43 protein-coding genes, 2 tRNA genes and 2 pseudogenes (2 of these 47 running past the window's edge) are annotated in these 57,671 nt (G+C 73.4%); 21 read left to right on the forward strand and 26 right to left on the reverse strand.

Annotated features, from left to right (window positions below; all coding sequences use genetic code 11):
• A protein-coding gene (locus GBN72_RS20100) for a valine--tRNA ligase (protein WP_151773218.1) crosses the window boundary here: on the reverse strand, positions 1–1,406 show its 5' portion. Its footprint begins 1,216 nt before the window's first position; only the first 1,406 of its 2,622 coding nucleotides appear in the window; its start codon is at positions 1,404–1,406; the stop codon falls past the left edge of the window.
• A gap of 132 nt (positions 1,407–1,538) precedes the next feature.
• On the opposite strand from GBN72_RS20100, the gene GBN72_RS20105 reads away from it, so the two are divergent.
• Positions 1,539–2,633: a hypothetical protein gene (locus GBN72_RS20105; RefSeq protein WP_151773219.1), complete on the forward strand. Its 1,095-nt coding sequence runs from the start codon at positions 1,539–1,541 to the stop codon at positions 2,631–2,633.
• Between the two features lie 60 nt (positions 2,634–2,693).
• On the opposite strand, the gene clpX is transcribed toward GBN72_RS20105, so the two are convergent.
• The 5 genes from clpX to GBN72_RS20130 all read right to left on the reverse strand — a co-directional run bounded on the left by clpX (position 2,694) and on the right by GBN72_RS20130 (position 7,668).
• Positions 2,694–3,983, reverse strand: coding sequence for an ATP-dependent Clp protease ATP-binding subunit ClpX (clpX, locus tag GBN72_RS20110; RefSeq protein ID WP_151773220.1), 1,290 nt, complete (start codon positions 3,981–3,983; stop codon positions 2,694–2,696).
• Positions 3,984–4,165: 182 nt separating this feature from the next.
• Positions 4,166–4,846, reverse strand: a complete 681-nt coding sequence (locus GBN72_RS20115) for an ATP-dependent Clp protease proteolytic subunit (RefSeq protein WP_151773221.1) — start codon at positions 4,844–4,846, stop codon at positions 4,166–4,168.
• Between the two features lie 55 nt (positions 4,847–4,901).
• On the reverse strand, positions 4,902–5,516 hold the full coding sequence (locus tag GBN72_RS20120; protein ID WP_164540747.1) for an ATP-dependent Clp protease proteolytic subunit: 615 nt from the start codon (positions 5,514–5,516) through the stop codon (positions 4,902–4,904).
• A 494-nt stretch (positions 5,517–6,010) separates the two neighbouring features.
• Positions 6,011–7,393 (reverse strand): trigger factor, encoded by a 1,383-nt coding sequence (gene tig, locus GBN72_RS20125; RefSeq protein ID WP_151773223.1) that lies wholly within the window; start codon positions 7,391–7,393, stop codon positions 6,011–6,013.
• A gap of 201 nt (positions 7,394–7,594) precedes the next feature.
• Positions 7,595–7,668: transfer RNA gene (locus GBN72_RS20130), tRNA-Pro, on the reverse strand.
• Between the two features lie 213 nt (positions 7,669–7,881).
• Here GBN72_RS20130 and GBN72_RS20135 point away from each other — a divergent pair.
• Positions 7,882–7,952: transfer RNA gene (locus GBN72_RS20135), tRNA-Gly, on the forward strand.
• A gap of 146 nt (positions 7,953–8,098) precedes the next feature.
• On the opposite strand, the gene GBN72_RS20140 is transcribed toward GBN72_RS20135, so the two are convergent.
• The gene (locus GBN72_RS20140) at positions 8,099–8,293 is read right to left on the reverse strand and encodes a hypothetical protein (RefSeq protein ID WP_151773224.1); all 195 of its coding nucleotides are present in this window, start codon (positions 8,291–8,293) and stop codon (positions 8,099–8,101) included.
• A 559-nt stretch (positions 8,294–8,852) separates the two neighbouring features.
• On the opposite strand from GBN72_RS20140, the gene GBN72_RS20145 reads away from it, so the two are divergent.
• Positions 8,853–9,986: an acyltransferase family protein gene (locus tag GBN72_RS20145; RefSeq protein WP_151773225.1), complete on the forward strand. Its 1,134-nt coding sequence runs from the start codon at positions 8,853–8,855 to the stop codon at positions 9,984–9,986.
• A gap of 487 nt (positions 9,987–10,473) precedes the next feature.
• On the opposite strand, the gene GBN72_RS20155 is transcribed toward GBN72_RS20145, so the two are convergent.
• From GBN72_RS20155 to GBN72_RS20165, 3 genes are all read right to left on the reverse strand, one after another.
• On the reverse strand, positions 10,474–11,631 hold the full coding sequence (locus tag GBN72_RS20155; RefSeq protein WP_151773226.1) for a PP2C family protein-serine/threonine phosphatase: 1,158 nt from the start codon (positions 11,629–11,631) through the stop codon (positions 10,474–10,476).
• 128 nt (positions 11,632–11,759) lie between these two features.
• Entirely contained in the window at positions 11,760–12,629 is an 870-nt protein-coding gene (locus GBN72_RS20160; protein ID WP_151773227.1) for an Fpg/Nei family DNA glycosylase, read from the reverse strand.
• 111 nt (positions 12,630–12,740) lie between these two features.
• Positions 12,741–13,226: a ribose-5-phosphate isomerase gene (locus GBN72_RS20165; protein ID WP_151773228.1), complete on the reverse strand. Its 486-nt coding sequence runs from the start codon at positions 13,224–13,226 to the stop codon at positions 12,741–12,743.
• A gap of 248 nt (positions 13,227–13,474) precedes the next feature.
• Here GBN72_RS20165 and GBN72_RS20170 point away from each other — a divergent pair, with 248 nt between their 5' ends.
• Entirely contained in the window at positions 13,475–14,914 is a 1,440-nt protein-coding gene (locus tag GBN72_RS20170) for an amino acid permease (RefSeq protein WP_151773229.1), read from the forward strand.
• A gap of 72 nt (positions 14,915–14,986) precedes the next feature.
• Here GBN72_RS20170 and GBN72_RS20175 read toward each other — a convergent pair whose 3' ends face one another.
• Together GBN72_RS20175 and GBN72_RS20180 are read right to left on the reverse strand one after the other, a co-directional pair.
• Positions 14,987–16,051: a hypothetical protein gene (locus GBN72_RS20175; RefSeq protein WP_151773230.1), complete on the reverse strand. Its 1,065-nt coding sequence runs from the start codon at positions 16,049–16,051 to the stop codon at positions 14,987–14,989.
• A 195-nt stretch (positions 16,052–16,246) separates the two neighbouring features.
• On the reverse strand, positions 16,247–17,683 hold the full coding sequence (locus GBN72_RS20180; protein ID WP_151773231.1) for an amino acid permease: 1,437 nt from the start codon (positions 17,681–17,683) through the stop codon (positions 16,247–16,249).
• A 338-nt stretch (positions 17,684–18,021) separates the two neighbouring features.
• Here GBN72_RS20180 and GBN72_RS20185 point away from each other — a divergent pair, with 338 nt between their 5' ends.
• Positions 18,022–18,603: a biotin transporter BioY gene (locus GBN72_RS20185; protein WP_151773232.1), complete on the forward strand. Its 582-nt coding sequence runs from the start codon at positions 18,022–18,024 to the stop codon at positions 18,601–18,603.
• A gap of 179 nt (positions 18,604–18,782) precedes the next feature.
• Here the strand turns inward: GBN72_RS20185 and GBN72_RS20190 are convergent, their stop codons facing one another.
• Positions 18,783–19,454: a mycothiol-dependent nitroreductase Rv2466c family protein gene (locus tag GBN72_RS20190; protein ID WP_151773233.1), complete on the reverse strand. Its 672-nt coding sequence runs from the start codon at positions 19,452–19,454 to the stop codon at positions 18,783–18,785.
• Positions 19,455–19,615: 161 nt separating this feature from the next.
• Between GBN72_RS20190 and pepN (GBN72_RS20195) the strand changes: the two genes are divergently transcribed.
• On the forward strand, positions 19,616–22,189 hold the full coding sequence (gene pepN / locus GBN72_RS20195; protein ID WP_151773234.1) for an aminopeptidase N: 2,574 nt from the start codon (positions 19,616–19,618) through the stop codon (positions 22,187–22,189).
• A gap of 949 nt (positions 22,190–23,138) precedes the next feature.
• Here the strand turns inward: pepN (GBN72_RS20195) and pepN (GBN72_RS20200) are convergent.
• Positions 23,139–25,715, reverse strand: a complete 2,577-nt coding sequence (pepN, locus tag GBN72_RS20200) for an aminopeptidase N (RefSeq protein WP_151773235.1) — start codon at positions 25,713–25,715, stop codon at positions 23,139–23,141.
• Positions 25,716–25,899: 184 nt separating this feature from the next.
• On the reverse strand, positions 25,900–26,919 hold the full coding sequence (locus tag GBN72_RS20205) for an aspartate-semialdehyde dehydrogenase (RefSeq protein ID WP_151773236.1): 1,020 nt from the start codon (positions 26,917–26,919) through the stop codon (positions 25,900–25,902).
• Positions 26,920–27,255: 336 nt separating this feature from the next.
• On the opposite strand from GBN72_RS20205, the gene GBN72_RS20210 reads away from it, so the two are divergent.
• Both GBN72_RS20210 and GBN72_RS20215 read left to right on the forward strand, forming a co-directional pair.
• Positions 27,256–27,789, forward strand: coding sequence for an RNA polymerase sigma factor (locus tag GBN72_RS20210; RefSeq protein WP_151773237.1), 534 nt, complete (start codon positions 27,256–27,258; stop codon positions 27,787–27,789).
• A gap of 2 nt (positions 27,790–27,791) precedes the next feature.
• Positions 27,792–28,565 carry a hypothetical protein gene (locus GBN72_RS20215; protein ID WP_151773238.1) on the forward strand — a complete coding sequence of 258 codons (774 nt, stop codon included), beginning with the start codon at positions 27,792–27,794 and terminating at the stop codon, positions 28,563–28,565.
• A 64-nt stretch (positions 28,566–28,629) separates the two neighbouring features.
• Here the strand turns inward: GBN72_RS20215 and GBN72_RS20220 are convergent, their stop codons facing one another.
• A complete protein-coding gene (locus GBN72_RS20220) occupies positions 28,630–31,944 on the reverse strand; it encodes a S8 family serine peptidase (protein ID WP_151773239.1) in 3,315 nt (1,104 codons plus the stop codon).
• 290 nt (positions 31,945–32,234) lie between these two features.
• Here GBN72_RS20220 and GBN72_RS20225 point away from each other — a divergent pair, with 290 nt between their 5' ends.
• The gene (locus GBN72_RS20225; protein ID WP_151773240.1) at positions 32,235–32,699 is read left to right on the forward strand and encodes an NUDIX hydrolase; all 465 of its coding nucleotides are present in this window, start codon (positions 32,235–32,237) and stop codon (positions 32,697–32,699) included.
• 63 nt (positions 32,700–32,762) lie between these two features.
• Here the strand turns inward: GBN72_RS20225 and GBN72_RS20230 are convergent.
• A pseudogene (locus GBN72_RS20230) lies at positions 32,763–33,725 on the reverse strand (EamA family transporter); the annotation flags it as partial.
• Positions 33,722–34,999, reverse strand: coding sequence for an MFS transporter (locus tag GBN72_RS20235; RefSeq protein WP_151773241.1), 1,278 nt, complete (start codon positions 34,997–34,999; stop codon positions 33,722–33,724). The gene GBN72_RS20235 and the pseudogene GBN72_RS20230, both read right to left, overlap by 4 nt.
• Before the next feature lie 129 nt (positions 35,000–35,128).
• Here GBN72_RS20235 and GBN72_RS20240 point away from each other — a divergent pair, with 129 nt between their 5' ends.
• Positions 35,129–35,641 (forward strand): MarR family winged helix-turn-helix transcriptional regulator, encoded by a 513-nt coding sequence (locus GBN72_RS20240; protein ID WP_151773242.1) that lies wholly within the window; start codon positions 35,129–35,131, stop codon positions 35,639–35,641.
• 215 nt (positions 35,642–35,856) lie between these two features.
• Here the strand turns inward: GBN72_RS20240 and GBN72_RS20245 are convergent.
• Positions 35,857–37,377: pseudogene (locus GBN72_RS20245) on the reverse strand (FAD-dependent monooxygenase); the annotation flags it as partial.
• Positions 37,378–37,464: 87 nt separating this feature from the next.
• Here GBN72_RS20245 and GBN72_RS20250 point away from each other — a divergent pair.
• Positions 37,465–38,058: a TetR/AcrR family transcriptional regulator gene (locus GBN72_RS20250; RefSeq protein ID WP_151773244.1), complete on the forward strand. Its 594-nt coding sequence runs from the start codon at positions 37,465–37,467 to the stop codon at positions 38,056–38,058.
• Positions 38,059–38,201: 143 nt separating this feature from the next.
• Here GBN72_RS20250 and GBN72_RS20255 read toward each other — a convergent pair whose 3' ends face one another.
• The 3 genes from GBN72_RS20255 to GBN72_RS20265 form a co-directional block, all read right to left on the reverse strand.
• Positions 38,202–38,468 carry a hypothetical protein gene (locus tag GBN72_RS20255; protein ID WP_151773245.1) on the reverse strand — a complete coding sequence of 89 codons (267 nt, stop codon included), beginning with the start codon at positions 38,466–38,468 and terminating at the stop codon, positions 38,202–38,204.
• Between the two features lie 62 nt (positions 38,469–38,530).
• Entirely contained in the window at positions 38,531–40,657 is a 2,127-nt protein-coding gene (gene malQ, locus GBN72_RS20260; RefSeq protein WP_151773246.1) for a 4-alpha-glucanotransferase, read from the reverse strand.
• Positions 40,658–40,863: 206 nt separating this feature from the next.
• Entirely contained in the window at positions 40,864–41,400 is a 537-nt protein-coding gene (locus GBN72_RS20265) for an HNH endonuclease (protein WP_108955294.1), read from the reverse strand.
• A gap of 350 nt (positions 41,401–41,750) precedes the next feature.
• On the opposite strand from GBN72_RS20265, the gene GBN72_RS20270 reads away from it, so the two are divergent.
• Entirely contained in the window at positions 41,751–42,869 is a 1,119-nt protein-coding gene (locus GBN72_RS20270) for a mechanosensitive ion channel family protein (protein WP_164540749.1), read from the forward strand.
• An 83-nt stretch (positions 42,870–42,952) separates the two neighbouring features.
• On the opposite strand, the gene GBN72_RS20275 is transcribed toward GBN72_RS20270, so the two are convergent.
• The 3 genes from GBN72_RS20275 to GBN72_RS20285 are packed head-to-tail and all read right to left on the reverse strand — an operon-like array spanning position 42,953 to position 45,512.
• Complete coding sequence (locus GBN72_RS20275) at positions 42,953–44,296, reverse strand: ABC transporter permease (protein ID WP_151773248.1); 1,344 nt, start codon at positions 44,294–44,296, stop codon at positions 42,953–42,955.
• Complete coding sequence (locus tag GBN72_RS20280; protein ID WP_151773249.1) at positions 44,293–44,982, reverse strand: ABC transporter ATP-binding protein; 690 nt, start codon at positions 44,980–44,982, stop codon at positions 44,293–44,295. The genes GBN72_RS20275 and GBN72_RS20280 overlap by 4 nt, the downstream gene beginning before the upstream one ends.
• Positions 44,979–45,512 carry a PadR family transcriptional regulator gene (locus tag GBN72_RS20285; RefSeq protein WP_151773250.1) on the reverse strand — a complete coding sequence of 178 codons (534 nt, stop codon included), beginning with the start codon at positions 45,510–45,512 and terminating at the stop codon, positions 44,979–44,981. The genes GBN72_RS20280 and GBN72_RS20285 overlap by 4 nt, the downstream gene beginning before the upstream one ends.
• A 138-nt stretch (positions 45,513–45,650) precedes the next feature.
• On the opposite strand from GBN72_RS20285, the gene GBN72_RS20290 reads away from it, so the two are divergent.
• The 3 genes from GBN72_RS20290 to GBN72_RS20300 are packed head-to-tail and all read left to right on the forward strand — an operon-like array spanning position 45,651 to position 47,921.
• Positions 45,651–46,439: a LamB/YcsF family protein gene (locus GBN72_RS20290; protein ID WP_174887162.1), complete on the forward strand. Its 789-nt coding sequence runs from the start codon at positions 45,651–45,653 to the stop codon at positions 46,437–46,439.
• 1 nt (position 46,440) lies between these two features.
• Positions 46,441–47,055, forward strand: a complete 615-nt coding sequence (locus GBN72_RS20295; protein WP_151773252.1) for a 5-oxoprolinase subunit B family protein — start codon at positions 46,441–46,443, stop codon at positions 47,053–47,055.
• Positions 47,052–47,921, forward strand: a complete 870-nt coding sequence (locus GBN72_RS20300) for a 5-oxoprolinase subunit C family protein (protein WP_151773253.1) — start codon at positions 47,052–47,054, stop codon at positions 47,919–47,921. The genes GBN72_RS20295 and GBN72_RS20300 overlap by 4 nt, the downstream gene beginning before the upstream one ends.
• Before the next feature lie 3 nt (positions 47,922–47,924).
• Here GBN72_RS20300 and GBN72_RS20305 read toward each other — a convergent pair whose 3' ends face one another.
• Entirely contained in the window at positions 47,925–48,518 is a 594-nt protein-coding gene (locus GBN72_RS20305) for an SMI1/KNR4 family protein (RefSeq protein ID WP_151773254.1), read from the reverse strand.
• A gap of 450 nt (positions 48,519–48,968) precedes the next feature.
• Here GBN72_RS20305 and GBN72_RS20310 point away from each other — a divergent pair, with 450 nt between their 5' ends.
• The 6 genes from GBN72_RS20310 to GBN72_RS20335 form a co-directional block, all read left to right on the forward strand.
• Entirely contained in the window at positions 48,969–50,408 is a 1,440-nt protein-coding gene (locus GBN72_RS20310) for a GlnX family signal transduction membrane protein (protein WP_151773255.1), read from the forward strand.
• Positions 50,409–50,422: 14 nt separating this feature from the next.
• The gene (locus tag GBN72_RS20315) at positions 50,423–51,460 is read left to right on the forward strand and encodes a glutamate ABC transporter substrate-binding protein (RefSeq protein WP_151773256.1); all 1,038 of its coding nucleotides are present in this window, start codon (positions 50,423–50,425) and stop codon (positions 51,458–51,460) included.
• Between the two features lie 93 nt (positions 51,461–51,553).
• Positions 51,554–52,885: a hypothetical protein gene (locus GBN72_RS20320; protein ID WP_151773257.1), complete on the forward strand. Its 1,332-nt coding sequence runs from the start codon at positions 51,554–51,556 to the stop codon at positions 52,883–52,885.
• 37 nt (positions 52,886–52,922) lie between these two features.
• On the forward strand, positions 52,923–55,700 hold the full coding sequence (locus tag GBN72_RS20325; RefSeq protein ID WP_151773258.1) for a serine/threonine-protein kinase: 2,778 nt from the start codon (positions 52,923–52,925) through the stop codon (positions 55,698–55,700).
• Positions 55,701–55,711: 11 nt separating this feature from the next.
• On the forward strand, positions 55,712–56,956 hold the full coding sequence (locus tag GBN72_RS20330) for a PP2C family protein-serine/threonine phosphatase (RefSeq protein ID WP_151773259.1): 1,245 nt from the start codon (positions 55,712–55,714) through the stop codon (positions 56,954–56,956).
• Positions 56,957–57,002: 46 nt separating this feature from the next.
• Positions 57,003–57,671 carry the 5' end (the start) of a vWA domain-containing protein gene (locus tag GBN72_RS20335; RefSeq protein WP_151773260.1) on the forward strand. It continues 693 nt past the right edge of the window, so 669 of the gene's 1,362 nt are visible here — the first part of the coding sequence; the start codon lies at positions 57,003–57,005; its stop codon lies beyond the right edge, outside the window.

The raw sequence follows: 57,671 nt of genomic DNA on the forward strand, positions 1-57,671 counted from the left end.
CCCAGCGTGGAGAAGGGCCACAGGCCCGAGGAGAACCAGGTGTCGAGGACGTCGCTGTCCTGGCGCCAGCCCTCGCCGGACGGCGGCTCCTCGCCGGGGCCGACGCAGACCATCTCGCCGTCGGGGCCGTGCCAGACCGGGATGCGGTGCCCCCACCAGAGCTGACGCGAGATGCACCAGTCGTGGAGGTTGTCGACCCAGTCGAAGTACCGCTTCTCCATCTCCTGGGGGTGGATCTTGACCTTGCCGTCGCGGACCGCGTCGCCGGCCGCCTTGGCGAGCGGGGCGACCTTGACCCACCACTGCATGGACAGCCGGGGCTCGACGGTGGTCTTGCACCGCGAGCAGTGGCCGACCTTGTGGACGTAGGGGCGCTTCTCGGCGACGATGCGGCCCTCGGCGCGCAGCGCGCCGACGATCGCCGAGCGCGCCTCCAGCCGGTCCAGGCCCTGGAAGGGGCCGTGGACGGTGATGACGGCGTGCTCGTCCATCACCGTGATGGACGGCAGGCCGTGGCGCTCGCCGATCTCGAAGTCGTTCGGGTCGTGGGCCGGGGTGACCTTGACCGCTCCGGTGCCGAACTCCGGGTCGACGTGCGTGTCGGCGACGACCGGGATGGTGCGGTCGGTCAGCGGCAGCGTGATCTGCTTGCCGACCAGGTGCCGGTAGCGCTCGTCGTCCGGGTGGACGGCGACCGCGGTGTCGCCCAGCATCGTCTCGGCGCGGGTGGTGGCGACGACGATGGTGTCCTCGCCCTCGCCGTACTTCATGGAGACGAGCTCGCCGTCGTCCTCCTGGTACTCGACCTCGATGTCGGAGATCGCGGTGAGGCAGCGCGGGCACCAGTTGGTGATGCGCTCCTTGCGGTAGATCAGCTCGTCGTCGTAGAGCTTCTTGAAGATGGTCTGGACGGCCTGGGAGAGGCCCTCGTCCATGGTGAAGCGCTCGCGCGACCAGGCGACGCCGTCGCCGAGGCGGCGCATCTGGCCGGAGATCTGGCCGCCGGACTCGGCCTTCCACTGCCAGACTCGCTCGACGAACGCCTCGCGGCCCAGGTCGTGGCGGGACTTGCCCTCCTTGGCGAGCTCGCGCTCGACGACGTTCTGGGTCGCGATGCCGGCGTGGTCCATGCCCGGCTGCCACAGCGTCTCGTAGCCCTGCATCCGCTTGCGGCGGGTCAGGGTGTCGATGATCGTGTGCTCGAAGGCGTGCCCCAGGTGGAGCGAGCCGGTGACGTTCGGCGGGGGGATGACGACGGTGAAGGGTTCCTTGTCGCTCCCGGCGTCCGCCTCGAAGTAACCGCGGTCTACCCAGCGCTCGTACAGCGGCCCCTCCACGTCGGCCGGCGTGTATTGGGTCGGCAGTTCGGTTTCGGGCGCTGTGGGCTGCTGAGAGTTCTCGGTCACGCCGGTCATTTTAGGGGTGTCCCTGGGGCGTTCCGAAACGCGATTACAAGGTAACGGTCTGCGCCCGGGGGCGCACGCCGGGCCCGGCGTAGGGAAGGATGGCGCGGGACAGCACCAGGGAGGGAACCAGCCATGAGTTACAACCAGCCGGGCCCGTACGGCGGGCAGCCCCAGCAGCCCGGGCCCTACGGACAGCCGGGAGCTCAGCCTGGGCCCTACGGTCAGCCGGCCGGTCAGCCCGGCGGTCAGCCCGGCCCCTACGGACAGCCCGGCGGTCAGCAGCCCGGCCCGTACGGCCAGCCCGGCGGTCAGCAGCCCGGCCAGCCCGGCCCGTACGGTGCTCCGGCACCCCAGCAGCAGCCGCCGCAGCAGCAGCAGCCGCAGCCCGGCTACGGCTACCCGCAGCAGCAGCCGCCGCAGCACGCCCAGCAGCAGTCCTACGGCTACCCCCAGCAGCCCGGCGTCCCGCCGCAGGGCAACCCGTACGGCCAGCAGCCGGGCCAGCCCGGCCAGCCCCCGTACGGCGCGCCCCCGCAGGGTCAGCCCGGCGGCGGTGGCGGCAGGAGGACGGGGCTACTCATCGGCGGCGCGGCCGTGGTGGTCGCGCTCGCGGTCGGCGCCTACTTCCTCTTCTTCAGCGGCGGGCTGGAGGACGACGGCCCGCACAAGCTGGTGATGCCCGCGAAGCTGCTGACCGACTACAACCGGGCCGGCGAGGCGGGCGAGAGCGGGGACGACGCCGAGGACCTCGCGGAGAGCGGCGTCAAGAACGGCAAGGCCGTGTTCGGGATGTACTCCACGGCCGACCTGTCCGGCTACGACCCGAGCGACCCCAGCACCGCGCCGGACCCGAAGGTGCTGGCCACCTCCAAGGGCATGACCGTCGTCGGCGGCTACGGCGAGATCGCCGACCCGGCGGCGACGCTCGACAAGTTCTTCGCCTCCTACAAGGCGGAGTTCGAGAAGAACTCCAAGGAGAGCAAGAACGGGGCGGAGCTGCTCGGAGAGCCCGAGGAGGTGGACGTCGACGGCACGGTGACCAAGTGCCAGGCCGTCAAGGGCAAGGAGCAGGTGACCCAGAAGATGAAGACCGACTGGTTCTGCGTCTGGGCCGACTACAGCACCATGGCGCTGGTCTCCCCCGGCGACGCCACCGCGGACGTGAGCAAGGAACTCGCGGCGCAGATGACCGAGAAGGTCCGCAACGAGATCCGCAAGCCCGAGTAGGACCCCGCCCACGCGGAAGGGGCGCGCCCTGCCGGGCGCGCCCCTTCGCCGTGTCCGCGGTCAGGCGGACTTCTGCTCGCCCGCGCCCCGGCCGCCGCGCGCGTCGCGCGGGATGAGGGTGGGGTTGACGTTGGAGTGGACCACGTCGGCGGTGATCACCACGCGGGCGACGTCCTTGCGGGACGGCACCTCGTACATCACCGACATCAGGACCTCCTCCATGATGGCGCGCAGGCCGCGCGCGCCGGTCTGGCGGAGGATGGCCTGGTCCGCGATGGCCTCCAGCGCCTCGCGCTCGAAGTCCAGCTCCACGCCGTCCAGCTCGAAGAGCCGCTGGTACTGCTTGACCAGCGCGTTCTTCGGCTCGACCAGGATTTGGAGCAGCGCCTCGCGGTCCAGGTTGTGCACCGAGGTGATCACCGGCAGGCGGCCGATGAACTCGGGGATCATGCCGAACTTGACCAGGTCCTCGGGCATGACGTCCTCGAACTGGTCCTTGGCGGACAGCTCCCGCTTGGAGCGGATGGTCGCGCCGAAGCCGATGCCCTTGGCGCCCGCCCGCGACTCGATGATCTTCTCCAGCCCGGAGAAGGCGCCGCCCACGATGAACAAGACGTTCGTCGTGTCGATCTGGATGAACTCCTGGTGCGGGTGCTTGCGCCCGCCCTGCGGCGGCACGGAGGCCGTGGTGCCCTCGAGGATCTTCAGCAGGGCCTGCTGGACGCCCTCGCCGCTGACGTCGCGGGTGATCGACGGGTTCTCGCTCTTGCGGGCGACCTTGTCGATCTCGTCGATGTAGATGATCCCCGTCTCGGCCTTCTTGACGTCGTAGTCCGCCGCCTGGATCAGCTTGAGCAGGATGTTCTCGACGTCCTCGCCGACGTAGCCGGCCTCGGTCAGCGCGGTCGCGTCGGCGATGGCGAACGGCACGTTCAGCATCCGCGCGAGCGTCTGGGCGAGGAGCGTCTTGCCGGAGCCGGTGGGGCCCAGCAGGAGGATGTTGGACTTGGCCAGCTCGATGGAGTCCTCGCGGCCCTGGCCGCCGCCGTTCTCACCGGCCTGGACCCGCTTGTAGTGGTTGTACACCGCCACCGAGAGCGCCTTCTTGGCGGCCTCCTGGCCCACCACGTAGCTCTCGAGGAACTGGTAGATCTCCCGCGGCTTGGGGAGCTCCTCCCACCGGGTCTCGCTCGACTCGGCGAGCTCCTCCTCGATGATCTCGTTGCAGAGATCGATGCACTCGTCGCAGATGTACACACCGGGGCCTGCGATGAGCTTCTTGACCTGCTTCTGGCTCTTGCCGCAGAACGAGCACTTGAGCAGATCGCCGCCGTCACCGATGCGTGCCACGGTGTGCTTCCCCTTCGCCTGGGAGCCCTCGGACGCGTGTGCGTCCCCGGTCTCCACGGTGCTGCCTTATGTCGACGGTACCTTGCCTGGCCCCCCGTTCGGGCCCCCCTTGGCAGGGTCCGCTCCGGAACGGATCCGGGCGAACCCCGCCAAGAGGCGGCAGACGTCCTGCCGCGGTCGCGTCAGCGAACGCTGGCGTTGTTCATCTTGCGGGTCGAGATGATCTGGTCGACCAGCCCGTACTGCAGCGCGTCCTCGGCGGTGAGGATCTTGTCACGCTCGATGTCCTCGCGGATCCTCTCCACCGGCTGGGTGGAGTGCTTGGCCAGCATCTCCTCCAGCTGGGAGCGCATCCGCAGGATCTCGTTGGCGGCGATCTCCAGGTCGGAGACCTGGCCGCGGCCGGTCTCGCTGTACGGCTGGTGGATCAGGACGCGGGCGTTCGGCAGCGCCATGCGCTTGCCGGGCGTGCCGGCCGCGAGCAGGACGGCGGCGGCGGAGGCGGCCTGGCCCATGCACACGGTCTGGATGTCCGGCTTCACGAACTGCATCGTGTCGTAGATCGCGGTCAGCGCCGTGAAGGAACCGCCCGGGCTGTTGATGTAGATCGAGATGTCACGGTCCGGGTCCATCGACTCCAGGCACAGCAGCTGCGCCATGACGTCGTTGGCCGACGCGTCGTCGATCTGGACGCCCAGGAAGATCACGCGCTCCTCGAAGAGCTTCGCGTACGGGTCGTACTCACGCACACCCTGGGAGGTGCGCTCCACGAAGCGCGGGATCACGTAACGGGACTCGGCGACCGGAGCCGTCAGCTCGGCGCGGGTGCGGTCGTACAGGCCGCTGCCGGGGTAGTCGTTCATTCTCTGTCTCCTGGAAGGCGGGGGCGGGGGGAGGGCCGGTGCGCGGGCTCGGGCGTCAGGCCCCGGTGCCGCCGCCGCCCGGGATGTTGGAGGCCGCGGAGATGACCTCGTCGATGAGGCCGTACTCCTTGGCCTCATCTGCGTCGAACCAGCGGTCGCGGTCGGAGTCGCGGGTGACCTGCTCGACCGTCTGACCGGTGTGGAAGGCGGTCAGCTCCGCCATCTTCTTCTTGGTGTGCAGCAGGCGCTCGGCGTGGATCTTGATGTCCGACGCGGAACCGGCCAGGCCGGCCGACGGCTGGTGGATCAGGATCTCGGCGTTCGGCAGCGCGAAGCGCTTGCCGGGCGTGCCGGCGCTCAGGAGGAACTGGCCCATCGAGGCGGCGAGGCCCATCGCGATCGTCACCACGTCGTTCTTGATGTACTGCATGGTGTCGTAGATCGCCATGCCGGCCGTGATCGAGCCGCCGGGGCTGTTGATGTAGAGGTAGATGTCCTTGTCCGGGTCGGCGGCAAGGAGCAGCAGCTGTGCGGTGATCTTGTTGGCGATGTCGTCGTCGACCGCCTGGCCGAGGAAGATGATCCGCTCGTTGAGCAGCCGGTTGTAGACCTGGTCGCCGAGGCCACCGATGGAAGGCTCGCCGGCGGCGGAGGGCATCAGATTCGTCACGTATCCACCTGCTCGTCTTACGACGGCGCCGGGCCGTCTCACGTGTTCTGCCGGGGCGGGGGTGGTGCGTGCCCCTGCAGCGCGCCGCGGTGATCGGCGGCGACGGGGACTCCCCTGCCCTCGTATTCATGGACCCTAACGCGCAGGCAGTCACGTGCCATCCCGGTTCCTGGAGTGTTCGCTGTGAGCGCATGGGAGGGGCCGGGAGCGGGTCCCGCGGCGCTGGGGCCACGTCTCACCCTGCGGGTTGCCCGCCGAGGCCCCGGGCATGCCACCGCGCGGCCACCACCTCGCGCCCGACCGCGGCGCGGGCGCACGGCACGCGCGGCGGGCGCACGGCCGCGCCGCGGGGCGAGGGCGGGTCGGGTCGGGTCGGGTCGGGTCGGGTCGGGTCAGGGCAGGGGCGGGGCGAGGGGCGGGGAACGCGCCGGGCCCCGGCTTCGCGCGCGAGGGCGGGAAGCCGGGGCCCGGTGGAGGCTCGGGGAGCGGGGAGGTCAGGCCTCCTTGGACTCCTCGGCGGACTCCTCGGCGGGCGCCTCGGCGGCGTCGGCGGACTCGTCCTCGTCGTCGCTCAGGTCGACGACCTCACCGTTGGTGTCCTTGACCGTGGCCGACTCGACGACCAGCGCCAGCGCCTTGCCGCGGGCGACCTCGCCGACGAGCATCGGGACCTGGTTGCCCTGGACGACCGCCTGGGCGAACTGGTCGGGGGACATGCCGGAGGACGCCGCACGCCGCATGAGGTGCTCGGTGAGCTCCTCCTGATTGACGTTCAGCTTCTCCTTGTTGACCAGCGCGTCGAGCACGAACTGGGTCTTGATGCCCTTGACCGCCGCCTCGCGGGTCTCGGTCTCGAACTCCTCGGCCGTCTTGCCCTGGATCTCGAGGTACTTGTCGAGGTCGAGGCCCATCTGGCCGAGCTGGTGGTGCTCGAGGTTGTGCTTGCGGGTCTGGATCTCGTCCTCGAGCAGCTTCTCGGGGATCGGGACCTCGATCAGCTCGAGCAGCTTGTCCAGCACGCGCTCCTGCGCCTGCGTGGCCTGGTCGTACTGCTTCATGTTCTCCAGGCGCTTGCGGCTGTCCGCCTTGAGCTCCTCGAGGGTGTCGAACTCGGAGGCGAGCTGGGCGAACTCGTCGTCGAGCTCGGGCAGCTCGCGGGAGGCGACCTGGCCGACCTTGACGGTGATCTCAGCCTGCTTGCCGGCGGCGGAGCCGCCCTTGAGCTCGGAGGCGAAGGTGGCTTCGCCACCGGCCTCCACGCCCTTGACGGCCTCGTCGATGCCGTCGAGCAGCTCACCCGAGCCGATGGTGTAGCTGACGTCCTTGGCGATGCCGTCCTCGAGGACCTCGCCGTCGACCTTGGCCTCGAGGTCCAGGGTCACCACGTCGCCGTCCTCGGCGGCGCGCTCCACCGGAGAGGTGGTGGCGAAGCGCTCACGCAGCTGCTCGACCGACTTGTCGATGTCCTCGTCGGTCACCTCGACGGCGTCGACCTCGACCTCGATGCCGGAGAAGTCCTCGGGCAGCTCGATCTCGGGACGGATGTCGACCTCGGCGGTGAAGTTGAGCAGCTCACCGTCCTTGAGGTCCTTGATGTCGACCTCGGGCTGGCCCAGGACGTCGAGCTCGGCCTCGTTGACCGCCTGCGTGTAGAACTTCGGGAGGGCGTCGTTGATCGCCTCCTCGAGGACCGCACCGCGGCCGAACCGCTGGTCGATGACGCGGGCCGGGATCTTGCCCTTGCGGAAGCCCTTCACCGTGACCTGCTGGTTGATCTTCTTGTACGCCGCGTCGAGGCTGTCCTTGAGCTCCTCGAAGGGCACCTCGACAGTGAGCCGAACCCGGGTCGGGTTCAGGGTCTCCACGGCGCTCTTCACGGTTCGGTCTCCTTGTGGCTGACTGCTTGGGTTCGCCGGGACCAGAGCGGTCCGGCGGATCGCGCACCGGTGCGGCTTCGGCGTCAGGCTCTGGAGCTTCACGGCTGACTGCACACGGGCGCGCTTGCATAGTAGCCGCAGCCGCCACACCGCCCAAAAGGCGATCACCGGACCCCAAGGGGCGCCCGGTGATCATCTGTGTCGGGGTGGCGGGATTTGAACCCACGGCCTTCCGCTCCCAAAGCGGACGCGCTGCCAAGCTGCGCCACACCCCGTCTGGTGCGATCCGTAGGGTACACGCGGCACGGCCGCCCGGCCGCCCCTTTCCACGCCGCCGGACACGGGGTCGTGGCGGGGCGTCGGATGGCCGCAAACCGGCGGGCGGAGCGGCGCCGCGGGAGGGTCACGCGGAAGAGGAGATGCAGTCGGGTGCGACGACCCGCTAACATGCCTTCTGTCGCCGTGGCTCGGCCACCGGCGTCACCTGTGCGGGCGTAGCTCAATGGTAGAGCCCTAGTCTTCCAAACTAGCTACGCGGGTTCGATTCCCGTCGCCCGCTCCGATGCCGAAGGCCCGGGACGAGAAGCATGCTTCTCGTCCCGGGCCTTCGGTCGTCCCCGGCGCCTCGCCACCGCCGTCCGCGGGCCGCCGCCGCCCGGGCCGGGGGAACGTTTCGCCGACGGCCGCGGCAACGTCACGCGGCGCTCAGATGTTTATCGAGTTGATCATTGCCGCGAGGGAGTCGAGGAACCTCTGGATGTCGTCGGCCATTCCCGTCGACGCCAGGAAGAATCCGAAGAACATGGCGACGATCGCCGGCCCCGCCTTGAGGGATCCGCCCCGAATCAGGACGACGAGGACGATTCCCAGCAGAAGCACCACAGACAGTGAAATGGCCACGCCTGATCACACCCTCGGTCGGTCCGCTTGCCGCCATGGGATGTACCCGGCCCATCCCCGGCCAACCCATCGTGCCACCCAACTCGCCCCTCACGCACGGCCGATGGAGCGCGAGGGACACCCCTCGACCGCATGTTCGGGATTCGAGAATAAAATTATGACCCTACCGGCTGGGCCATTCGACAATTCCTCCGAAAGGTACTGCCGATAATTCCCGCACAACCGTTTCCTCATATCCACAGACGCCGCGCAGCCCCCACGTACGTTCATGGGACCCATGCCCGACTTGGTGGCATTTGAGATGAAATAGGCTTACCTAAAAGGGATGTTCAGCCCTCGGACGCGGCCGCTCCGCATTGTGCCGATCGTCACAAAAACAAGAGACATCGCAGGTGAATCCGGGGGTATCCGTGGGTGAGGCGGTCATTCACCGACCCTGCGTTTTTCGGATTCGTACAACCGACGCTAGGGTGCCTCAGATGTTTCACGTTGCCTCGTCCCCCTCACGTGCGACGACGAACGTCCGGACTCTCCACCCCCGCCCGCGGGGTGGTCGCCGGTGAACGCGCCGCCGCAGCCGCACAGCAACCAGCGAAGCCAGCGCGATCCGCTCCCCCGGGCCGGGCGGCGGGACTCGTTCTTCGACAACGCCAAGTACCTGGCCATCGTCCTCGTGGCCATGGGTCACAGCTGGGAACCCCTCCGCGACGACAACCGGGCCCTGGCCGTCCTCTACATGGTCGTGTACGCCTTCCACATGCCGGCGTTCATCGTGATCTCCGGTTACTTCTCGCGCTCGTTCGCGTTTAAGCCGCACCAGATCAAGCGCCTGCTGAGCGGCGTGGTGGTGCCCTACATCGTCTTCGAGACCGCCTACTCGCTCTTCCGCCGCTGGGCGCACGACCCCGACGCCCCGGTGAGCCTGCTGGACCCCTGGTACCTGACCTGGTTCCTGGCCGCCCTCTTCATCTGGCGGCTGACCACCCCGATCTGGCGCTCCCTGCGGTATCCGCTGGCCGTGGCCCTGGCGATCGCCATGCTGGCGACCGTCTCGCCGAAGATCGGCAACGACCTGGACATGCAGCGCGCCCTGCAGTTCCTGCCGTACTTCGTGCTGGGGCTGTGCCTGAAGCCTGAGCACTTCAAGCTGGTGCGCACCTGGCGGATGCGGATCTTGGCGCTGCCGGTCTTCGCCGTGGCGCTGGCGGTGGGCTGGTGGGCCAAGGGCAACATGAACCCCGACTGGTTCTACCACCGCGACGCGGCCCAGGAGCTGGGCGGCGACTGGTGGATCGGACCGCTGATGACGCTGGGCATGTTCGGCTGCTCGGTGCTGCTCACGGCCTGCTTCTTCGCCTGGGTGCCGGGGCGGCGGCTCTGGTTCACCGCGCTCGGGGCGGGGACCATCTCCGGCTACCTGCTGCACGGGTTCCTGGTGAAGGGCGGCATCTGGTTCGGCTGGTTCGACCACGTGAGCGGCCCGCTGGGCGTGCTGCTGTGCACGGCGGTGGCGGCGGCCGCGGTCACCGTCCTCTGCACGGCGCCGGTGCGCAAGGTGCTGAAGCCGGTGCTGGAGCCGAACCTGGACCGCTTCTTCCGGGAGGACGACGCCGCCGGAAGGGCGGCCAAGACCTCCGCCCCGGCCGAGGGACCGGCCACCACGGACCGCCCGAAGGTCCCTGCCGGGGTCTGACCCCGCCTCTTCCCGGCCATCACGAAGGCCCCGCGGCGCCCGAGGCGCGGCGGGGCCTTCGTCATGCCCGGACCGCACGGGGACGCGGTGGGCCGGGTGGCGCGGGGCCGGGGGCCAAGGCCGAGGCGAAAGCCGAGGCCGGAGCCGAGGCCGAGGCCGGGGCCGGAGCCGGAGCCGGAGCCGGAGCCGGAGCCGGAGCCAGGGCAGGGGCCGGGGCCGGGGCCAGGGCGGGGGCCGGGGCCGGGGCCAGGGCGGGGGCCGGGGCCGGGGCCGGGACCGGGGCCTTGGCCGGGGCCGGGACCGGGGCCGGAACCGGGGCCTTGGCCGGGGCCGGGACCGGAACCGGGACCGGGGCCTTGGCCGGGGCCGGGACCGGGACCGGGGCCTTGGCCGGGGCCGGGGCCGGGACCGGGACCGGGGCCTTGGCCGGGGCCGGGACCGGGGCTGGAGCCAAGGCCAAGGCGGGGGCCGGGGTCGGGGCCGGGGTTCAGCCGGTGCGGGAGATGAGGAGGAGGGCGCGGTCGTCGTTGACGTCCTTCGCGACGGCCTCGATCAGGTGCCACGCGGCGCCCTCGAAGCCGCCGGCCACGTACCGGTCGGCCTCACCGGTGAGGCGGTCGATGCCCTCCACCAGGTCGCGTTCGGCGGTCTCCACCAGGCCGTCGGTGAAGAGCATCAGCACGTCGCCGGGGCGCAGCGACCCCTTGCAGGGGTCGAAGGAGGCGCCGTCGTAGACGCCGAGCAGCGGCCCCTCGGCCGTCTTCTCCTCCCAGCGCCCGGTGCCCGCGGACAGCTGGAGCCCCGGCGGGTGGCCCGCCGAGTAGAGCTCGTAGTCGCCGGTGTCCAGGTCGAGGACCAGGTGGATGGAGGTGGCGAAGCCCTCGTCCCAGTCCTGCCGGAGCAGGTAGCCGTTGGCGGCGGGCAGGAACGCGTGCGGTGGAAGCGATCCCAGCAGGCCGCCGAACGCGCCGGACAGCAGCAGCGCCCGCGACCCGGCGTCCATGCCCTTGCCGGAGACGTCAGTGAGGACGACCTCCAGGGTGCGGCCCTCGTTGGTGCGCGCCGCGACCACGAAGTCGCCGGAGAAGGACTGGCCGCCGGCCGGACGCAGCGCCATCTCCCGGTGCCAGCCGGCCGGCAGGTCGGGCAGGGCGCTCTGCACCCGGATGCGTTCGCGGAGGTCGAAGAGCATGGTGCCGCCGCGCCGCCAGGGCACGCCGACCCGGCTGCGGAACTGCGCGACCAGCAGGCCCACGAAGCCGCAGGCGGCGACCACCAGCACCACACCGGGGGTGACGCGGGCGAACCCGTCCGGGTAGGGCCGCAGGGCCAGCGCCTCCACGATCAGCGCGGTGGCCGCGGCCGCGTAGAGGGCGAGCAGGCTGGCGGGCCGCAGCAGCAGACCGCCCACCACGATGGGCAGCACCAGGGCCGCCGGGGTGAACCAGACGGCGTTGGCGAGGGTGAGGCTCGCGATCAGGGGAATGGTGAGGAGCAGGGCGACGAAGGCGATCCAGTCCGACCCGTCACCCCGGAAGTAGTCGACCGCGGCTTTGCGCAGGCCGATGCGGGCCCGGTGGAACTGCTTCTTCATCCGGGCCGTGAACGTGTCGGCGGCCGAGCGCCTTTTCCGTCCTGCTGCCATCGCTTGGGACCCTATCCAGCGGACCCCCTCCCTGGCACGGGAGGTCCCACTTGTCCCCCGTCCGGGGCGGGATTCGGGCCGGAAGTCCCTGCCTTCCCCGCCGTCCCCCCGGGGGTTTCGGCCGCCGGTCACGCGCCGGGCACGTTCGCGGGCTGGCAGCCGGGGCACCAGAACAGGTTGCGCGCCGCCAGTTCGGCGGTGCGGACGGCCAGGCCGCAGACGTGGCACGCCTGGCCGGTGCGCCGGTAGACGTAGACCTCGCCGCCGTGGTCGTCGACGCGGGGCGGGCGGCCCATGGCCTCGGGCTCGTGCTCGGGGCGCACGGTGTCGATGCGGTTGTTCCGGACGCCCTCGCGCATCAGCTCCACCAGGTCGGCCCAGATCGCGTCCCACTGCGCGCGGGTGAGGGCCCGGCCGGGCAGGTAGGGGTCGACGCCGTGCCGGAAGAGGACCTCGGCCCGGTAGACGTTCCCGACGCCGGCCACCACCTTCTGGTCCATGAGCAGGGCGGCGACGGTGGTGCGGCTCCGCGAGATCCGGCGCCAGGCGGCGTCCGGGTCGGCGTCCGCACGCAGCGGGTCGGGGCCCAGGCGGTCGTGTATCGCCTGCTTCTCGCCCGGGGTGATCAGCGCGCAGGTGGTGGGGCCGCGCAGGTCCATGAAGGCCGTCGGGCCGGCCAGGCGCAGGCGGACGGTGTCGGCCGGCCAGGGCGGCGGCGCTGAGCCGAAGGCGACCTTGCCGAAGAGGCCGAGGTGGACGTGGACCCAGGCGGTGTTCCCGGGATCCGCGGGGGCTCCGGGCCCCGGGGACCCTGCGAAGCCCGGGAACCCCAGGAAGAGGTGCTTGCCGTGTGCCTCGGCGGACGTCATCCCGGCGCCGTCGACCAGGGCCGCGCCGTCGGCGAACTTTCCCTGGGGGCTGCTGACGCGCACCGGGGCGTGCAGGAAGCGCTCGGCGCAGTCCTGGGCGAGCCGGTGGATGGTGTGCCCTTCCGGCACGGCGTCTTCTCCGTTCTGCCCCGCTCCACGGCACGGCCCCCGCACGTCACGTACGGGGGCCGGCGAGGTCCTGGGGCGTGGGGCTGCCGCGGCGTTCCGCCGCTGCGGCCGTTACTGCTGGGGGTGGTGCGCCGGGATCGGCGGGAGGTCGCCCGACGTCTCGTACGCGGCGAGCATCTCGATGCGGCGGATGTGACGCTCGTCGCCGGAGAACGGCGTGTTCAGGAAGATCTCGACGAACTTCGTCGCCTCCTCCTCGGAGTGCATCCGGGCGCCGACCGCCACCACGTTGGCGTCGTTGTGCTCGCGGCCGAGAGCGGCGGTCTGCTCGCTCCAGGCGAGCGCGGAGCGCACGCCCGCGACCTTGTTGGCGGCGATCTGCTCGCCGTTGCCCGAGCCGCCGATCACCACGCCGAGGGAGCCCGCGTCGGCCGCGGTGCGCTCCGCCGCGCGGAGGCAGAACGGCGGATAGTCGTCCTGGGCGTCGTAGATGTGCGGGCCGCAGTCCACCGGCTCGTGGCCGGCTGCCTTCAGCCACTCGACGAGGTGGTTCTTCAGTTCGTAACCGGCGTGGTCGGAGCCGAGATAGACGCGCATGGTCCGAGTGTGACATGGACGCGAGCGGGCACCGCGCACGGGGCGGCGGTTCCGGCACGGCTCGGAATTCCGGAAACTGTGATCTCGGCCATAGGAGCGAAGGCAAAGCCGCGATAAAAATCCGGAACCTCAGGTTCCGCGGAAGCCCTTCCTCCGTTTCACTGGACCATCGCTTCGGCGGCCTCCCCGCATGCCCCACGAGGGCGGGGGAACCTCACACGCATCAACCCGGCGTAAGGAACAGCTCCATGACTTCTGGCGGACACGAGGGCTCCGGCCTTCAGGCCGGCCTCAAGAACCGGCATCTGACGATGATCGCCATCGGCGGCGTCATCGGCGCGGGTCTCTTCGTCGGTTCGAGCAGCGGCATCGCCGCCGCCGGCCCCGGCATCCTGCTGTCGTACGCCCTGGTGGGCGCGCTCGTCGTGTTCGTGATGCGGATGCTCGGCGAGATGTCGGTCGCCAACCCGACCTCCGGTTCCTTCTCCGCCCACGCCGACCGCGCGCTGGGCCGCTGGGCGGGCTTCTCCATCGGCTGGCTCTACTGGTTCTTCTGGGTCGTGGTGCTCGCCGTCGAGGCGACGGCGGGCGCGGTGATCCTGGAGGGCTGGATCCCGGCCGTGCCGCAGTGGGCCTGGGCGCTGATCGTGATGATCGTGCTCACCGCGACCAACCTGGCCTCCGTCGGCAACTACGGCGAGTTCGAGTTCTGGTTCGCGGGCATCAAGGTCGTCGCCATCGGCGCGTTCATCGTGATCGGCCTGCTGGCGGTCTTCGGGGTGCTGCCGGGCGTGGACGCCGAGCAGGCCTCCTGGTCCAACCTGACGGAGCACGGCGGCTTCCTGCCGCACGGCGCCGGCGCGATCCTGACCGGTGTCCTGCTGGTCGTCTTCTCCTTCATGGGGTCCGAGATCCCGACGCTGGCCGCCGGTGAGGCCGAGGACCCGCAGAAGGCCGTCACCCAGGCCACCAACAGCATCATCTGGCGGATCGGCGTCTTCTACCTGGGCTCGATCCTCATGGTCGTCACCCTGCTGCCGTGGGACTCGAAGAAGATCGCCGAGGACGGCTCGTACGTGGCCGCGCTCGACTCGCTGGGCATCCCGCACGCCGGTCAGATCATGAACTTCATCATCCTGACCTCGGTGCTCTCCTGCCTGAACTCCGGTCTGTACACCGCCTCGCGGATGGCGCACTCGCTCGGCCGCCGGGGCGACGCGCCGAAGGCGTTCGCCAGCACCACGGGCAACGGCGTGCCGCGGGTGGCGATCCTGGCGTCGGTGGTCTTCGGCTTCGTCGCGGTGTTCTTCAACTACGCGTTCCCGGACACCGTCTTCCTCTTCCTGCTCAACTCCTCGGGCGCGGTGGCGCTCTTCGTGTGGCTGGTGATCTGTGTGTCGCAGCTGCGCATGCGCCGGATCGTGATGCGGGAGGCGCCGGAGAAGCTGGTCGTGAAGATGTGGCTCTTCCCGTACCTGACGTGGGCGTGCATCGCGTTCATCGTCTTCGTGATCGGCTACATGCTGACCGACACGGAGAACGGGGGCCGGGACACGATGCTGCTGTCGCTGCTGGTCGCGGCGGTCGTGGTCGGCGTCGCCCTGGTCCGCCGCCGGGGCCGCACCCCCGCGGCCGTCCCCTCCGACGGCTCCTCCGACGACTCCACCTCGCAGCCGGCCGGGGTCTGACGCCCGCGCCCGTCCTCACGGGACCCCCGCCGCCCGCCCGGGCGGCGGGGGTCCCGTCGTGAGCGGCGGCGGTCAGCAGGGAAGGACGCGCAGCGGCGAGGAGGGGTGGTGGCCGAGGGCGGCGGTCAGGGCGGTGCGGATCAGCGCGGCCTGGTGCTCCATGCCCTGGGCGGTGGTGAGGCGGACCCGGGGGACGCGGACCACCGTGACCCCGATCCGCTCCAGCCGCTCCCGCTTCCCGGCGTCCCCCGGCGCGTCGAGCTCCACGGCCAGCGCCCGCTCCGGCCAGTACGCGTCCACCACCCCCAGCGAGGGCCCGTCCGGCAGCCGGAGCTCGACGTTCCACACCGGGTCGGGCAGCCCGTGCTCCCAGGCCATCCGGTACAGCCGCTCCTCCGCCGCGGTGCGCCCCTCGGCCACCAGGACCTCCATGGCGTCCGTCACCCCGGGCCGCCCCGTCAGCCGCGCCCGGCGCAGCTCCCGCAGCAGCGCGGCGGCCTCGCAGTGCCCGTCCTGGACCGCCTCGCCGAACAGCCGCCGGACCGTGAGGGTGCCGCTGCCTGGGGTGCCGGGGTCCTCCGGCAGATGGGCCACCGCGTCGGCGACGGCCCGTTCGACCGGGGCCACCGGCACCCCGGCCGCGACGTCCGGCACCGGCATCCGGGCGGTGCGCACCACGCGCGCGCACCCGGTGGAGCGGACCCTGCGGGCGCGCGGGACCAGGACGTCGACGACGTCGATCCGGGAGAGCGCGGGGGTCGAGGTGAAGCCGTGCAGGGCCAGCGCGGCCAGGCCGGTGACCACCGCGTCCGCGTGCGGCGGGTCGTCCCGCCCCGGCTGGACCGGGACGGCGGTGCTCTCGCGCCGTTCCTCGGGCGACGGCGCGGTGGACCTCCGGCGGGAGGCGTGGAGCAGGGCCGCGTGGAGCCGTTCCTCCCCGGTCGGCGCGCCCTGCCGGAGCAGGTAGACGCCGGGCAGCAGCCGCTGCCAGGACCCGCCCGGCCGGCACCGCTCCCCGGCCTGGGCCGGCGTCACGCCGTGGGCGCGCAGCTCCGCGGCGGTGACGAGCAGGTGCGCGCCCGAGGGGGTGGTGGGACGGGAGGAGAGCAAGGGGTTCACGGGGAAGTCGTGCGTCATGTCCCCTTGTTTCCCCCGTACGGAGCAGCACCGGACCGCTGTTACAGGCCCGTCGAGGAACGCTGACCGTTCCGCCATGTTCCCGCGAACAGGTGCCCGATACCGGGCGGGGAGCCCTCGGTCGGCGCCGCGGCGGGCTCCCCGCCCGGTATCGGCGGAGAGCCCTCGGCCGACGCCGCCGCGGGCGTCACGCCGTTACGCGGACGCGCGCCCGTCCCGCCGCTGGGAGACGTACCCGGTGGCGGCCAGGACCAGGGTCAGCGCGCCGGTGGAGAGCACCTGGACACGGGTGCCCGGCTCCAGCAGCATCAGCGCGAAGATCGCCAGGATGCCGGCCACCGCGACCCAGGTGAGCCACGGGAAGGCCCACATGCGGACCGTCAGCCGGGCGGGCTCCTCGCGCTCCAGCCGCCGGCGCAGCACCAGCTGGGAGGCGGCGATGAAGAGCCAGACCACCAGGATGACCGCGCCGATCATGTTGAGCAGCCAGGCGAACACGTCGTCCGGACGCCAGTAGCTGAGCAGCACGCACAGGAACCCGAAGGCCGAGGAGGCCAGCACGGCCGCCCGCGGCACCCCGCCGGTGACCCGGCCGAGGGCCTTGGGGCCCTTGCCCCGCCGGACCAGGGAGAAGGCGACCCGGGAGGCGGTGTAGGTGTTGGCGTTCATCGCCGACAGCAGCGCGATCAGCACGACCACGTTCATGATCTGGCCGGCCCCGGGGATGCCCAGGGTGTTCAGGGCGGCGACGTACGGGCCCTTCTCGACCAGCGCCGGCGAGTCCCACGGCACCAGGAGGACGATCACGGCCATGGAGCCGATGTAGAAGAGGCCGATCCGCCACATCGCCGTGCGCACGGCGCTCGCCACGCCCCGCACCGGGTCCTCGGACTCGGCGGCCGCGACGGTGACGGACTCGATGCCGCCGTAGGCGAAGACGGAGGCCAGCAGGCCGATGATCAGGCCGTGCACCCCGCCCGGCATGATCTCGGAGAGGTTGGCGCCGTCGGTCCCGTCGCTGCCGGGCAGGAGCCCGGCGACGGCGAGCACGCCGAGCGCCAGGAAGGCGACGATGGCCGCCACCTTGAGGGCGGCGAACCAGAACTCGAACTCGCCGAAGTTCTTCACGGCGGCCAGGTTGGTCCCGGTGAACACCGCCATGAAGAGGGCGACCCACATCCATTCCGGGGTGCCGGGCAGCCAGCCCGTGACGATCTTCGCCGCGCCGATGCCCTCGAGCCCGACGGCGGTGGAGAGCATCACCCAGAACGCCCAGCCGGAGGTGAAGCCGGCCCAGGGGCCGATGGCCCGCTCGGCGTGGGTGGAGAAGGAGCCGGAGGAGGGGTAGGCGGCGGACATCTCGCCGAGCATCCTCATCACCAGCATGACCAGCAGCCCGGAGACCGCGTAGGCGATCACGATCGACGGTCCCGCGGCGGCGATGCCCGCGCCGGAGCCGACGAACAGACCGGCGCCGATCACGCCGCCGAGGGCGATCATCGACAGGTGGCGCTGCTTGAGGCCGTGACCGAGGGAGCCGGACTCCGGGGCGGACGGGTCGTACGCGGGGGCCGCGGTGGTGGACGACGGGGTCTCCGTGACCGTCGCGGCCTTCGGGGTGGTGCGTGACATGGCAGCGAGTCTGACCGACACCGGCCGGGTCCGGCGGGTTCGACCGGAATGCGAACGACCACAATTCGGAGCGTGAGATTCCGCTCACCCAGCGGACGGATTTGGCGACTTCCTACAAGCCCTCGGCGTGAGCAGCGTCACTCTCCGTCGAGGCGTGGGGCAGGTAATTTGTGCGATACCCACGACGTCGTCGTTCCGGGCTTTGTCGAGCACGGACGGTGATGCCGCCGAACGCCCTGGGATAGCGTCGTCGTGTTCGAACAAGTTCGTCACGCGGTCGATTCGTCCGGATCGGCCGGCCCCTCCCCCCAGCCGACCACCATCCCGCGGAGAGACCCATGAGCACCGCCGCCGCCCCCGCCCGCTCCGGGCAGGTCCTCGCCGACCTGCTGCCCGCCTCCCGCGTCCGGGACGCCGCGCTCGTCGTCGGCGGCGCCGTGCTGACCGGTGTCGCCGCCCAGATCGCCGTGCCGGTCCCCGGCTCCCCGGTTCCGGTCACCGGCCAGACCTTCGCCGTGCTCCTGGTCGGCAGCGCGCTGGGCGCCCGGCGCGGCCTGCTCTCGATGGTGGTCTACCTGCTCGCCGGCATGGCGGGCATGCCGTGGTTCGCCGAGGGCGCCTCGGGCGCGGCCGCCCCGTCCCTCGGGTACGTCTTCGGCATGGTGGCGGCCTCCGCCATGGTGGGCGCGCTCGCCCGCCGCGGCGCCGACCGCACGCCGCTGCGGATGGCCGGGACCATGCTGCTGGGCTCCGCGACGATCTACGCGCTGGGCCTGCCCTACCTGTCCTTCGCCCTGGACCTCTCGGCGAGTGCGACGATCGCCGCGGGTCTCACCCCGTTCCTGCTGGGCGACGTGCTGAAGGCCGCGCTGGCCATGGGCGTGCTGCCCACCGTCTGGAAGCTGCTCGAGCGCCGCTGACCGGACGGCGAGCGACCCAGGCGAAAGGCCCCGGCTCGGTCGAGCCGGGGCCTTTCCCGTACGCGGACCCGCCTTCTGCGAAGCCTTTGCAATAAGGTGACGGCAGGGATCGCCGGGCCGCCCCGCCGCGGTCGTCTTCTCACACGGACGGCGGGGCGGCCGGTCTCCCGCGCGCGGCCCTAGACCAGGTTGGAGAAGTCCGGTCCCTTGGTGCGGGTGCGCTTGATCTCGTAGAAGCCCGGCACCGAGGCGACGGCCACCGTGCCGTCCCAGAGCCGCCCGGCCTGGTCGCCCTGCGGGGCGGGGGTGACGACCGGTCCGAAGAAGGCGATCTGCTCGCCGTCCGGGCCGGGCACCGCGATCACCGGCGTACCGACCTCCTGGCCGACCTTGTCGATGCCCTCCTTGTGCGACGCGCGCAGCTGGGCGTCGAACTCGAAGTCCCCCTGGTCGTGGTACTCCATCAGCTCGGCGGGCAGGCCGACGTCGGCCAGCGCGGCCGCGACCGTCTCACGCCCCACGCCCTCGCCCTGGTTGTGTATCCGGGTGCCGAGCGCGGTGTAGAGCGGGCCGAGGACGTCCTCGCCGTGCTTCTGCCAGGCCGCGGTCACCACCCGCACCGGGCCCCAGGCCTGCTTCTCGAGCATCTCCCGGTACTCGGCGGGGAGTTCGTCCAGCTTGTCCTCGTTGAGGACGGCGAGGCTCATCACGTGCCAGCGCACCTCGACGTCCCGGACCTTCTCCACCTCCAGCATCCAGCGGGAGGTCATCCAGGCCCAGGGGCACAGCGGGTCGAACCAGAAGTCCACCGGGGTCCTGGCGGAGGTCGTCTCGGACGTCGTCTCGGGCATGGCGCTCCTCGGGTGCGGAAGTCGTTCGGTTCCTCTGCGCCAACACGCCGCCGCACGGGTCAATTCCCGCATGCTCCCTCCCTCCGCCCCGTGGGAGGATCATCGCCGATCACCACATCCCTTGATCATTCACAGATGACCAGACCCGGAGGAGACGACCCTTGCCCGGTGAGAATCTGTCCCGCGAGGAGGCCCGCGAACGGGCCGCGCTGCTGTCCGTCGACTCCTACGAGGTGTCGCTCGACCTGCGCTCCGCCCTCGGCGAGGCCACCGGCGACGGACCGCGGACGTTCCGCTCCGTCACCACCATCCGCTTCCGCTGCGCCGAACCGGGCGCCGGCAGCTTCGCGGACCTGATCGCGCCGAGCGTCACGGCCCTCTCCCTCAACGGACGCGACCTCGACCCGGGCGCCGTCTTCGACGGCCGGCGCATCCAGCTGGAGGACCTGGCGGCGGAGAACGAGCTGGTCGTCGACGCGCAGTGCGCCTACTCGCGCACCGGCGAGGGCATGCACCGCTTCGTCGACCCGGAGGACGGCGAGGTCTACCTCTACACGCAGTACGAGCCCGCCGACTCACGGCGCGTCTTCGCCAACTTCGAGCAGCCCGACCTGAAGGCGCCCTACCGGTTCGAGGTGCGCGCCCCCGAAGGCTGGACGGTGTGGAGCAACGGCGCGGGCGAACTCTCGGACGGCGTGTGGCGGTTCGCGGAGACGAAGCCGATCTCCACCTACATCACGGCGGTCGTGGCCGGCCCGTACCACCACGTCACCGACTCCTACAGCCGGGAGCTGCCCGACGGGACCCGGCTGGAGATCCCGCTCGGCGCCATGTGCCGCAAGGGCCTGGCGCCGTACTTCGACGCCGACGACGTCTTCCTGGTCACCAAGCAGGGCCTGGACTTCTTCCACGAGCACTTCGACTACCCGTACCCGTTCGGCAAGTACGACCAGGCCTTCGTGCCCGAGTACAACCTCGGCGCCATGGAGAACCCCGGCATGGTGACCTTCCGCGAGGAGTACATCTACCGCGGCAAGGTGACCCGGACGGCCTACGAGCGGCGGGCCACCACCATCCTCCACGAGATGGCCCACATGTGGTTCGGCGACCTGGTCACCATGGAGTGGTGGGACGACCTGTGGCTCAAGGAGTCCTTCGCCGACTTCATGGGCACCTTCTCGCTGGTCGAGGCCACCCGCTTCACGGACGGCTGGATCAGCTTCGCCAACAGCCGCAAGGCGTGGGCGTACCGGGCCGACCAGCTGCCGTCCACCCACCCGGTCACGGCGGACATCCGTGACCTGGAGGACGCCAAGCTCAACTTCGACGGCATCACGTACGCCAAGGGCGCCAGCGTGCTCAAGCAGTTGGTGGCCTACGTCGGCCGGGACGCCTTCCTGGAGGGGTCGCGCCGCTACTTCAAGCGCCACGCCTACGGCAACACGCGCCTCGGCGACCTGCTGTCGGTGCTCGGCGAGACCAGCGGCCGGGACATGACCTCCTGGGCGAAGGCCTGGCTGCAGACCGCCGGGGTCAACGCGCTCACGCCGCAGGTGCTGCTGGACGGCGACGGGCGGATCGGGGAGCTGGCGGTGCTGCAGGAGGCCGCCGAGTCCCACCCGACGCTGCGTCCGCACCGGGTCGCGATCGGCCTCTACCGGGTCGACGGCGGCGAGCTGGTCCGCTACGCCCGCGCGGAGGCGGACGTGGCCGGGGCCCGTACGGTCGTCGGCGAGCTGGCCGGTGCGGACGCCCCGGACCTGGTGCTGGTCAACGACGACGACCTCACCTACTGCAAGGCCCGCTTCGACGAGACCTCGCTGGCCACGCTGCGCGAGCACCTGGGCTCGCTGACGGACCCGCTGGCCCGGGCGCTGTGCTGGTCGGCCCTGTGGAACATGACCCGCGACGCCCTGCTGCCGGCCCGCGAGTTCGCCGCCCTGGTGATGCGGTTCGCGGGCGGGGAGAGCGAGATCGGCGTGCTGCAGATGCTGCACGCCTGGGCGCGGACCGCGCTGGTGCGGTACGCGGCCCCGGTGTGGCGGCCGGAGGGCGAGCGGCTGCTGGCCGAGGGCGCGCTGCGGGAGCTGCGGGCCGCGGCGGCGGGCAGCCAGCACCAGCTCGCCTGGGCGCGGTTCCTCTCCTCCGTCGCGTCCGGGGAGCCGGAGTTCGCCCTGCTGCGGGGGCTGCTGGACGGCACCGGGAAGATCGACGGCCTGGAGATCGACCAGGAGCTGCGCTGGGACTTCCTGGAGCCGCTGGCCGCCAACGGGCTCGCCGACGCGTCGGTGCTCGCCGCAGAACGCGCGCGGGACAACACCGCCTCGGGTGAGCGGCGGCAGGTGAGGTGCCTGGCGGCGCGGCCGTCGGAGGAGGTCAAGGCGGAGGCGTGGGCCGCGGTCGTGGAGTCCGACGCGCTCTCCAACGCGCTGGTGGAGGCCACGATCGGCGGGTTCGCGCAGCCCTCGCAGCGGGGGCTGCTGGCGCCGTACGGCGAGAAGTACTTCGCGATGATCGAGCGGGTGTGGGCGGAGCGGTCCATCCAGATCGGCAAGGACCTGGTGGAGGGGCTGTACCCGTGGCTCCAGGACTCGCACGCGACGCTGGAGGCGACGGACGCGTGGCTGTCCGCGCACGAGGCGGCGGCTCCGGCGCTGCGGCGCCTGGTGCTCGAGGCACGGGACGACCTGGCCCGGGCGCTGCGGGCGCAGGAGTGCGACGCGGCCGCCGCGTGACGCGGCCCCGGCCCGCGGACGCCGCCCCCACGGGGCCCCGGGGGCACCGCCCCTGACCGGAGGGCGCCCCCGCCGGGGGGGCGCCTGGGGGCTGCCCCTGGCTGGGCCCTTGACCGGGGGCTACCCCTGGCTGGGGGCCTTCCCTCAAGGCTGAGGGCCACCGGAGGCCGGAGGTCTTGGGGCTGACGCCCGCGCCGGAAGGCTGCCGGTCCCGAAGGCCACCAGTCCCATAAGGCTGAGGGCCACCGGAGGCCGAAGGTCCTCGGGCCGACGCCCGCCCCGGAAGGCCGCCGGTCCCGAAGGCCACCAGTCCCACAAGGCCGAGGGCCACCGGAGGCCGAAGGTCCTCGGGCCGACGCCCGCCCCGGAAGGCCGCCGGTCCCGAAGGCCACCAGTCCCACAAGGCCGAGGGCCACCGGAGGCCGGAGGTCCTGGGGCTGACGCCCGCCCCGGAAGGCTGCCCGTCCCGAACGCCACCAGTCCCATAAGGCCGAGGGCCACCGGAGGCCGGAGGTCCTGGGGCTGACGCCCGCCCCGGAAGGCTGCCCGTCCCGAACGCCACCAGTCCCATAAGGCCGAGGGCCACCGGAGGCCGAAGGTCCTCGGGCCGACGCCCGCCCGCCCGGAAGGCCGGAAGGCCGGAAGGCCGGAAGGCCGGAAGGCCGGAAGGCCGGAAGGCCGGAAGGCCGGAAGGCCGGAAGGCCGGAAGGCCGGAAGGCCGGAAGGCCAGAGGGCCGCCCCGCCCCCGGAAGGCCGGAAGGCCGCCGGGCCGGAAGGCCGACGCCCGCCCCGCCCCCGGAAAGCCACCGGTCCCGGAAAGCTGACGACCGCCCGGCTCCGGTGCTGCGGGTGGGCGGGCGGTCCGGACGGTGGGGGAAGGGTGGTTCCGGGCGCCCACCGGCCGGACCGCTCCGCGCAGGGCGCCCGGAGGCCCGGGCGCCCTGCCGGGCTACTTCGCGGCTGCCGCGTCGGCGGCCTGCGCGCGCAGGGCGCGTTCGACGCCCGCGCGGGACTCGGTGACGATACGGCGCAGGGCCGCGACCGGCTCCGCAGACGACAGCCACTCGTCCGTGCGGGCGAGGGTGTCCTCGGAGACCTGGATGCCCGGGTAGAGGCCCACCGCGATCTGCGAGGCGAGCTCGAAGGAGCGGGACTCCCAGACGCCCTTGAGCGCCTCGAAGTACTTCGCCGTGAACGGCGCCAGCAATTCCCGCTGCTCCGTCTGGACGAAGCCCGCGATCACGGCCTCCTGGACCGCGTTCGGCAGCTTGTCGGACTCCACGACGGCGGCCCAGGCCTGCGCCTTGGCCTCCGGCGTCGGGCGGGCCGCGCGGGCGGTGGCGGCGTGCCGCTCGCCGGCCGCGGTGCGGTCGCGCTCGTACTCGGCGGCGATCTCCGCCTCGTCGAACCGGCCGGTCGCCGCGAGCCGCTGGACCAGGGCCCACCGGAGCTCGGCGTCGACGGCGAGGCCGTCGAGGCTCTCCGACCCGGCGAGCAGCGCCTCCAGCAGGTCGAGCTGCTCGGGGGTGCGGGCGGCGTCGGTGAAGGCGCGGGCCCAGGCGAGCTGGTGGTCGCTGCCCGGCTCGGCGGACCGCAGGTGGGCCAGCGTGGCGTCGGTCCAGCGGGCCAGCAGCACGTCCCGGTCGGCGGGGGCCGCGTACAGCTCCAGCGCCAGCTTCACCTGCCGGTGCAGGGACTGCACCACGCCGATGTCGGACTCCTTGGCGATGGAGGAGAGCGCCAGCTCCAGGTAGTCCCGGGTGGCGAGCTCGCCGTCACGGGTCATGTCCCAGGCGGACGCCCAGCACAGGGCGCGCGGCAGGGAGGACTCGAAGTCGCCGAGGTGCTCGGTGACGAAGGCCAGCGACCGCTCGTCGAGGCGGACCTTGGCGTAGGACAGGTCGTCGTCGTTGAGCAGGACCACGTCCGGGCGGGCGGTGCCGGTGAGCTGCGGGACGGCGGTGAGCTCGCCGTCGACGTCCAGCTCCAGGCGCTCGGAGCGCACCAGCCTGCCGGTGGCGGCGTCGAGGTTGTAGAGGCCGATCGCGATGCGGTGCGGGCGCAGCAGCGCCTCGCCCTTGGCGCCGGCGGGCAGCGCGGGGGCCTCCTGGCGGACGGCGAAGGAGGTGATGGCGCCCGCGTCGTCGGTCTCGATCTCGGGGCGGAGGATGTTGATGCCGGCCGTCTCCAGCCACTTCGTCGACCAGTTCTTCAGGTCGCGGCCGGAGGTCTCCTCCAGCGCGCCCAGCAGGTCCGGCAGGCGCGTGTTGCCGAAGGCGTGACGCTTGAAGTAGGTCTGCACGCCGCGGAAGAACTCGTCCTCGCCGACGTACGCCACCAGCTGCTTGAGGACGCTGGCGCCCTTGGCGTAGGTGATGCCGTCGAAGTTGACCATGACGTCTTCGAGGTCGCGGATGTCCGCCATGATCGGGTGGGTCGACGGCAGCTGGTCCTGCCGGTAGGCCCAGGTCTTCTCGGAGTTGGCGAACGTGGTCCAGGCGTGCGGCCAGCGGGAGCCGGGTGCGGCGGCCTGGCAGGCGACCGAGGTGTAGGTGGCGAACGACTCGTTCAGCCAGAGGTCGTTCCACCACTCCATGGTGACCAGGTCGCCGAACCACATGTGGGCCAGCTCGTGGAGGATGGTCTCCGCGCGGCGCTCGTACGCGGCGTCGGTGACCTTGGAGCGGAAGACGTACTGGTCGCGGATGGTGACCGCGCCCGCGTTCTCCATGGCTCCGGCGTTGAACTCCGGCACGAAGAGCTGGTCGTACTTGGCGAACGGGTAGGCGAGGTCGAACTTCTCCTCGAACCAGTCGAAGCCGAGGCGGGTGACCTCGAAGATGTGGTCCGAGTCGAGGTGCTCGGCCAGGGAGGGGCGGCAGTAGATGCCGAGCGGGACCGTCCGGCCGTCCTTCTCGTAGGTGCTGTGCACCGAGTGGTACGGGCCGGCGATCAGTGCCGTGATGTACGACGAGACGCGGGGCGTCGGCTCGAAGGCCCAGACCCCGTCCTTCTCCTCCGGGGTGGGCGAGTTGGAGATCACGCTCCACCCGTGCGGGGCCTTCACGGTGAACTGGAAGGTCGCCTTCAGATCGGGCTGCTCGAACGAGGCGAAGACGCGGCGGGCGTCCGGCACCTCGAACTGCGTGTACAGGTAGGTCTGCTCGTCGACCGGGTCGACGAAGCGGTGCAGGCCCTCGCCGGTGTTGGTGTAGGCGCAGTCGGCGACCACGCGCAGCACGTTCGGCCCTTCGAGAAGGCCGGGCAGCGCGATCCGCGAGTCCTGGAACACCTCGGCCGGGTCCAGCGGGTCGCCGTTGAGGGTCACCTCGTGGACGGTGGGGGCGACCAGGTCGATGAAGGACTCCCCGTCCCGGGCGGACGTGAAGCGCACCGTGGTGACGGACCGGTAGGTCGTCTCGCCCTCCGGGGCGCCGGAGATGTCGAGTTCGATCTCGTACGAGTCAACGGTGAGCAGCTCGGCCCGCTGCTGTGCCTCTTCGCGGGTCAGATTGGTGCCAGGCACGCGGTCATCTCCTCGTTATGCGTAGGTTGCGCCATCCTTCCACGGGGTTCCCGCTCCGCGCGATCAGGTTCCCCGGCCTGTGGAGGAACCGGGCGGACCGCCTGTGGACGACCCCGGGAAACGACGCAGGGCGGTCACCCGTGGGGGTGACCGCCCTGCGTGACAGGCGTCGGCGGAGGCTCCGCTACGCGGCGGAGAGCTCCGCGGCGACCAGCTCCGCGATCTGGACGGCGTTCAGCGCGGCGCCCTTGCGGAGGTTGTCGTTGGAGATGAAGAGCGCGAGGCCGTTCTCCACCGTCTCGTCGCGGCGGATGCGGCCCACGTAGGACGGGTCCTGGCCGGCCGCCTGGAGCGGGGTGGGGATGTCGGTGAGGACGACGCCGGGGGCCTCGGCGAGCAGCTCGGCGGCGCGCTCGGGGCTGAGCGGGCGGGCGAAGCGGACGTTCACCTGGAGGGAGTGGCCGGAGAAGACCGGGACGCGCACGCAGGTGCCGGAGACCTTCAGCCCGGGGATCTCCAGGATCTTGCGGGACTCGTTGCGGAGCTTCTGCTCCTCGTCGGTCTCGTTCAGGCCGTCCTCGACCAGGTTGCCGGCGAAGGGCAGCACGTTGAAGGCGATGGGCCGCTTGTAGACGTCCGGCTCGGGGAACTCCACGGCGGAACCGTCGTGGGTGAGCTTGTCGGCCTCCTCGACGACCTTGCGGACCTGGCCGTGCAGCTCGGCGACGCCGGCCACGCCGGAGCCGGAGACGGCCTGGTAGGTGGTGGCGACCAGGGCCTCGAGGCCGGCCTCGTCGTGGAGCGGGCGCAGCACGGGCATGGCGGCCATGGTGGTGCAGTTCGGGTTGGCGATGATGCCCTTGGGGCGGTTCGCGATCGCGTGCGGGTTGACCTCGGACACCACCAGCGGGACCTCGGGGTCCATGCGCCAGGCGGAGGAGTTGTCGATCACCACGGGGCCCTGGGCGGCGACCTTCTCGGCCAGCGCCTTGGAGGTGGCGCCGCCCGCCGAGAACAGCACGATGTCCAGACCGGAGTAGTCGGCGGTGGCGGCGTCCTCGACCGTCACGCCGTCCAGCTCGCGGCCGGCGGAGCGGGCGGAGGCGAACAGGCGCAGCTCCGTGACGGGGAAGTTCCGCTCCGCGAGGATCCTGCGCATGACCGTGCCGACCTGACCGGTGGCTCCGACGATTCCGACCCTCACGGTGCGACTCCCTTACGTGTCTGTCCTGTGTGCGGTCCTCCCGCGCGTCCCGTGCTGCGCGGGTGACCGGTTTCCATCATGCGGCGGCCACCGGGTCGCCTGTCCAATCCTTTGCCCGCCCTCTCGCAGGTCGGACAGGGTACGAACGGCGGTCCGGCGGCGATCCTGCGGCGCCTACCCTCCGCCGCGTGGACGAATCCTGTGGTTCGCGAGCCGCGGCGGAAGCCCTGCGGGGGCCGCGCCGCGATGTGACGAACACCATTCTCCGGGCGGGGCGAACGTTTTTCCCGCTCCCGGCGTCGTACGGGGTGGGAAGGGCGCAACGGGAGGGGCGGCGTGCTGCGCGGACGGGTGCGGTTCAGAGGCGCGGCGGGGGCAGACCCCGCCGATCCGCTGGAGCCTGAGCAGGAGCGGCGGGTGCGGGCGGTGCTGGCGCTCGGCGGGGTGCCCCAGGCCGACCTGGCCGACGGGGTCCAGCATGTGCGGCTGCGGCTGCTGGAGCGGGCCGCGGCCGGCAAGGAGGCGCCGCGCGACGTGTCCGCGTGGGCGGCCGTGGTGGCGTCCAACTGGGCGATGGACTGGCATCGCGCCCGCCGCCGGCAGGAGCGGGTCGGGGAGCGCCTGGCCTCGCTGCGGCCGGCGGAGCAGCCGTCCGGCGAGGATTCCAGCGTGCTCCAGCTGTCCGTGGCGCACGGCCTGGACGAGCTGACCGACGCGCAGCGGCAGGTGGTGACCCTGCGGTTCTACGCCGATCTGGCGGTCCGGGACATCGCGGCGGAGCTGGGGGTGCCGGAGGGCACGGTGAAGAGCCGGCTGCACAGCGCGGTGCGGGCGCTGCGCGCCCGTCTGCACGAGGACGAGGTGGTGTGAGGATGTCCGCCGGGTACGAGGACGACCCGCTGGCCGCGGTGCTGAACGGGGACCCGGCGCCGCCGGACGCGGATCCCGCCGCGCGCGCCGCCCACGAGGCGGCGCTGGCGGACGTGCGGCTCATCCGGGAGGCGCTGCGGGGCATCGGCGACACGCTGGCCGCCGCGCCGGCGCCGCCCGCACTCGCAGCCCCCGCACCCGCAGCCCCCGCATCCGCCACGCCCACGCCGCCGCCCGCGCCCTCGCCGGTGCCCGCGGCGCCGCGCCGACGCCCCCGGCGCCGGTTCGCCCTGGTCTGGGCCGCCGGACTCACGACGGCGGCGGCCGCGTTCACGGGGGTGATGTACGCCGGAGCGACGGGCGGGTTCGGCGCGGGCTCCACGGCGGACGCCGCCAAGTCGGCGCCGGACGCCGGAGGGGGGACCGACGAGAAGGCGGCCGTGCCCGACCCGGCCGCGGACGGGGGCGCCGCCTGCGCGAGCCTGGTCGTCGAGGGCACGGTGGTGAGCGTGCGGCCGGTGGCCGGCGGGCACGTCCAGGTGGTGCTGGAGGCCGAGCGGTACTGGATGCCGCGGCAGAAGGCCGCCGACGCGCCCACGGCCGTGACGGTGCTCCCGGAGGACGCCCGGGAGGACCTGCGGCCCGGCACGCGGGCGGTGGTCACCAAGGGCCCGGACGGGGACCGGTGGGTCACCGGCGCCGGGCTCGCCACCGAGCGCGAGGAGCTGGACGCCGTGCGGCCCGGTGCGGACGGACGGGCCTGCCCGCCCGGGTGACCCCGGAACGACGCAGGGCGGGCGCCCGTTCCCGGACGCCCGCCCCTCGATCGTCGGCCGTGGACTACTCCACGACGCTGCCGATCTTCACGCTGCCGACGCCCGCGGGGGTGCCGTTGCCGTTGACCAGCTGGACCTGGCCGAAGAACTCACGTCCCTCGGGGGCCGCCGCGCCGACGGTGACGGTGCCGGAGAAGGACGCCGTGCCGCCCTCGGCGAGCTGCACCGCGGCGCCGTCCACCGCGACGGTGCCGAGCGCCTCGGAGAAGAACACGTCGAGGTAGTCGTACTCGGTGGACCCGCTCGGGACCGAGTAGCCGTCGACCTCGACGGTGTAGGTGCCCGCGGCCGGGTTCGGGATCGAGACGGACTCCTCGGAGTCACCGTCCGCCGAGGACTTGACGGGGTCCGGGCCGTCCTCGTAGTAGACGTTGAGGTCCAGGTCCGAGGCGGTGTCCGAGACGTTGCCGATCGCCACGTTCAGCGCGTCGGCGCCCTCGGGCACCTCGACCGTGAAGGTCTGCACCTCGTGGTTGCCGATGGTCGGGCGGTCCGACTTGGACGAGCCGAGCGACCCGCCGACCAGCTTGCCCTCGAAGGCGGCGAACTTGTTCTCGACCGTCCACTCGGCCGCGGCGGGCTCGCCGACCTGGGCCTCGGGGATGGTGAGGGTCTCCGGCTCGAACGTGGCGCCGAGCAGGGTGACGTCGAGCTCGTACGGGTTGTTCAGCAGCGGCGAGGTGCGCCGCGACTCGACCTCGATCTCCCAGACGCCCGGGGTGGGCGCGTAGAAACGGGCCTCCGGCTTGCAACCGCCGTCGCCGCCCGCGTAGTTCGGGTAGCAGTTGACGGTCGACGTCGGATCCGAGGGGACACCGTACGGGTGGATAGAGATGAAGCGGGTCTGGCTGCCCTCGGCGAGGCCGCCGAGCGCGACCTCGAGGGAGGTGGCGCCCTCCGGAACGGTCACGAAGTAGGACTTGTGGCTGTTCCGCTGGACGGTGCCCTCGGCCGAGAAGGAGTGCTTCAGCTCGGAGGCGGCGATCACGGAGGTCATGATCTGCTTGTCGACGCCCTCGGTGAACGGGTCGTTCACCTCGAGGATCGCGCTGTGCATGCCCAGCGAGCCGGGCTTGGCGGCGACCTTGACGGTGACCGGCTTGTTCAGCGGCAGGACGACCAGCTCGCTGCCGACGATGTCGAACGTGCGGGCGTGGTTGTTCTTCAGCGACAGCGTGTGCAGCACGCTCGCCTTGGAGCCGGAGGTGCGGGTGACGACGACGTCGTACACCTTGCGCTCGCCGACCTTCAGGCCACCCTCACGGTCGTACAGGCCGGTGCCGAAGCCCGGCTCGGCCAGCGCCCAGTCGATGTTGGTGTCGACGGGGGCCTTGACCGTGTACTCGTGGGCCTTGGCGTTGTCCTTGATCGAGTCCCAGGCGTCGACGATGTCGATCAGGCCAGCACCCTGCTCGTATGCCTGGACACCGGGGATCTGGTTCGCCGTCGAGGTCAGCGCGGTACGCAGCTTCGCCGGGGTGAGGTCGATCTTCTTCTGCTTGGCGGCGCTGATCAGCAGCGCGGACGCGCCGGCGGCCTGCGGGGAGGCCATCGAGGTGCCCTGCAGCATGGAGTAGCCGGCCGGCAGGGCGTAGCCCGCCTCGGCGACCGGGCCGCCGGGGATCCAGGTCTGGCTGGAGTTGATCGCCGCGCCCGGGGCGGAGAGGGTCGGCGTGAAACCGCCGTCCTCACGCGGACCGCGCGAGGAGAACGGCATCATCGCGTAGGACTTCTCCACGGCCGAGCCGTAGTTGGCGGCCCAGGTCTCCTTGGAGATGGTCGCGCCGACCGAGATGACCTTGTCGGCCAGGGCCGGGTCACCGATGGTGTTGACGCCGGGGCCGGAGTTGCCCGCGGAGATCACCAGCTGGACGCCGTACTCGTCGATGAGACGCGTGTAGAGGCGCGAGCGGTCGTTGTCGCCGTTGTTCAGCGCCGGGAGGCCGCCGATCGACATGTTGACGATGTCGACGCCGCGGTTGACGACCAGGTCCATCATGCCCTCGGTGAGGGCGACGGCGGTGCAGCCGCCGGTCCAGGTGCAGGCACGCGAGGAGACCAGCTTGGCGCCGGGGGCGGCGCCGTCCATCTGACCGCCGAACAGGCCGTTGGCGGCGGTGATGCCGGCGACGTGCGTGCCGTGCGTCGACTCGATGACGCCGATGTTGACGAAGTCGCGCTTCTGGCCGACCCAGGTGCCCCCGTAGGGGTCCATGGGCACGTCCTTGCGGATCTCCACCACGAACGGCTGCCGCTCGACGACGTCGGTGGCCGGGTCGTCCTTGCCGAAGTAGCCGACCTGGAAGTCGTCCTTGTACGGCTTCATCACGGTGTCGTCCGTGAAGTCACCGTTGTCGTTCAGGTCGACCGTGACCGTGCCGGCCGCCGCGTCGTAGAGCACGCCCCAGACGTCGGTGGTGTCGCCGTCGCGGTTGGCGTCGCCCGCGGCGTCGCCGCCCGCGGTGTAGGACTCGCGGAAGAGCTGGACGTTGTGGTCGCCCGCGGGGGCGGTCCAGGTCCGGCCGCCGTAGCTGAAGGTCGTGCCCGAGACCGGGTTGACCATCGGGCGCCAGGTGGCGTCCGCGTCCACGATCGGGTCGGTGGCGGTCACCCAGTCGACGATCTTGCGCTCGCCGGTGGTGGTCTTCTGGAGCGCCGGGTGGCCCAGGTCCACACCGGAGTCCAGGATGCCGATGGTGACGCCACGGCCGTCGGACTTCGGGTTCTTCTTCACGAAGTCGACGGCGCCCGTCTCGTGCGACGGGTTGTACGGGTTCTTCGCCGGGGTGCTCGCGTTCGGCGCCGGGTAGGCGGCGGACGCCGAGGAAACGGAGCCCTTCTTGCCGGACTTGCCGGCGTCCGGACGCGGGTCGTCCAGCTTGATCTCCTTGTCCAGGTCGATGCCCTGGACGGAGGAGAGCTTGGCCGCGGCCGCGATCGCGGCCTCCGCCTTGCCGGTGGGGACCGTGGCCCGGACGTAACCGAGGTCGTCGTAGGTCTTGCCCACGGCGGCGCCCTTGACGGCGTCGAGCTGCTCGGCGACCTTCTCGGTCTGGCCCGGCTCGGTGATCACCATCATGGTGACGTTCTTCTCGCCGTCGGCCCTGGCCGCGGCGAGGAGTTCGGCGTCTTCCGAACCCAGCTTGTCGTGAGCCGACTTGCCCGGGGCGGGCTGGTCGGCCGCGGGGGCTGCCTCGGCGGCGAGGGCCATGGGTATCGGCCCGGCCGCGGAGAGCGCCGCCACCAGACCCGCGGCGACGGCGATCCGCACCACGCGTCTCGCGCCCGATATCTGGGTGCGCTCGGGATGAGAGGTCATCGATTTCCCTTGCGAGTAAAGGAAAGGGAGGAGGGCGTCACCGGGGCGGAATCGCCCGGGATCGCCGACGTCCGGAAAAATGGTCCGGATGACCGCTCAGCTTTGCCTATGAGTCCGGAGTTTGGGGAGAGTTGTCCGAGGCGTATTGATGCCATGGCGTAATCCCGCCATGCCGTGTGACTTGCGTGTCCGGTGTGACGGCCTGGAGACCGCCCGGCGCGCCGCGGCCGACGACACGTCCGCCGTCCGCGTCGGCTGCCCGGCGGGACCTGCTGCCGTAACGTCTGGGTATGCATGAGGAGTTGAGGGTGGCGGCCTACGCCGTCTGCGTGCGCGACGAGCAGGTGCTGCTGGCGCGCTGGGTCGCGGGGGACGGAACCAGGCGGTGGACGTTGCCGGGTGGCGGCATGGATCACGGCGAGGACCCCTACGACACGGTGGTGCGCGAGGTGCTGGAGGAGACCGGCTACGCCGTCGAACCGGTGACCCTCCTCGGCGTGGACTCGGTCCGCCGCTCCTACCCCCGGCGGCTGGGGGCGCGTGCCGACTTCCACGGGCTGCGGGTGGTGTACGAGGGGAGGATCACCGGGGGCTCGCTGCGCAACGAGGTGGGCGGGTCGACGGACATGGCCGCCTGGCATCCGCTGTCCGCGGTCGCGGACCTCGACCATGTCGAGCTGGTGGACTCGGGGCTGCGGCTGTGGCGTGAGCGCCCGCGCAACGGGCACCTCGGCCGTGGGGCGGGCCCGGCGTAGGGCTCCGCCCCGGCCGCGGGGCACCTCCGGCGGAGGGCTCCCCCTCGGCCGCGGCGGCGTGGTGCGGGTGGCGCCGGCGGGAACGGCGCGGTGTCTCACATGCGGACGCGGTCCCGGGGGGCGTGATGTCGAAGCCGGAACGGGGGCCGCGGCGCGGGGGTGGGGTCTCGACCGGGGCGCCGTCTGACCCGCGGCCGTGGCGCCCAGGGCGAGGGCCATCCCCGCGGCCTGGACCCCCGTCAGCGACTCGCCGAGGAACACCCAGCCCAGGATCGTGGCCGTCAGCGGGGAGAGGGTGACCAGGAAGGTGACGCTCGTGGCGCCCATGCGGCCCACCCCGCGGAACCAGATCCAGTACGCCAGCGCCGTGTTCATCAGGGCCAGGTACGCGTACCCGGCCGCCCCCGCCGCGTCGACGTCCGGCGGCGCGCCCTCCACCGCCAACGCGAGCGGCGCGATGACCAGGGCGCCCACCGTGAGCTGCCAGCCGGCGAGGGCCAGGGGGCCGACGCCCTCGGGCGTCCCCCACCGTTTGCCGAGGACCGTGCCCAGCGACATCGCCCCCGCCGCCGCCAGTGCCGCCGCCATCCCGACCGCGTCCACCACGCCGAGCCCCGGCAGCATCACCAGGGCCACCCCGGCCACCGCCGCCAGCCCCGTCACCACGGTCCGCGCCCGCACCCGCTCGGCCAGCAGCGGCACGCCCAGCCCGGCGACCAGCAGCGGCCCGACCGACCCGGCCACCGCCGCCATCCCGCCCGGCATCCGGTAGGCGGCGAGGAACAGCAGCGGGAAGAACACCCCGATGTTCAGCGCCCCCAGCACCGCCGCACGCCACCACCAGTCGCCGCGCGGCAGGACGCGGGTGACCGCCAGCAGCAGGAGCCCGGCCGGCAACGCCCGTACCAGCGCCGTGAACAGCGGGCGGTCCGGCGGCAGGAACTCGGTGGTCACCACATAGGTGCTGCCCCAGAGGACCTGGGCGAGGCCGGTCACCGCGGCGGTCGCGGCCGCCGCCCGCCTCACGCGGCCACCTCGGCGGGCTTCGCGGCCGGGGCCCCGGCGATCCGCACCGCGTCCGCAGGGAGCCGTCGCTCCACCGCGACCAGCAGCCCCGCCGCCACCAGCGAGGTGCCGGTCAGGAAGAGCCACGGCACCCGCCCGTCCACCGCCAGCAGCGCGGTGAACAGGGCCGGGGCGAGCGCCTTCGCCAGCGACCAGGACAGCTGGTACACCGCCATGTACCGCCCCCGCACCGCGGCCGGGGCGGCGGAGACCGCGAGCATGTCGGCGGCCGGGCTGTGCACCAGCTCGCCCACCGTGTAGACCACCACCCCCGCGACCAGCGCCGTCGCCAGCACCCCCGTCGACTCCGGCCGCGCCGCCGTCAGCGCGAGCTGGACGAGGAAGCCGGCCGCGAAGAGCAGGGAGCCGAGCGCCGCCGCCCTGGTCCGCCGCGCGCCGCCGCGCCGCACCAGGTGCCCCACGTAGGTACCGGCCGCCGCACAGAGCGCCGTGTTGACGGCGAAGGCGACCCCGGTGAGCGCGTCCGGGCCGCCCAGATGGACCACGAAGAGCGGGAACAGCACCGAAAGCGCCGCGTAGCTCAGCGCGTTGAAGAAGTTGGCACCGGTGAGCACCAGGAACGGGCGGTCCCGGACCACGACCCGGTAGCCCGGCCCCCCGCCCGCCGCGCCCTCGGCGGCGGCCTCCCGCACCGGCCGCACAGCGCGCAGCAGCAGCGCGGCCATCGCGTACGAGGCCGCGTTCGCCCACGCGGTGTACGTGTACCCGCCGGGCCCGGCCAGGCCGACGACCAGCGAGGCGAGCAGCGTGCCCGCGCCGAGCCCCGCGTTGCCCACCGCCCGCAGCGTGGCCTGCAGCCGGTCACGGTCCGCTCCGGCGGCCGCCTCGCCGACCAGCACCGCCTGGACGCCGACGTAGGCCCGGTCGGCGGTCACCGTGAGCAGCGCGACGGCGGCGAAGGCGCCGAGCGAGTCGACCGCCGGGTAGGCCATGAACCCGGCGACGCGGACGGCGTGGAACACCATCAGCACCCGCCGCGCCCCGTGCCGGTCGACGGCCGCTCCGACGAACGGCAGCAGCGCCATCCCGCCCAGGCCGGCGACGGTCAGCACGGCCCCCACCATGGCGTAGGAGAGCCCGGTGACGTGGTGGAAGAAGACCAGGCTGAAAGGGATGTACATCCCGGAGCCGATCCCGTTCACCACCGCCGAGGCCGTCAGCCGCCGTTCCCCCGCGACACCTCGGCGCCCCCGGTACCCGCTGCCGCCGTCCATCCGGTCCTCCCCCGCCCCGCCGCGCCCCGCCGCGCGATTTCACTTGGCGGCAAGCAGCTTAGTTGCAAGCTACTTGCCGTCAAGTTACTTTTTTGCCAGGGCGCTGCGCCGCCGCCGATACTCGGGCCCATGAGTACTCGCGACCCCGGGCACAGGGACGACGTCGACGCGATCATCGAGCAGTGGGCCCGGGAACGGCCCGATCTGGAGACGCCCGCCATGGAGGTCTTCGGACGGATCTACCGGCTGGCCCGCGGAATGGGCGAGCGGACGGAGAAGGAATACGCCGCCTTCGGCGTCTCCCGGGGGGAGTTCGACGTGCTGGCCACGCTGCGGCGCTCCGGCGAGCCGTTCACCCTCTCGCCGCGCGAGCTGTCCGCCACGCTGATGCTCACCACGGGCGGGATGACGGGCCGGCTGGACAAGCTGGAGCGGGCCGGGCTGCTGACGCGCTCGCCCGACCCGACCGACCGGCGGGCGCTGCGGGTCTCGCTCACCGAGCGCGGCCTGTCCGTGGTGAACGAGGCGGTGGCCGCCGGACTGGCCGCGCAGGCGCGGGTGCTGACGGACGCTCTGGACGAGCGGCGGACCGCCGAACTGGCGGGGCTGCTGCGGGATCTGCTGGCCTCCCTGGAGCGCTAGGCGACCGCCCCGCGGCGTGCCCGGAGCGGGGCGGCACGCCGCACCGCCGCCCCGCGGCCCGCCCACCGCGGTCCCGCCGCCCCGCTGCCCTGCTGCCCCGCCCACCGCGACCCCGCACGCCGCTGCCTCGCGCACCGCGGCAAGGTGCCCCGCGACCCCCGCCGCGGCACCGCGCACCGCCGCCCCGCGGCCCCGCGGCCCGCCCACCTCGGCGGTCAGCCCACGTGCGTGTCCAGCGCCTCCCGCACCCGCTCCACGGTGGCCGTCTCCGCGGCCCAGGCCACGTATCCGTCGGGACGGACCAGGACCGCGGTGCCGCGCGGGGCGGACCACCGCTCCACCACCAGGCGCCCGCCCCGCCCGTCCGCGGCGGACCCCACGGCGAGCCCGGCCGGGGCGAGCAGCACGAACCGCCCGCCGCGCAGCGCCTCGTAGAGGCGGCGCCCGCCCGCCAGCGGCACGTCCGGCACCCGCGCGCCGACCGTGCGGTGGGCGCCGCGCGGCCGGCGGTAGCGGATGCCGATGCCGGTGACCATGGCGGCCCCCCGCCGCCACGCCGGGGCCACCCGGCCGGCCGTGGCCAGCATCACCGTGCGCAGGGCGCGGCTCACCGGGCCGTGGGCCAGCGCGCCGCGCAGCATCGTGCCGCTGACCAGCAGCACCATCCGTCCGACCGGGTGCCGTTCCGCGTGGTAGGTGTCGAGCAGCGGCTCACCGGCGTGCCCGTTGAGCACGGCGGCCAGCTTCCAGCCGAGGTTGGCGGCGTCCTGGAGGCCGGTGTTCATGCCCTGGCCGCCGGCCGGGGAGTGGACGTGCGCGGCGTCGCCGGCCAGCAGGACCCTGCCGACCCGGTACGCGGGCACCTGCCGCTCGTCGCTGTGGAAGCGGGACATCCAGCGCGGGTCGTGCATCCCGAAGTCGGTGCCGAGGGCGCTGCGGACGACCTCGCGGACCTCGTCGAGGCTCACCGGGTCGCTGTCCGGCCGGTCGTCGCCGCGCCGCCAGCCGGTCACCCGGTGGTAGCCGTCACCGAAGGGGGCGACCAGCGCGAAGCCCTCCGGTCCGGCGTCGACGGCGAGCGCGGAGCCGGTCTCCTCGGCCAGCCTGACGTCGGCGAGGACGAGGGAGCGGATCGCCGAGCGCCCCGGGAACGGCAGTCCGACCAGCTCCCGGACCGCGCTGTGCGCGCCGTCGGTCCCCACCACGTAGGCGGCGCGCAGGGACTCGCCACCGCCGGGCGTGGCGACCTCGACCGTCACCCCGTCGGCGTCCTGGACGAGGCCCGTCACTTCGGTCCCGTACGCGAAACGCACCCCGGCCCCGACGGCGCGCCGCTCCAGCAGCCGTTCCACCTCGTACTGCGGGACGACCAGGATGTAGGGGAAGCGCGTGGGGAGCGAGCCCAGCTCCAGCGAGAGGCCCCCGAAGAGGCGGAAACTCCGGAGGCGGCGGCCGGTCTCGGCCAGTTCGTCGGCGAGGCCGCGGGCGTCGAGCTGCTCCATGGTGCGGGCGTGCACCACCAGGGCGCGGGAGAGGTTGCTGATTCCGTGCGGTCGCTTCTCCACCAGGGTGACCGGGACACCGGCCTCGGCGAGGTCCCCGGCCAGCAGCAGCCCGGTGGGTCCGGCGCCGACGACGATCACGGAGCGGGACAGGTCGTCGGAGGGGTGCGCGGTGGTGCCCTGAGCAGTGGTCATGAGGCCTCCCGAGGTCGGTGGCCGCGGAGGTGACCCGGTAGGTCAACACCTGTTGGCCAACGCTTGTTGACTAAGCTAGACCCGCGGGTCTGGACGGTCAACAGCTGTTGGCCTACGTTTGTTGGCATGACCGAGAACAGCCCCCCGGCCGACACCGGGACGCACCGCCCCCGCCGCTCCGAGGCGACCCGGGCGGCGATCCTGCGGGCGGCCGTCGCGCGGTTCGCGGCCGACGGGTACGAGCGCGCCACCATCCGCGCCATCGCCCGGGACGCGGACATCGACCCGTCGATGGTGATGCGCTACTACGGCAACAAGGAGGGACTGTTCCGGGCCGCGTCGGAGATCGACCTGCGGATGCCGGACTTCGCCGGGGTGCGCGCCGAGGAGGCCGGAGAGGCGCTGGTGCGGCACTTCCTCCAGCGGTGGGAGGAGGACGGCTCACTGGCCGCGATGCTCCGAGTCGGCCTCGCCTCCGGGCTGGACGAGGGTCGGCAGCAGGCCCTGCTGGAGGGGCAGGTGGGACCGGCGGTGGCCCGGTTCTGCGCGGTCCCGGCCGAGATCCCGCGCCGCACGGCGCTGGTCGCCTCGCAGGTCCTGGGCATGGCGGTGCTGCGCTACCTGCTGGAGGTGCCGACGGTCACCTCGATGACCCACGACGAGATCGTGGCGTGGCTCGCCCCGACGGTGCAGCGCTACCTCACCGCGGAGACCGCCTGAGGACGACCGAGCACCGCCCGGAACACACGTCGAGGGTGCCGTCCTCGCGCACGGGACTTCGTGACACGGGGGCGGCACCCTCGACGATCTGCTGTTGTGCCGGTGGAACCGGCGGACGCCCGGCCGGGGCCGGGGCGACCGGGTCAGGAGTTCTTGGTCCTGATGTTGGTCGACGTCACGCGGTGCTCCTCCTTGGACCGGTCCAGGACCATGACCGCACCGGCGATCGCGGCGAAGAGCACGATCGGGAGGACGACGTAGAGGCCCAGGGTCTCCACGACGCTCAGGCCGGTGCCGGGGTCGTCACCGTCGTCGCGAATGAGCGCGAACGCGGGGGACGACATGAGCAGCATCATCAGCGTCGTGCCGGCGGCCAGGGCGCCGGTGCGCAGGGCGTTCTTCTTGTCCACGGCGCCCAAGGTACCCAACGCGGGGAGAGGCCGCGCGCCCGGGGTGCCCACCGCCGGGCGTGTCAGCCGGGCGGGTCCTGTTCCGGGTGCTCCCGCACCGGCTCGTCGAGGCCCGCCAGCAGGGCGTGCAGCCGCGGCGAGGAGGAGACCTCCTCCAGGGTTACGGGGCGGCCCTCGCCGTCGGCCACCGGCAGCCGCCAGTTGGGGTACTCGTCCGAGGTGCCAGGGACGTTCTGCGGACGCCGGTCGCCGACGCCGTCGGGGAGCCAGACGCCCACCAGGCGGGCCGGGGTCCGCCACAGGAACCGGTGCAGGGCGAGGACGACGTCCTCCTCACGGGTGCCCTCCAGCAGGCCGCGGGCGTCCAGCTCGGCCAGCCACTCCCCCAGCTCGGCCGCCGCCTCCTGGCGCTCGAGCTCCGCCGGCCGGGTGAGCAGACCGAGCCGGTCCCGCAGGTCCACGTGGTCGTGGGCGATCCGGGAGGCGGTGGGCGGCAGGTCGTGGGTGGTGACGGTGGCCAGGCAGTCCTCCCGCCAGCTCCCGGGGGTGAGGGGGCGGCCGTCGGTCTCCCAGGCGCGCTCGAACCAGAGCACCGAGGTGCCGAGGACCCCCCGGTCCCGCAGCGCCTCGCGGACGCCGGGCTCGACCGTGCCGAGGTCCTCGCCGATGACGGCGGCACCGGCCCGGTGCGCCTCCAGGGCGAGCACCGCGAGCATGGCCTCGGCGTCGTACCGGACGTAGGTTCCCTGGGTGGGCGGGCGGCCCTGGGGGACCCACCAGAGCCGGAAGAGACCCATCACATGGTCGATGCGCAGCGCCCCGGCGTGCCGGAACCGGGCGCGCAGCAGGTCGCGCAGCGGCGCGTAGCCGGTCTCGGCGAGGCGGTCGGGGCGCCACGGCGGCAGGCCCCAGTCCTGTCCGCGCGCGTTGAAGGCGTCGGGCGGGGCCCCCACCGAGATGCCGGTGGCGAAGCAGTCCCTCAAGGCCCAGGTGTCCGCGCCCGCCGGGTGGACGCCGACGGCGAGGTCGTGGATGAGGCCCACCGGCATCCCGGCATCGCGGGCGGCGCGCTGGGCGGCGGCGAGCTGTTCGTCGGTGAGCCAGGTCAGCCACCGGTGGAACTCCACCCGGTCCGCGAGTTCACGCCGGGTACGGGCGATCTCCGGCGACCGCGGGTCGCGCAGCCGCTCGGGCCAGCGGTGCCAGTCGGGGCCGTGCACCTCGGCGAGGGCGTACCAGGTGGCGTGGTCCTCCAGGGCGTGGCCCTCGCGGGCCAGGAAGTCGACGTAGGCGGCGCGCCGGCCCGGCGCGAGGGGCACCGCGCGCACCAGTTCCAGGGCGCGGCGCTTGAGGTCCCAGACGGCGTCGCGGTCGATCCGCGCGTCCTTGGCGAGCACGCCCTCGCGCAGCCGGGCGGCCTGCTCGGCGAGGGCGCGCAGGCGGGGGCGTTCCTCCTCGGCGACGTGCGCGAACTCGGGGATCTCCTCGACCCGCAGGTGGACGGGGTCCGGGAAGCGGCGGGAGGACGGCCGGTACGGGGAGGGGTCGGCCGGGGGCCCGGGCACGCCCGCGTGCAGCGGGTTGAGCTGCACGAAGCCGACACCCAGGGCCCGCCCGGCCCAGCCGGCCAGGTCGGCCAGGTCGCCGAGGTCGCCCATGCCCCAGGAGCGGTGCGAGAGCAGAGAGTAGAGCTGCACCAGCAGTCCCGTGTGCCGCCCGTCAACGCCGGGCGCGCGGTCGGGGGCGACGATCAGGTGGGACTCGCCGGTGCGGCCGTCGGGCGTGGTGGCGGTGAGCCGGTGGACGCCGTACGGGAGTCCGTCGAGACAGTCCCGGCCGGTGCGGGTCGCGCCGTCCTCGGTGTCGACGCGCAGGACGGTGCCATCGGGCAGGGCGGTGCCCTCGGGCAGGGGGATGCCATCGGGCAGGGCGGTGCCCTCGGGCGGGGACGGGAGCCCCTGCCCGGTGAGCACCAGCGTGGGCGGCAGCAGCCGCCGCGCGAGTTCCCGTTCCCGCGCCGCCAGCGCGGCGGCGGGGTCGGCGGTGTCCACGCCCAGCGCGGTGAGCGCGGCGGTCACCGCCTCCTCGGGGACGGTGACCGTGCGGTCCGGCGCCGGCCGGTACTCCGTGGCCACGCCGTACAGCTCCGCCAGCCGCGCCAGCGACTCCCCCGGTACCGGTCCGGCCACGGTGCCTCCTCGTCGAGGTTTCGAAGGTTCGCGGTGTCGCGGTGTCGCCAATACGAGGTGTCTCGATGTCGAGGCCGGCCGTCGCGGTGCCGGGGACGAGCGGCACCCCCGGACAGTTGGCTACCCACCGAGCGGCACGCCAGACATCTCCTCCCCCGAACGGGTGCCGGCCCAGGCACCGGGGAACACGAAGGCCCGGATCGATGTCAGGCCGATACGCCGTCGATCCGGGCCAGTGCCTCGTCCGCGCCGTACGGCCTCAGGTACGGCAGCCAGCGCGGGTCCCGGTGGCCGGTGCCGATAATGCGCCAGGCCAGACCGGTGGGCGGGGCCGGTTTGTGGCGCAGTCTCCAGCCCAGCTCGCCGAGGTGGCGGTCGGCCTTGGTGTGGTTGCAGCGCCGGCAGGAGGCCACCACGTTGTCCCAGACGTGCTGCCCGCCGCGGCTGCGGGGGATCACGTGGTCGACGCTGGTGGCGACGCCGCCGCAGTACATGCAGCGCCCGCCGTCGCGGGCGAACAGGGCCCGCCGGGTCAAGGGCACCGGCCCCCGGTAGGGGACGCGGACGAAACGCTTGAGCCGGACCACGCTGGGCGCCGGCAGGGAGAGGGTCGCGCTGTGCAGGTGGGCGCCGGACTCCTCGAGGCAGACTGCCTTGTTCTCGAGGACGAGGACGAGCGCGCGGCGGAGCGGTACGACGCCGAGCGGCTCGTACGACGCGTTGAGGACCAGGACATGCGGCACGGTGCCTCCTTGTACGCCGGCGGCGCGTGGCTCGCGCCGTGACGATCTGGAGTCAGTTTCCCCTCTGCCCTGGTCGCGGCGCCACCACGTGGGAACAACGGGGTGGCCGCGAAGGGCCGTGGTGTTGGCCACAGGCGCGACCCACGGTTCCCGGCGGCACCGGCCGCCGCACGGCTCCCGAGGTCACCGCTTATTCCTCCCTCATCCCCTGGTGAGGCCTGTCTCTCTTCCCCGCGAAGCTGCGGGGCCACCCGGTTTGCCCCGTTAGTGTGGTCGGACTGCCCCTTCGGCTCCCCCTCGTTGCCGTGTCCGTCCCGCCGGGGCAGCCACCGCACCTGGAGGTATCCGCCGTGTCCCTGTCCGTCGTCCTTCCGGCCGCCGGCCCGGACCCGTCCACATCCCCCGCACCGTCCCTCATGACCCCCGCCACCGGCGGCTCCCCCGCCCCGACGCCGACCATGCCGTCCCTGCAGGAGGCCCAGCAGCGCGCGTCCGAGGCCGCCGGGTGGTTCCAGGAGAACTGGGCGAACTGGCTGGCCGTGGGCCTGCGGATCGTGCTGATCGTGGCGATCGCCCTGGTGCTGCGGATGCTGGTGCGCCGGGCCATCACCCGGCTGATCGACCGGATGAACCGCAACACCTCCGCCTCCGAGGGCAGCACCCTCGGCGGACTGCTGGTCAACGCGGAGCGGCGGCGTCAGCGCTCGCAGGCGATCGGCTCGGTGCTGCGGTCCGTGGCCTCCTTCGTGATCCTCGGCACCGCGTTCCTGATGGTGCTGGGCGCCTTCCAGATCAACCTGGCGCCGCTGCTCGCCTCGGCCGGTGTGGCCGGTGTGGCGATCGGTTTCGGCGCGCGGAACCTGGTCACCGACTTCCTCTCCGGTGTCTTCATGATCCTCGAGGACCAGTACGGCGTCGGTGACACCGTCGACGCCGGCGTGGCCACCGGTGAGGTCATCGAGGTCGGCCTGCGCGTCACCAAGCTGCGCGGCGACAACGGCGAGATCTGGTACGTCCGCAACGGCGAGATCAAGCGGATCGGCAACGCCTCCCAGGGCTGGGCCACCGCCGGGGTGAACGTCAACGTACGGCCCGAGGAGGACCTGGACAGGGTCCGGTCGGTGCTCACCGAGGTCGCCGAGCGGATCGCCAAGGAGGAGCCCTGGAGCGAGATCCTGTGGGGTCCGGTCGAGGTGCTGGGTCTGGACGACGTGCTGCTGGACTCCATGGTCATCCGGGTCACCGCGCGGACCATGCCCGGCAAGGCGGTCAACGTGGAGCGCGAGCTGCGCTGGCGGATGAAGCGGGCGCTGGACGCGGCGGGCATCCGCATGATCGGCGTCCCGGAACAGGCCGTCGAGGAGCCGGCCGTCGACCCGACGGCCGGGATGGCCGCGCCGTCGGCCTTCGCCAGCAGCAGCTCCCCGCAGTCGGTGGCGGCGTCGCCGATCCCGCCGAAGACGCTGTGACGGCCTGACGGCCTGAGAACGCCGAGGGGCGGTGCCCGGAACACTCCGGGCACCGCCCCTCCCCCGTTCCCCCGTCGCGGTGGTCAGGCGTGCCGCAGCTCCGACGGCCGCGCGGTGCGGCGCAGCAGCGGCATTGCGGTGGCGGCGGCGAGCAGACAGGTGGCGTACACCGCGAACGGCACCGGCAGCGCGGTCCACGGCAGGACGAACCCGCCGCCGCCCATCGCCGTGGCGTAGAACGTGCCGACGGCCAGACCGCCGACGGCCGCGAGCCCCACCGCCGGGGCCAGCGGCAGCGCGGTCTCCAGCAGCAGCGCCCGGCTCAGCGTGTGCCGCGGCACGCCGGCCGCCACCTGTTCGGCGAGCCCTTGGCGCCGGGCGGCGATGCCTTCGGCGGCGCCCACGGCCACGGCGGCGAGGGTGATCAGCAGGCCGATCCCGACGGCGGCGGCCGTCAGGTCGAGGCCGGTGACGTAGAAGTCGACGTCCTGCGGGCTGGAGGACTCCGGGGCGAAAATGTCGTCCATCATCGCCTGCCGGATGCCCATGTATCCGGTGGCCACCACGGTGATCAGCAGGACGGCGGCGTGGGTGCGGGCCGCGGCCCACGGGTCGTCGCGGAGCCGTTCGGCGGCGATCAGCACGGCCGGGTCCTCGGTGCGGCCGGCGAGACGGCCGCCCAGCAGCCGGGCGGAGGAACCGCTGACCCACACCGCGCCGAGTCCGATCAGCAGGAACGCGACGAACAGCGCCACGGGGCCGTTGACGCCGATGCGGCCTCCGTAGGCCACGACGAGAATGCCGAGCATGATCGCCCCGGCGACGGCCACGACGCCCTGCAGCGCTGTACGCCTCCCGGCCGGCCTGCGCTCCCGCCGTACCTCGCCCAGCGGCGAGGCCACCACCCGGCGCAGGGCCACCACGCTCACCAGCGCACCCGCCACCGGTACCAGAAGGGCGACCGCCGCCACGGCCACCCACAGGAGGGCCGACGGCACGCCGATGCTCAGCACCACGGCCCCGACCACCAGCGCCGCGAGGACCGATCCGGCCAGGCAGGCGAGCCCGGTCTCCAGTGCCGCGATCCGCCGGACCCGCCTCGCCGAGGCCCCGGCGAGGCGGAGCCCGGCCATCCTGCGGTCCCGGTGGACCGCGCCGACGCGAGCGCACTGGCCGAGGAAGCCCATCGTCGGGAGCAGCAGCAGGAAGAGCGCCAGGATGACCCCCGTCCGCTCCCCGGGCCGGTCGAAGAGGCCGTCCCCGTACGGGATGCGGTACGTCACGCCGCCCAGCGAGGCCAGCGCCGCGGCGGCCGCCGCGAATCCTGTCGCGCAGAGCGCCCCCACGGCCGTCAGGCCGAAGCGCCACCACTCCCTCCGGTCGGAGCCCCGGGTGAACAGCCAGGCCAGTTTCACGTCCTCGGTCATATCGCACCCTCCATCGCTGCGGCACGGCCGTCGGCCAGCCGGATCTCGCGGTCCGCGTACGCGGCCACCCGGGCGTCGTGCGTGATCAGCAGAACGGCGGCGCCCGAGGAGCGGACGGCCGAGACGAGCTCCGACATCACCCGCTCGCCGGAGAGCGAGTCGAGCGCCCCGGTCGGCTCGTCGGCGAAGACCACCCGCGGGCCGGTGACCAGCGCGCGGGCCAGCGCGCCGCGCTGGGCCTGGCCGCCGCTGAGCTCGCCGGGCCGGGCGTCGCCGCGGTCGCCGACGCCGAACCGGTCCAGCCACTCGCCGGCCCGGGCGCGCGCCTCGCGCCGGGAGGTCCCGGCCAGCATCAGCGGCAGGGCCACGTTGTCGGTGAGCGTGAGCTCGGGGATCAGCTGCCCGAACTGGAACACCACGCCGAAGTCGGTGCGGCGCAGCGCGCTCAGGCGGTCCTCGGGGCAGGTGTCGATCCGCAGGCCCTCGTAGTGGACGCTGCCGCCGTCGGGCCGGACGATCCCGGCCATGCAGTGCAGCAGGGTGGACTTGCCGCTGCCGCTGGGGCCGGTGACGGCGAGGATCTCGCCGGCGTGGAGTTCGGCCGAGGCGCCGCGCAGCGCGTCGGTGCGGCCGTGGGTCTTGACGAGGTCTCGGGCCGCGAGCAGCGGGCCGTTGGCGGTGCTCATCGTGAGGTGACCTCCGCGGTCAGGGTGGCGAGCCGGTCCGCTGTGGTGCTCATCCAGCGGAGGTCGGCGTCCAGGTGGCTGAGGGCGTAGTCGGCCGAGAGAACGGTCGCGAGGTCGGCCCCGGGAGTGGTCTTGACCTTGGTGAGCTCCCGCATCCGCGTCATGTGGGCGGCGCGCTGGTCGTGCAGGTAGGCGGCCGGATCGGCGCCGGACAGGATGGCGACGACGACCTTGGCGAAGATCTCGTTGCTCACGAAGGGCGCGGGCGGGGCCGTCTCCGAGGCCCAGCGGGCGAGTTCGCGCTCGCCGTCGTCCGTGGCGCGGTACACGGTCCGCTCCGGGCCGCCGTCGGAGTCGGTTCCCTCGATCTTGGCGAGTCCGTCGCGGACCAGCCGCTGGAGCGTCGTGTACACCTGCCCGTACGCCAGGGGGCGCGCCTGCGGGAACCTCTCGTCGTGCCTCCTCTTCAGGTCGTAGCCATGGCTCGGCCCCGAGGAGAGGAGGCCCAGCAGGATGTGACGGGTGCTCATACGAAGCAGTATGCACCACGTACATGTACTGAGTGAATAGTTGTCGGCCGACGCCTGGCCGGCGCCTGGCCGACGCCCGGTGTTGAGCCGGGCCGGGCGACGTGGAAGCGTGATGGCGGCCGACCGGACCGGAGAAGGGTGAACCCCGTGCGCATCGACCTCAACGCCGACCTCGCCGAGGGCTTCGGGCGATGGGAACTCGGGGACGACGACGCGCTGCTGACCGTGGTGACCAGCGCGAACGTGGCGTGCGGCTTCCACGCGGGCGACCCCACGGTGATCCGCCGTGCCTGCGAGCGGGCCGCCGCCGAGGGCGTGGCGGTGGGGGCGCAGGTCGGGTACCGGGACCTGGCCGGTTTCGGTCGGCGGTTCGTCGACATGGAGCCGCGGGAGCTGGCGGACGACGTGCTCTACCAGATCGGCGCGCTGGACGCACTCGCGCGCGCCTCTGGCACCGGCGTGCGGTACGTGAAGCCGCACGGGGCGCTGTACAACGCGATCGTCCACCATGAGGCGCAGGCCGCGGCCGTGGTGGCGGCGGTGCGCGACTGGGACCCGGGGTGCGCGGTGCTGGGGCTGCCCGGATCGCGCTGGCTGGCCCTGGCGGAGGCGGCGGGGCTCCGGGTGTTCCGGGAGGCGTTCGCGGACCGGGCGTACACGCCGGAGGGGACGCTGGTGCCGCGGCGCGAGCCGGGGGCGGTGCTGCACGATCCGGGGGAGATCGCCGAACGGTGCGTGCGGATGGCGCTGGGCGAGCCGGTGGCCGCGGTGGACGGCACGCCGCTGCGGATCCGGGCCGACTCGCTGTGCGTGCACGGGGACAGTCCCGGCGCGGTGGCGGTGGCGCGCGCGGTGCGGGAGCGGCTCACGGCGGCGGGCGTGACGCTCCGGGCGTTCACCCCGGACCGGCCGGGCCGGGAGGGCTGACGTGCGGATCCTGCCGTGCGGCGACCAGGGCCTGCTGGTGGAGGTGGACACGCTGGACGAGGCGCTGGGCCTGTACCGGTCGTTGGAGCGCGAGCCGCCCCCGGGCGTCACGGACCTGGTACCCGCCGCCCGCTCCGTCCTGCTGCGGCTCGCCCCGGGGGCCGACCCGGCGCGGGTCGAACGAGCCGTACTGGCCGCCGACTTGACTGCCCCCGTGCGCGAACCCGGCCCTCTGGTGCGGATTCCGGTCCACTACGACGGCGAGGACCTGGCGGAGGTCGCGGAGTTGACGGGACTCCCGGCGGCGGAGGTGGTACGGCTGCACACCGGCTGCGAATGGACCGTCGCCTTCGGCGGGTTCGCTCCCGGCTTCGCCTATCTGACGGGCGGGCCCCGGGAGTTGCGGGTGCCGCGCCGGGCCGAGTCCCGAACCCGGGTGCCGGCCGGGGCGGTGGGGCTGGCCGGGGAGTTCAGCGGGGTGTACCCGCGGAGTTCGCCGGGCGGCTGGCAGCTGATCGGGCGGACGGAGCTGGCGATGTGGCGGGAGGACCGCGATCCCCCGGCGCTGCTGCGGCCGGGGGCGCGGGTGCGGTTCGAGGAGGTGGGGCGGTCATGACGACGGCGGCGCTGGAGGTGCTGGCGACGGGCCCGCTGGCCACCGTGCAGGACCTGGGGCGGCCGGGACTGGCCGCGGTGGGCGTGGGGCTCTCGGGCGCCGCCGACCGGGGCTCGTTGCGGCTGGCCAACCGGCTGGTGGGCAACGAGGAGGGCGCGGCCGGGGTGGAGGTCACGTTCGGCGGGCTCTCGGTACGGGCGCGGCGGGCGGTGACGGTCGCCGTGACGGGCGCGGCCTGCCCGTTGACCACGGGGGCGATGAACTCGGTGGTGCACCTGGCGCCCGGGCAGCGGCTCACGCTGGGCACGCCGGTGGCGGGACTGCGGAGCTACCTGGCGGTGCGTGGCGGCATCGCGGTTCCGGCCGTGCTGGGCTCCCGGTCGCGGGACGTGCTGGCGGGGCTGGGGCCCGCGCCGCTCGCGGTTGGCGACGTGCTGCCGGCGGGGCCGCCCCCCGCCGCGCCGCCGTGCGTGGACCTGGCGCCGGTCGCGGCGGCTCCGTCCGGCGAGGTGCTCCTGCGGGTGCGGCTCGGACCGCGCGACGACTGGTTCACCGGGGCGGCGGTGCGGGAGCTGCTGTCGGCCCCCTGGACGGTGGGGGCGGCGTCCGACCGCGTGGGCATGCGGATGGACGGGCCCGCGCTGCCGCGGGCGGTCACGGGCGAACTCCCCAGCGAGGGCATGGTCCCCGGCGCCCTCCAGGTCCCGCCCGGCGGACGCCCCGTCCTCTTCCTGGCCGACCACCCCGTCACCGGCGGCTACCCGGTGATCGCCGTCGTCCTCCGCGACGACCTCGACCGCGCCGCCCAGGCCCGCCCGGGGCAGGCCCTGCGCTTCACCTGCGCGGCGGCCCCCGCCCGGCGGTGACCCCTAGCCCCACTTCAGGCGCCCGTCGGTCACCCGCGCCCGTTGGCCCCCGAAGCTCCGTCCTTCGCACAACGCGTCCGCGAACTCGGTCACGAACGCGGCGAACGTGGTCCCCCCGGGGCTCGGGAAGTCCGCCTCGGCGTAGCCACCGAGCAGTCCGTACCCCGGGCCGGGGGTGCAGTCGACGAAGGTGCCGTAGAAGCCGTCCGGGTCGAGGGTGACGACCGGCAGGTACCGCAGCTCGGGCCGGTCGTCGAGGCGGGCGTTCGCGACCGGTCCCTCGTACCACAGCGACAGGTGCCCCAGCGGGCCGATCCCCTCGTCACCGGGCAGGAGATAGCCGGTCGGCTCGGGGGCGTCGCGGGACTCCGGCCAGTCGAAGTCCGAGGCCGGTCCGGTGCCGTCGCGCAGCAGGTAGAACGCGCGCACGTCGGCCGGGACCCGCAGGTCGAGCTCCTGCTCCAGGGCGCGCAGCCGGGACTCCGTCGCGGGCGCGGGCAACCGCCGGTACGTGCGGGGCGCGTTCGCCTCCAGCCACCTCTCCGTCCGCGCCCACGCCGCGCGGGTCTGTCCGGCCCGGGCCTGCTCATCGGTCATGGCACGGACCCTAGCCCCGTGTGCCGACACCGGCCGTCCGCCGCCGCGGGTTCCGCACGCCGCGACCCCAGGCCTCCGGCACGACACGGACCGGGCCGGGCCGACGCCGGGCCGAGGCCGGGCCGGGCCGACGCCGGGCCGCGCCGGGCCGCGCCGGGCCGCGCCGGGCCGCGCCGGGCCCCGCCGGGCAGACCGGACCTCGCCGACGCAGGGCCCCGCCGGGTCTCGCCGACACCGGGCCTCGCCGGGGCAGGCCTCCCCGTGCCGGACCGGGCCGCGCCGCCCCCGCGCCGCCCCGCGCCGCCCCCCGTGCCCGCGCAGGAAACCGCCCGGCCCCCTCCGGGCGTGTCACCGGGCGGCGGGCGAAACGGCGGGATCACGTAACGCCCGTGCGTGATCGCCCCGTCACGGCGATACTTGCGGCGAAACGATGACCCCGGGGGAGGTCTCATGACACATCCACAGGCGCCCGGCGCCGTCCCGCCGCCGCCCGTCGCACCACCACCGCCCCCACCGGCACCCGCCCCGCGCCCCGGTGCGGCCGCGTCCGCGGGCGTCCCGCCCCGCCGGGCGACCGCCGTCGCCGAGACCGCCGCCCGGGTGCGCGCCGCCGCGACCACCGAGCCCGGCCGGCTGCGCCTCATCGGCGCCGTCCTCGCCCTGCTGGTCGTCGCGTTCGGCGCCGTCACCACCTGGCAGGCGTCGGCCCGCAGTTCCGCCGCCGACGACGTGCTGCACCACAGCGGCCCGCTCAGCTCGGCCGCCGCCGACGTGTACCGCGCGCTGGCCGGCGCCAACACCGCGGCCTCCAGCGGCCTGCTGGCCGGCGGCAACGAGACCCCGGACAGCCGCAAGCGGTACGAGGAGGACATCCGCACCGCGGCCAACGGCCTGGCCACCGCCGCCGCCAGCTCCGACCCGGACTCCGCCTCCGGCCGCACCGTCGCGCACCTCAACGCACTGCTGCCCCGCTACAAGGGGCTGGTGGAGCGGGCCCGCGCCAACAACCGGATGGGCTACCCGCTGGCCGGTGCCTACCTGCGGTACGCGGACGAGCTGATGCGGGAGGAGATGCTCCCCGCCGCCGAGGACGTCTACCTCCAGGAGGACCGCCGCCTGCGCGAGGACTACGCCGACGCCACGCCCTACCCGTGGTTCGCCCTGGTCCTCGGCGTCGCGGCGCTCGCCGCCCTCGGCTGGGCGCAGCGCCGCGAGTACCGCCGCACCAACCGGGTGCTGAGCCCCGGCCTGGTGGCCGCCACCTCCGCCGTCACCGTGGTGCTGCTGTGGCTGCTGGCCGGGCACACCCTCGCCCGGACGGGACTCGACGACTCCTACCAGCACGGTGTGAAGTCCCTGAGCCTGCTGAACGACGCCCGCACCGCCTCCCTCCAGGCGCGCGGCGCGGAGAACCTGACCCTGGTGAACCGGGGCGCGGAGAGCGTCAGGACGTCGGACGGCGAGTTCCGCGACAAGTTCGAAGTGGCCTTCGAGGAATCGATGACGGATCTGTCGCGGACCCTGGACGCGGCCGCCTGGACCGCGGGCGACCCGGAGGTCGACAAGCCGGTGGAGACCGCGAGGAGCAGCATGCTCGAGTGGCAGAAGCGTCACAAGGAGGCCCGGGAGGCCGACGACGCCGGCGACTACCAGGAGGCCCTCGACCGGATCATCGGACCGGACGACAAGTCCCCCACCCGGGTCTGCTTCGACAACGTCGACCGGTCGATCCGGGAGGCGATGAGTTACGAGAAGAAGGAGTTCCGGCAGGCCGCGGCCGACGGGCGGTCCGCGATGACCGGCCTGCCGACCGGGGCCGCCGCCCTGGCCGCGCTGGCCGCCGCGGCGGGACTGCTGGGGATCGGCCGCAGGCTTTCGGAGTACCGGTGAACGGGGGAACGGCGATGCAGCGTCGACGACGGATCCGCGCCCGGCGAGCCGGGGCGGCCCTGGCCGGGCTCTGCGCCGTCACCGCCGCCGGCGCCCTGCTGCTGCCGGCGGAGCGGCCGGGCGGCGGCGTCCGGGCGGCGGCCGCCGGGACGGACAGCGCGAACTCCGCCCCGGCCACGGGCCGTTACGCCGCCGAGGACGACTGCGAGCGCCCGGAGGCGCTGAGCCCCGCACCGTCGAGGGACGAGAGCGGAGAAACGATCCAGGAGATCAAGGAACGCGGCTACCTGCGGGTCGGCGTCGACCAGAACAGCTACGGCTGGGGCTACCGCGACCCCAACAGCCGCAGCCGGCAGGTGGAGCTGTCCGGCTTCGACATCGACCTGGCCAAGCGGATCGCCGACGAGCTCCTGGGCCCGCGCGCCCCCGGCCAGGAACCCAACATCCGCTTCCACGCCATTCCCACCAACCAGCGCGTCCCCGCGGTCCGGGAGGGCCGGGTCGACATGGTGGTGCGCACCATGACCATCAGCTGCGACCGGCTGAAGGAGGTCTCCTTCTCCGCCCCGTACTTCACGACCGGCCAGCAGGTCCTCGCCCCCGCGCAGTCCGACGTCCGGGGCTACGACCGGTCCCTGGCGGGCAAGAGGATCTGCACCGCGGCGAGTTCCACGGCCTACCTCCGGCTCGAGAAGGACAAGAAGGACGGCGTGGCGGCGGTCGCCGACGCGGACATCGGCACCACCGTGCCCAACCAGCTGGACTGCCTGGTGCGGCTCCAGCTCGGCGAGGTCGACGCGGTGGTCACCGACAGCGCCCTGGCCGCCAGCCAGGCCGCGCAGGACCCGTCGGTGACGCTGAAGGGCGAGGAGTTCACCGAGGAGTACTACGGCGTGGCCATGTCGAAGGAGGCCGACGACCTGGTCCGCCGGGTCAACGCCGTCCTGCGCGACTACGTCTCGGACGGGGGCTGGAAGCGGGCGTACGACCGGTGGCTGGAGCCGACCATGAAGAAGCCCGCCGACCCGCCGCCGGCCGTCTACCGCGACTGACCCGCGCCCGCCCTGGGCAGGGTCTGACCGGCGTGGCCGACGAAGCCCGCGCCGACCGACCGCACGCACCGACTGCGCACTGAGAGGTGATCGATGGGCGACACGGGACACGCCTTGGGTCCGGTGATGGACCGGGACGAGGTGGACCGTGCGCTGGCGCGGCTCGGCGCGGAGCACGAGGCCATAGAGTCCTCGCTCCTCGCGCTGCAGGACCACGCGGGGCGCAGACTTCTCGAAGGGGCCGAGCTGACCGGCGCCACCCGGGAGCGGTGGGAGCGGGCGGACGCCTCGATCACCCTGCTGTGGACGTATTTCGACGCCTGGACGGACACCCTGCGCTCCGCCCGCGAGCTGCGGGCGCGGCGCCGCTGGTCCGGGCGTGAGGACCTGGTGGCGCTCACCGAGCTGCTGCGCGGCCCGAGCGTCACGGTGGCCGGGGCCGCCGCGGCGGACGGCGGCCTGGCGGGCGGGACCTCCACCGCTCGGCTCAGCCGCCGCTACACCCTGTCGGCGCTGGTCGACCGGATGAACGAGCTGTACGCCGCCGCGCTGGACATGGTGGTGGCCGCCGACGCGGTCTGGTCGGCGCTGCCCGCCCGGATCGACATGCTCTCCGCCGAGCTGCGCCGCACCCGCGAGCTGGCCCGTTCGGTGGGCGTCCGGCCGGGCGAGCACCCGGCAGGGGACGACCTGGAGCGGATCACCCGGGCCCTGACCCGGCTGCGGGAGCGGGTGGTCTCGGACCCGCTGTCCTTCTGGGCGCCCGCCGAGGGAAGTTCGGCCCCCGGCGCGGGCCGCCCGGACACCACGGCGTACGACCGGCACGCGCGGGAACTGGAGGACGTGCGGCGCGAGGTGGAGGCGGTGCTGACGGTCCGGCAGGACGCGGAGTCCCGGCTGCTGGGGCTGCGGGACGTGCTGAGCCGCGCGGACCGCACCCTGGCCGAGGCGCGTCTGGCGCGCGGCGAGGTGCTGGCGAAGATCGCGGCCACCGAGGTGCCCGCGGTGAGCGGGCCGCCGACCGTGCTCCAGGAGCGGCTGTCGGCGGCGGCGGAGTACCGGCGGCAGGGGCTGTGGCACCGGCTGTCCCCGCTCCTGGACGAGCTGGAACGCAAGGCGGAGGACGAACTGGTGCGCGCCCGCGAGTCGTTGACCGCCGTCACGGCACCGCTGGCGATCCGCGCCGAGTTGCGCGGACGGCTGGACGCCTACCGGGCGAAGGTGTCCCGGAACGGTCTCGGGGAGGACCCGCTGCTGGTCGAGCGGTACGACATCGCCCGCCGGATGCTGTGGAGCGCGCCCTGCGACCTGCGGGTGGCCGAGCAGGCGGTGTTCCGCTACCAGCAGGCGGCGGCCGAACTGCTGCGGCCGCCCGTCATGCCCACCCAGGACGGGGCGGGACGGCCGGAGGGGGCCCAGGCGTGAGTGCCGACGGAGGGGGAGCTGTGCGGAGGGACGGGGCGTGAACGAGGGGAAGTGCCAGCGGCCGGACTGCGGTGGCGCGTACGAGGACGTCGGCGGCGGTGAGCTGTACTGCGACCACTGCGGGCTGGCGCCGGTGGTGTCGCCGGACGGCATGGTGGGCGCGGCGCCCACCGGGATCGCCGGTCAGCCGCAGGGGAGCGCGGGCCGGGGCGGCTCCACCGGTTCCACCGGCCCGGGCGGTGCGGGCGGCCCGGGCGGCGCGCAGGGATCGGCCGGAGCGGCCGGAGCGGCCGCATCGGAGACGTCCTCGCGTTCGTCCTCCCCCTCCTCGTCCCGCTCGTCCCGCTCGTCCCGCTCGTCGTCGCGGTCCCGGCGCTCGGTCTCGGGCCGGCTGTCGGGGACGCTGAGCGGCGAGGCGACGGTCGGCGCGCTCTCGGTGCGCAGTTCGGGGGCGCAGTCCGGCGGTTCGCACCGCGGGCGGCTGGGCGCGGGACTGGTCGACGTGCCGGCGGTGCCGCGGCCGGACCCGCGGGCCATGGTGCTGGACGACCCGCGGGTGCCGGAGCGCAAGCGGTTCTGCTCGCGTTCGGACTGCGGCGCGCCGGTGGGCCGGGCCCGCGGCGATCGCCCGGGCCGCACCGAGGGGTTCTGCACCAAGTGCGGCCACCCCTATTCCTTCGTGCCCAAGCTGCGCGCCGGGGACGTCGTGCACGGGCAGTACGAGGTGGCGGGCTGCCTGGCCCACGGCGGGCTGGGCTGGATCTACCTGGCGGTGGACCGCGCGGTCTCCGACCGGTGGGTCGTCCTCAAGGGCCTGCTGGACACCGGCGACCAGGACGCGATGGCCGCCGCCATCTCCGAGCGGCGGTTCCTGGCCGAGATCGAGCACGCCAACATCGTGCGGATCTACAACTTCGTCGAGCACCTGGACCAGCGGACCGGCTCCATGGACGGCTACATCGTCATGGAGTACGTCGGCGGGAAGTCGCTGAAGGACATCGCCAACGGCCGCCGCACCCCGGACGGCCGGCGCGACCCGCTGCCGGTGGAGCAGGCCTGCGCCTACGGCATCGAGGCGCTGGAGGCCCTGGGCCACCTGCACAGCCGCAACCTGCTGTACTGCGACTTCAAGGTCGACAACGCGATACAGACCGAGGACCAGCTCAAGCTGATCGACATGGGCGCGGTCCGGCGGATGGACGACTTCGAGTCGGCCATCTACGGCACGGTGGGCTACCAGGCGCCCGAGGTCGCCACGGTGGGCCCGTCGGTCGCCTCCGACCTGTACACGGTGGCGCGTACCCTCGCGGTGCTCAGCTTCGACTTCCACGGGTACACCACGGTGTTCGCGGACTCGCTGCCCGACCCGGACGAGATCGAGGTGTTCCGGCGGTACGAGTCGTTCTACCGGCTGCTGGTGCGGGCCACCGACCCGGATCCGGCGCGCCGGTTCGCCTCGGCCCAGGAGATGGCCGAGCAGCTCACCGGCGTGCTGCGCGAGGTGGTCGCGCTGCGGTCCGGCCGCCCTCGGCCCGCCCTCTCCACCCTGTTCGGCCCCGAACTGCGCGTCACCGACTCCCAGTTGTTCGGCGACCGGGACCCGGAGGTCTCACGCCTCGGCGCCCGGCGGAATCCTCAGGGCAAGCTGTTCGCCCGGCGCCGCGCGGACATCCCGACGGCAGGAGGGGCCCCCGCCGCAGGAGGGGCCCCCGCCGCGGGTGGGGCCGCGGCCCCGGCGGTGGACGGCCCTCCGGCCGCCGTGGCCGCCGCCGTGCCCGCCCCGCCGTCGCCGACTCCGTTCTTCCCCGCCCAGCGCGGCGCCGTCGCGGCGCCCCCGCCGGGCGCCCCGCTCCCCCCGCCGCTGTCACCCGGACCGGTGAAACCGGCGGACGCCGCGGCCACCGCGCTGGCCCTGCCGGTGCCCCGGGTGAACCCCGACGACCCGAACGCCGGCTTCCTCGCCTCGCTGATGACCGCGGCGCCCCAGGAGCTGATCGCCGCGCTGGCCGGGGCCCCCTCCCGCTCGCCCGAGTCACGGCTGCGGCTGGTCCGGGCGCGGCTGGAGGCGGGCGAGGCGGCGGCCGCCGTGGACGAGCTGCTGGGGCTGGCGGCGGAGGACCCCGACGACTGGCGGGTGGTCTGGTACCGGGGCGTGACGTCGCTGGTCACCGGCGAGTACGTGGCCTCCGCGCTGGCCTTCGACGCGCTGTACGACGCCTTTCCCGGCGAGCCCGCGCCGAAGCTGGCGCTGGGTCTGTGCGCGGAGGTGCTGGGGCAGTTGGACAACGCCGCCGAGTACTACCGGCTGGTGTGGGCGACCGATCCGAGCTACGTCAGCGCGGCCTTCGGGCTGGCCCGGGTGCAGCTCGCCGCGGGCGACCGGGCGGCCGCGGTGACCACCCTGGAGTCGGTGCCGGAGGCCTCCATCCACTACACGGCGGCCCGGGTCGCCGCCGTCCGGGCACGTCTGCGGGGGCGTACCGTGGTGGGCGCCGACACGCGGTTCCTCGACGATCTGACCGCCGCCGCCGCGCAGGTGGAGGCGCTGGGCGGATACGGCCTGGACGCCGTGCGGCGCGAGCGGCTGTCCGCGGAGGTGCTGGGCTGCGCGCTCGACTGGGTACTCTCCGGAGGCCGGGGCTCCGCACCGGTGCTCTCCGGGCGCGGGGTGCTCGGCGAAGTACTGGACGAGCGGGGACTCCGCCTCGGCCTGGAACGTTCGTACCGCACGCTGGCCCGTCTCGCGGACGGCGGCGAGGAGAGGATCGACCTGGTGGAACGCGCCAACCGTTACCGTCCCCGGACGTGGGTGTAGTGGTGCCGCCGATGACTGCCGACACGCATCGCCTGTCCGCCTGCCCGGGCTGCACCGAGCCGGTGGAGCCGGCCGACCTCTACTGCGGGGCCTGTGGCCTGAACCTGTCGTCGGCCGCGGCCCCCGAGGCCGACACGCCGACGGTCGCCCTGCAGACGCGCGACGACACGCCGTCGGCCGCCGCTCCCGCGCCGGGACCCACCTCGGCGGAGTCCTCCGCGGACGGCCGGGCGGAGCCCTCGACGGACAGCTACGTCCTCCAGCCGCCCGCCCCGCGCGCCGCGGACCCCCGGGCCTCCGTGGCGGCGCCCGCCGCACCGCGGGGCGCCGCCGGTGCGGCCGGTGCCACGGCGTGCGTGGCGTGCCGGGCCGGGCGGGTGGACGGCGACGGCTACTGCGAGAACTGCGGCCATGCCCAGCCGAGGGAACGGGACCACATGGAACAGGAGTCGGGGCCCGTCGCCGCGGTCAGCGACCGCGGACTGCGCCACCACCGCAACGAGGACGCGTTCGCCCTGACGGCCGCCGCCCTTCCGGACGGCACGCCGGTCTCGGTGGCCGTGGTCTGCGACGGGGTCTCCTCCGCCACCCGGCCCGACGAGGCGTCCGCGGCCGCCTCCCGCACCGCGGCCGACACGCTCCGCGAGGCGCTGCCGCGCGGCACCCACCCGCAGACCGCGATGCACGAGGCCATCCTGGCCGCGGCCCGCGCGGTCGACGCGCTGGCCGGCGAGCCCGCCGCGGCCCGGGAGCACGCCGTGCAGCAGAACGCCCCGGCCTGCACCCTGGTCTCCGCGGTCGTCGCCGACGACCTGCTGGTGATCGGCTGGGTCGGCGACAGCCGCGCCTACTGGGTGCCCGACGACCGGTCCGCCCCGGCGCGGCTCACCGAGGACGACTCCTGGGCGGCGCAGATGGTCGCGGCCGGGCTGATGAGCGAGGCGCAGGCGTACGCCGACGAGCGCGCCCACGCGATCACCGGCTGGCTGGGCGCCGACGCCTACGAACTCGAGCCGCACACCGCCTCGTTCAAGCCGGACCGGCCCGGCGTGGTGGTGGTCTGCACGGACGGCCTGTGGAACTACGCCGAGACCGCGGAGCAGATGGCGGAGATCCTCCCGGCCGACGCGGCCGCCCGCCCGCTGCACAGCGCCCGGGTCCTGGTCGGCCACGCCCTGGACGGAGGGGGCCACGACAACGTAACAGTGGCGTTGGTGCCGTTCCCCGGCCCGGGCACGGGGGCAGGATCCGGCTGAGGCGCGCCCGGCCGAGGGAGCCGCGGGCGCCAGGGGGGACGAACGCATGGCGATTCTCTCGAAACCGGACGCGCCGCGTTTCTCCGTGGACGTCTACCAGAACGAGTACCTTCCGGAGGGCGCCGGCGAGGTGAACGCCGTGGTGACCGTCACGGCCACCGGCGGCGGCGCCCTGCGCGCGCGGGGCACCGGGTACCACCCGTCCGGCTCGGGCGGCGGCCCGGACGCCGCCGTGGTGATCATGGTGGACTGCTCGGGTTCCATGGACTACCCGCCGGCCAAGATGCGCGGGGCCCGGGAGGCGACGGCCGCGGCGATCGACACGGTCCGCGACGGGGTGCGGTTCGCGGTGGTCGGCGGCACCCATGTCGCGCAGGAGGTCTATCCGGGCGACGGCCGGCTCGCCGTCGCCGGCCCGGAGACGCGGGCCCTGGCCAAACAGGCGCTGCGCCGGCTGACCGCGGGGGGCGGCACCGCGATCGGCACCTGGCTGCGGCTGGCGGAGCGCCTGCTGTCGTCGGCGGACGTGACGATCCGGCACGGCATCCTGCTCACCGACGGCCGCAACGAGCACGAGTCTCCCGAGCGGCTCGCGTCCGCCCTGGAGCACTGCGCCGGGCGGTTCACCTGCGACGCGCGGGGCGTGGGCACCGACTGGGAGGTCGGGGAGGTCACCGCCATCGCCTCCGCGCTGCTGGGCACCGCGGACATCGTG

It is taken from the genome of Streptomyces abyssomicinicus, assembly GCF_008974245.1.
GTDB lineage: Bacteria > Actinomycetota > Actinomycetes > Streptomycetales > Streptomycetaceae > Streptomyces > Streptomyces abyssomicinicus.

Bases quoted from the DNA above. Each gene is read 5' to 3' on its own strand.
- GBN72_RS20105 (WP_151773219.1), top strand. From the start codon at position 1,539: ATGAGTTACAACCAGCCGGGCCCGTACGGCGGGCAGCCCCAGCAGCCC.
- GBN72_RS20115 (WP_151773221.1), bottom strand. From the start codon at position 4,846: ATGAACGACTACCCCGGCAGCGGCCTGTACGACCGCACCCGCGCCGAG.
- GBN72_RS20155 (WP_151773226.1), bottom strand. From the start codon at position 11,631: ATGGCAGCAGGACGGAAAAGGCGCTCGGCCGCCGACACGTTCACGGCC.
- GBN72_RS20165 (WP_151773228.1), bottom strand. From the start codon at position 13,226: ATGCGCGTCTATCTCGGCTCCGACCACGCCGGTTACGAACTGAAGAAC.
- GBN72_RS20170 (WP_151773229.1), top strand. From the start codon at position 13,475: ATGACTTCTGGCGGACACGAGGGCTCCGGCCTTCAGGCCGGCCTCAAG.
- GBN72_RS20175 (WP_151773230.1), bottom strand. From the start codon at position 16,051: ATGACGCACGACTTCCCCGTGAACCCCTTGCTCTCCTCCCGTCCCACC.
- GBN72_RS20180 (WP_151773231.1), bottom strand. From the start codon at position 17,683: ATGTCACGCACCACCCCGAAGGCCGCGACGGTCACGGAGACCCCGTCG.
- GBN72_RS20185 (WP_151773232.1), top strand. From the start codon at position 18,022: ATGAGCACCGCCGCCGCCCCCGCCCGCTCCGGGCAGGTCCTCGCCGAC.
- GBN72_RS20190 (WP_151773233.1), bottom strand. From the start codon at position 19,454: ATGCCCGAGACGACGTCCGAGACGACCTCCGCCAGGACCCCGGTGGAC.
- GBN72_RS20215 (WP_151773238.1), top strand. From the start codon at position 27,792: ATGTCCGCCGGGTACGAGGACGACCCGCTGGCCGCGGTGCTGAACGGG.
- GBN72_RS20220 (WP_151773239.1), bottom strand. From the start codon at position 31,944: ATGACCTCTCATCCCGAGCGCACCCAGATATCGGGCGCGAGACGCGTG.
- GBN72_RS20225 (WP_151773240.1), top strand. From the start codon at position 32,235: ATGCATGAGGAGTTGAGGGTGGCGGCCTACGCCGTCTGCGTGCGCGAC.
- GBN72_RS20235 (WP_151773241.1), bottom strand. From the start codon at position 34,999: ATGGACGGCGGCAGCGGGTACCGGGGGCGCCGAGGTGTCGCGGGGGAA.
- GBN72_RS20240 (WP_151773242.1), top strand. From the start codon at position 35,129: ATGAGTACTCGCGACCCCGGGCACAGGGACGACGTCGACGCGATCATC.
- GBN72_RS20250 (WP_151773244.1), top strand. From the start codon at position 37,465: ATGACCGAGAACAGCCCCCCGGCCGACACCGGGACGCACCGCCCCCGC.
- GBN72_RS20275 (WP_151773248.1), bottom strand. From the start codon at position 44,296: ATGACCGAGGACGTGAAACTGGCCTGGCTGTTCACCCGGGGCTCCGAC.
- GBN72_RS20280 (WP_151773249.1), bottom strand. From the start codon at position 44,982: ATGAGCACCGCCAACGGCCCGCTGCTCGCGGCCCGAGACCTCGTCAAG.
- GBN72_RS20285 (WP_151773250.1), bottom strand. From the start codon at position 45,512: ATGAGCACCCGTCACATCCTGCTGGGCCTCCTCTCCTCGGGGCCGAGC.
- GBN72_RS20300 (WP_151773253.1), top strand. From the start codon at position 47,052: ATGACGACGGCGGCGCTGGAGGTGCTGGCGACGGGCCCGCTGGCCACC.
- GBN72_RS20305 (WP_151773254.1), bottom strand. From the start codon at position 48,518: ATGACCGATGAGCAGGCCCGGGCCGGACAGACCCGCGCGGCGTGGGCG.
- GBN72_RS20310 (WP_151773255.1), top strand. From the start codon at position 48,969: ATGACACATCCACAGGCGCCCGGCGCCGTCCCGCCGCCGCCCGTCGCA.
- GBN72_RS20315 (WP_151773256.1), top strand. From the start codon at position 50,423: ATGCAGCGTCGACGACGGATCCGCGCCCGGCGAGCCGGGGCGGCCCTG.
- GBN72_RS20320 (WP_151773257.1), top strand. From the start codon at position 51,554: ATGGGCGACACGGGACACGCCTTGGGTCCGGTGATGGACCGGGACGAG.
- GBN72_RS20330 (WP_151773259.1), top strand. From the start codon at position 55,712: ATGACTGCCGACACGCATCGCCTGTCCGCCTGCCCGGGCTGCACCGAG.